Below are 54275 nucleotides of genomic sequence, written 5' to 3' on the forward strand. Positions count from 1 at the left end.
CCGCTGTTCACCGCGGAAAAGGATGGTGCCGCACAGCCGATCACCGGTGGCCTGGAGGTCTCCAGTGGGCCCGGCGGTGGTGTCAGCATCTTCTTCGGGACCGGTCGGTACTTTGCCGTGGGTGACAATACCGGCGGTACCGGGCTGCCCGTCCAGAGCATCTACGGCATCGTGGACAACCGCTCCACCGCGATTACTGGTGGGCGTGGCTCCCTGGTGGGACAGTCGTTGCTCGCGGCAACCAGCGACTCGGACCTCGAGGTGCGCGGCGTGACCTCCAACCCGGTCAACTACGTGACCAAGCGCGGCTGGTACGTCGATCTGCAGGTGATCGGCGGCGAGGCCAAGGGGGAGCGCGTCATTGGTACGCCCAGCATCCAGAACGGCAAGGTGTTCTTCACCACGTTCACGACGGCTGAGGCGCAATGTGGCGCGGGTGGTGGTATCAACTGGTTGTATGGTCTGGACGTCCTGACGGGCGCCGGTGGCCTGTCTGGCCTCAGCCTCACCCCGGGTGGTGAAGCCGTGTGCACCGGGAGTTGCGGTGGAGTGTCGCTGAACAACGCGAAGAATCCGACATCGCCGCCGGTCAAGGATTCCGCCATCTTCGTGCCGCCCCTGACACCGTGCGATCCCACGGACCCGGCTTGCACGATCGACAAGCAGATCCAGGGTGAAACATGTACGTTCGTGCTGCGTGCCAATGGTGCGCCCCCGTTGTACATGCCGCGTCCGTGCGGACGTCAATCGTGGCGACAGGTTCGGTGAGGAAAATGGCAATGAAATCTGCAGGCAAGCTTCATGCACGGGTGGCTGGTTTCACCTTGATCGAACTGATGATCGTGGTTGCGGTCATCGCCGTTCTGGCCGCCATTGCAATTCCCAACTACAGCGAACACGTGCGCAAATCGCACCGCGCCCAGGCCAAGGCGGACCTGGCCGAGTACATGCAGCTGGCCGAGCGTTACCACACGGTCAACAACACGTATGTGGGTTTCGCACTGCGGGATAGCCAAAAGCAGACTCCGCGTGAAGGGGGGGCTGCGTGGTACACGCTGGAGATCAGCCCGGACGCCACCGCCAGTACGATCACGATCGTGGCGACCGCTGCGGGTGGGCAACTCAAGGACAAGTGCGGAAACCTCAGCCTCAGTCAGGCCGGGGAGAAGGGCGCGAGCAAGGGTGACGTGGCAGACTGCTGGTAAGCTGGATGCGGGGTGTTGCCGGATCTGGCCTGGCTCTGTACAATGCGCCTCCTCGCCCGAATAGCTCAGCCGGTTAGAGCACTTGACTGTTAATCAGGGGGTCGTTGGTTCGAGTCCAACTTCGGGCGCCATATGCATCATGTACTTAGGCCGCGCATCGTCGCGGCCTTCGTCTTTTGTGGGTTGCTGAAAACACGAAAGCAACACAGAAGCGTCACCCTCGCTGCTTGGACCCCTTCCGCGTCTTCGGCGACGTCGCACGTCCACGCTGCTCTAGGTACTCGTCCAGCAGCTCCTGCGGGGCGACGCCCATGGCCTCGGCGAACTCGACCAGCTCAACGGCGTCGATGCGCCGCTCCCCGCGCTCGCACTTGGACACGAAGGTCTGCGTGTTGCCCAAGCGCTCGGCCAGCTCAATCTGCGTCACGCCCACCCGCTTACGGGCCGCCTTCAGGACGGCCAGTAGGAGTTGGTAATCGCGGTTGTGGGTGGATTGGGCCATCGCGCGGTGACATGAAGTTCACCGCACGCTAGAGTCCGTGTTGGATTAGTCCAAAATAGACTATTAGCTAACGTTGACTCGGAGGGATACATGAAGCGGATAGGGATTCTTCTGGTTGTTGTGGTGGCCCTGGCCTGGATCGGGTCGAAGGTGGTACCACGCGGCGAGTCCACGGCTGCCAAGGCGCCCGCAACGGTGGCTGAGGTGCCACCGAAACAGGCGCATGAGTCCGAGACGCAGCCACCCGAACCCCAGCGCCCCATGACGGCGGCCGAGAAGAAGGCGCAGCAGCAGAAGTGGTTCGGCGCCGAGACGATCGTCGCGGCCGAGCGCGCGGTAAGGGCCGAGTTGAAGGACCCGGACGCCGCGCAGTTCCGGGACGTCCGCGCCAACTATACTGAGGAGTTCGGCGTAGTCGCATGCGGACGGGTCAACGCCAAGAACGAGTTTGGCGGATACACAGGCTTCCGGCGCTTCGTGTCCAGTGGCAAAAGCGTGATCCTTGAGGGGCGGGATAACTTCGCCGATGCGTGGACAGGTGCCTGTCTCTAGCCCAACAAAGTCGCATAACCCACTGACTCATATAGGAACGCCTCGCACCCATCTTGGGGGATGATGTGATAATTTGAATGAGCTGGGAGCGACCGCATGCCTAATAAGCCGGCATGCCTTGGCGAGGCTTTCTGCGATTATCAAATACATCAGAATCAGGGGGATTCATGTCGGACGGAAAGGATTTCAACGAGACGAAGAAGCTGCTTCTGCAAATTAACGAAGTAGTTGAGAAGCTGGATCCCGCCATCAGGCTCGCAGCATTCGAGATGCTCACGTCAATGTATTTCTCGAAGAAGCAAACGCTCAAGCGTGCTGCCAGCGGCGGAACCGTAGATGCAGATGACGACTCGGGTGACGCGCCTGACACTGGGGATCTTGGAGCTTTCGTCCAGTCGTTTGAGACCGGAAAGCCCCATGAGGCACTGGAAGTATTGGTTGCTTGGCTCTACTCCCAGAGGGGCAATCATCCGTTCACGACTTCAGAGCTTAAGGCGCTTGCTGACGAGTGTGGAATGATCGTGCCAGGCAGGCCTGACATGACCTTCAAGGGCGCCAAGGCGAACGGCAAGGCTATCTATATTCAATCGGGTAAGAACTGGAAGCTCACTGTCTCCGGCGAGATGCACATGAGGGCAACTTACAAGGTGACCAAGGGAAAGGCGAACGGCAGCGAGGATTGACTTAGGTGACGCTCGTAGAGTTCTTGCACCCACTGAAGGCCGCCACTAACCGAGACATTTGTCTCGCTGCCTTGTACTTCCAGCAGCGATACGAGAGCGTCGGCGAAGCGACGGTCGATGGGCTTCGCGCCCTATTGCGCCGCGGAAAGGTCAAAAACGCCAAGAATATGAACGTTGCTGACGTTCTTTCGAAGGCGGCACCGTATGTTCATCAAGCAGGGAAGCAGGGCCAGAGGATTCTCTGGGCACTTACTGCCAGTGGACAGGATAGAGTCCGAGAGCTACTCCAACTGCCTGCTAATGATGTCGAGATTGAGAATGACGTGGCAACCCTCGATGCACTGGTAAATACGGTCCCAGACAAGGATGTCGCAGATTACTTGCACGAGGCGGTCAAGTGCCTTCAGGTGAACGCACTCAGGGCGACGGTCGTATTCTTGTGGTCTGCCGTTACCAAGGAGGTCAGGGATCGCGTTTTTGCCAACGGGGCAAGCGTTGTTGATGCCGCAGTCGCGAAGCACGACAAGAGTCCAAGGCGGAAGGCGATCAGCAAGAGCGATGACCTGACTTACGTCAAGGAAAAGCTCTTGATTCAAATCGCAAGCGACCTGGGCGTCTTTGACAGCAACGAGAAAGGTGTACTTGAAGGATGCTTAGATCTGCGCAACAAGTGCGGTCATCCAGGAAAGTACAATCCCGGACCGAAGAAGGTGAGCAGCTTCATTGAAGACGTGATCGGGATCGTTTTCAAGTAGCATTCACCGACCAACGATAAGCGCGCCAAAGCGCACAAGCGGATGAAAAGAAAAGGGCCACCGTCACGGTGGCCCTTTCTCATACATGGCTAGAGAACGGCGTCAGCCGTCAGGCCGTGCAGGCTCGACCACCCAGACCGTGGACAGCGCCTCGGTAGACTGCTGCTCGTTCATGTCGGCGGGGTGGTGCTTCTGACGCGGCGGCACCTCGACGCCCTTCTTGCGCATGTCGTTGGCATACCACCGAACGCTCTTCCCAGTCGCCGCCGCGCCCTCGATCTGCGCGTTGACCATCTCCGCGATAAGCGTGTGCGGGTGGCCGGCCGGGTCCATCAGGATCGCGCGTGCGAGCGCGCCCACGCCAAGGCCGCGCGACTTCTTCTCGGTCGCTTCTGGCGTCTCGGCGACGTCGGCCTTTGGCTCTACGCGCTGCGCGGTCGCCTTGGGCTTCTTCGGCTGCCCGAATGAGGCCAGATCGATGTTCTTGTCGGCCGCGACCCGATCGATCCGCGCGACGAGCTTCGCCCGAGTCGCGAAGGTCTTGGGACCCGCGGGCTTGTCGGCGATGCGGTTGTGCAGGGCCAGCAGGTCCTTGCTGGGCATTTCTTCCAGCTTCATGGCGTTCTCCTACGTGTTGGTGGGCACGTAGGCATTAGGTCGCGGTTCCCTCGAGCCGGGAGCCCCCCCCCCCCGACCCGGAAGATGCTTGGGCAGACGGAACATTCCGTGGAAAAATGCAGACAGCAGACAGCAGACAGCGGCCCCATAATCCGGCAGTCAGAGAGGGGGTGAATTGATGCTTACCGATATTTTTGCGGAACGATATTCCATCGTCCCAATCTGGAGGGGTTTTGGTGAGGCGGAACGCCGATTGCTAGTCCAAGCATTTCGGATAGTTAGCGAGCAACTTTTTCCATATTGGACCCCGGAAGGCAAGGAAAGAGACGACGCCAAGGCCACTTGGAAGTCAATGCACGACAGGCTCAGCATGGAGTTGGGCCAACAGCAACTCGCACCGATGGGGTATTGGGCGCAGACGAAGATGGCAGGCAACGATCACCAATATTGGGTTTCGTCGGCGTTGGTGCACGTCTGTAACAACTTTGTCTGCGCGGCATATGATCCGAACGTGCCCGCTGACAGATTCATCAAGGAGCGCCTGAGCTTCGTCGAGATCGCGTTCCGTGATAGGGAGAATGCCGTAGCCAAAGCAAACGCTGAGCTTCCCGCCAAGATCGCCCAGGCAGAAGCTGCACAAAACTTGCATTCCACTTTACGCATACCAGGCAATAGGGCAGATGGAGTGAGAGCTGCTAACAAGACATTCAATGATGCTTTTCGAGCGAATGTGTGCGAGCTTAATGAACGCTTCCGCCGCGCCGGAACAAGACTGAACTACCACAACGGCTTCATCCAGATAGCTGAGGATGAGGCGATTGAGCGTGAGATCGAGACGCCATTTTGGGCGCTGGTCAATGATCCGAAATGGGCGAATGTGGACACTGACATGAAAGAGGCGATCGATCGTCGCGATAGCGGTGGCCGAGACCCTGCCTTCTACGCTGCCAAGGCCCTTGAGAGCACAATCAAAATCATCTCCGCCGAAAAGGGATGGACGCATGGCGGCGAGCGGGGTGCTCACAGTTACATAGACAACCTAGCCAGCGCTAAGAATGGCAGCTTCATCTCGAAGTGGGAGCAGTCGGCATTGAAGCTGATCTTCTCGGACGTCAGGAACGAGCTTGGCCATGGGCCAGGTAACGAGCCGATGCCCGAATTGAGTTCGCACCAGACGAGCTGGACGATCGAGTCGTGCATGTCTTGGATCAAGTGCCTCATTAACCGACTATGACACCCCAATTGCCCGTCGGCGGATGGGACTCCCTAAGTTCATGAAAAAGAAGGGGATGCCATGACGACATCCCCTCCGAAACACGGCCGGGCCACCCGTTGCCCTCTGCGCACCTAACCAGCCCGGCCGGGTTTGCTCGGGTCAGGCCGGGAGGAAGGCCAGGTGCGCCATCCCCGACCCCAGGGCGTCCGCCCTGCGCTTGGTCTCGCGGTCGACGTACAGGTCCAGCGCGCGGCAGTAGGGCTGCCCGGCCAGGGCCGCGGCCTCGTCGAACTCCTCGGAGCCGACGGCCACGCCGTTGCGGGCCGCTGCGGCCTCCAGCTCAGGGAACGGATCGCACCTGTGCTGGATCGCCGCGACCAGGGCGGCGAGTGCCAGCATCGCCGGGTGGCACGGTGGATAGTGGGCGCGTCGGTCAGTCATCGCAGTCGCCCCCGATCAGGTCGTGGTCGATCTCCTGCTCGCGCATGGCGAGCTGGACCGAGCTCAGCGGGTTCGACTTGCCGGCGTGCCAGGCGCGGATCGCGACCAGGATGCCCTGGAGGCGCGCGTCACCCAGCTTGATGTACTCCTGCACCTTCAGGAAGTCGTCCTGCTTCATCGCCGTCGCCAGCTCGGCCGGGCCGACCGGGCGGTCCTTGGTGGGCAGGCGGTCGATCAGGGACAGCACGGCCGAGGCCAGGGCGACGTTGCGCGTGCCGACGGCGACCTGGGCCATGTGGCCGAGCTCGGCGGGGCCGGCGTGCTGGAGCTGCTGGAGGTACTCGGTGCGCTTCGGGTCGCCTAGGGCCGCGCGGGCCAGGACCTTCGCCGGGGAGTCGTAGAACTGGCGCTGCGCGACCAGCTGCGCGTGCGGCGCGCCGGCCTCCTTCATGATCTTGTCCAGCTCGGCCTTGGAGTTGTCCTTGATCTCGCGGACGCTGGCGAGCGTCTCGTGCTCGGCGAAGCGCGCCACGTCGGCCATGCCGATGCCGGGGGCGCTCTTCCAGCGCGCGGCGATCTGCTGCTTGCGGGTCGCGATGTCCTTGTTCAGCCGCTCGATCGCGGCGAAGGTGCGCTTGTGCAGCAGGTCCAGGGTCGAGGCGAGCTCGCCGATCTGCTGGGTGCTGAGGAGGGGGGTGTCGCTGAGTTCGATCTTCATTGCTCGTGTGCTCCGGTGGGTTGTGGTCCTCCGGTCGCCTGTCACGAGCGCATCCCCAGCCTCGGGGTGGTCTGCGCGCCAATGCGCTGACCGGATGCCTGCAATGTGTCGGGGTGCGCTGGCCGCGAACGCCATCGTTCTCCGGACGTGTTTCCCTCGAATCTGCCGCCGTCACTGCGGCTTGCGAATCATGGGCTTGGCCTCGCGCCGCCCGCCGATGGAATGTCAGGCGTCCCAGTCGGGGCGCGGCCCGGTCGGCATGCCGCCGGCGCCGCCGCAGTCCAGGCACATGCGGGCGCGGGCCACGTCCTCGGAGAAGTGGGACCGCCCGCAGCACATGCAGCGGAGCCAGCCGACCCGGCGCACGACCTTGGGCGGGTCGTAGTTCGGGTCCATAACGGGGACGCGCCGCGCGCCGCCGTCGTTCGGCCACCGCTCGGGCTCGGTGAGGGGCCTTGCGATGCGCCTGTCCTCGGGCGTCAGCTCCCGCCGGCCAGGCGTCGCGCCGAGCCAGCGGTGGTCGGGCCACCTGTCGGAGTGGCACCGGACCGACACCCCGTTGGGGCTGAGGCCGAGCGCCCGGGCCGCCGACCTGGCGGAGGGGTATCGCACCCCGTCCACCTCGACGGCGACCGGCTGCCCGTTAGTGGCCCCGGTTGACGCTGCCATGCTCGCGCCGCGCCTCGTACTCCAGCGACATGCGCTCCCACTCGTCCGCGTCCAGGCGCGGCACCGGGCCGAGGCACGTCATCTCGCTGCGCCGGGCCAGGGCGTCGCGCCCGCCCATCGCCGCGACCGCGTCGGGCGCCGTGCCCTCGATCGCGCCCAGCATGACCTCGATCTGCTCCGCCTTGGCCAGTGCCTCGGCGACGCTCAGCTTGTCACTCATCGTCCTGTTCCTCGTCGTGCGGCCGCGCCGCGTTGTACTTGGAGAGCAGCGCCACCAGCTGGGCGCGCTCGTCGGCGGGCATCGCCAGCAGGGCGTCGGCCGACAGGCCCGTGTCCTCGACCCTGACGCGCAGCCTGTCGGCCATCTGCTCGCCGTAGCGGAACTTGAGCAGCACCTCTAGGAGCCTGTCGCTGTGCTTCCTGACGGTGAGCGGCCTCTCCTCGCCGGTCGTCGGGTCCGCGGTGGTGGCGAGGCGCCCCTGGTGGATGACCGGCTCGTCGTAGCCGATCGCCGCGCGCCTGTACGCCTCGTCCAGGAGCGCGTCCAGGGCGACCTCGACCGCCTTCTCCCACCGCGTGCGGAACTCGATGTCGTTGGCCTTGTGGTAGAAGGCCGTCTGCCTGCTGATGCCAGCCGCCGCTGCGGCCTGCTTGGGCGAGCACGTGTCCTCCAGCACCTGGAAGAACACCTCGCGCCGTTCGGGCGAGAATGAGTTGGGGACAGAAGGCATGGTCGCCGTCTCCATGAAAAATGGCTTACGGCGTGATCGTGTCGTGCTTACGCGCGCAGGCACGCCATCGTTCAAGCAGTCGGATCAACGGCTTGAATGGCGTCGGCCCTCTCATGTCTGATTAGGTGGCGCACATCGGTGGGACGGCCTGGACCGTTCGCCTCGCGCGCGAGGGACAGAACGCACACGGTCGGAAGGACGATCCGACGCGTCCCCCGCGTCGGTTGCCACGCCCGCCATGCTCGGCCACCGTCAGGTGCGATCCATAAGGGCAACAGGGCTGCACGACCTTGAGTCCGTGCCCAGCGAATCAGTTCGTGTGCCCCAAAGCCTTGTTTTTATTAATTTTCACGAACTACACAGACTTCACGGACTAAAAATAAGAAAACAGAAAAACACAGCGCAAACGGCTCGGTTCGACGTCGCGACGAGCGCGCCGAATGCTGTGCGAACTGAGCGAAAAACGCTGTGCAGTTCGTGCGTTCGGTAAGCGCATGATCTGTAAAGAAAAAATGCCCGACCCCTTGTAACAGGCGGTCGGGCGAGAGTCTGAGTCAGTGCAGCCGTGGCCGAATCCGCCCTCAGTAGGCGCTGCCCCCCATGCTTTTCTCCCAGAGTGCGCGCGCGTCGTCGATCTGGGGCAGGACCCAGAGCCAGGTCTTGCGCCCCTTCTCCAGGACCACCTGCTTCTCGCCGATCCCGGCCCGCTTCTTGATCCGCATCATCAGGCCGGACTTGGCCCTCGGGCGCGCATTCAACTTCTTGGCGTAGGCAACGTAGTCGTCGTAGAGCTCGTCTCGGTCCACCATGACGGACTCCTCGTGCCAGGGCAGGTCGATCATCAGGCCAGGCAGGCGGCCGCTGTCCAGCAGGCCGTTCCACCACGATTCCTCGGGGCTCTGGCTCATAGCCTTCTGCTCAATGAGCGCCTGGGTCTGCGGGACGCTGTCGCGCGGGTGCCTGTCGCCCAGATCGCGGGTCAGCATGTCGTGCAGCATTGCAGCCAGCCCGCCCTCGTCAAGCTGGCGGTTGAGTGCACGGAAGAACGCCGTGTTGCCCTTGCGCCTGTTGTTGACGTTGAACACCGCGAACCTGCGCTCGCCGTCCATGCCGGCAGGCACGACCCAGTCGTTGTTGGATGCCATGACGATGTGGACGTGGTTCCGTCCGGTCACGGCGTCGCGGCCCTTGCCCTCATAGGTCAGCGTGGGCTCCGTGACGAGCTGCTTGAGCACCGACTCGCCTTCCTTGTTGCCCGCCCAGAACGCCTCGTCGGCGAACAGGCAGACGCAGTTCTGCAGGTGCGAGTTGAAGCGGCCCGTGAGGTGGCCAGGCGAGCTGATGTGCAGCCCGCTCGCGCCCGCCAGCTTGAACAGTGCGCGGCCTAGGGTGCCCTTGCCGGTGCCCTTCTCGCCGCGGAATGCGACGGCCACCTCGGCGACCTGCTCGGGGTGCTGGAACATGAAGGCGATCCAGTCGAGTACCCACTCAAAATGGTCGCGGTCGCCGTCCACTAGCACCTCCAGGATGAGCTGGCGCAGCAGCGACCAGTCGCCCTTCTTCGGCTGCACGGACCACCCCTTCCACATGTTGAGCCAGCCATCCTGGCCCTTTCCGGACGGGTCGAAGATCAAGCCCTTGTACTGGCGGCGGCGTGCGCTCTTGAGCCATGCGTCGGCCTTGGTCACCAGCTTGTCGTTCTTCTCGACCAGCTCGTGCTCGTAGGACGAGCGGAAGTCGCTCTTGGAGAGCCGCTGGTAACGGACGCGGCCGCGGAAGACCGGGTCACGTTCCTCGGTGATGATCTGGAACCCGTTGTCCAGCACGATGTAGTGCCGTTCGTTGAGCTCGTCGATCACGGCCTCGATGCCCGTTGCCTTCGGCGGCTCGCGCAGCGCCGCGTCGTCCACGCCCCGGCCCAGTTCTACAGGGTCCTCGTACACGTCGAAGTCGTCGGCTGCGTCGGCCACCGCGACGTGGCCGCCCGCCTCCTGGACGACCTTGTGCAGCAGCCTTGCGGTGATGGGCCGCGCGCCCCTGCCTGCGGTGGCGTGGAGCGAGTCCCACCGCCTGCCGATGAGCCACGCATCGCCCTGATACCTGGCATCCTGCGTGGACCAGTCGATGAACTCCTGGCGACCGTCGCCGGCGGTCGCGTGATGGCACGCCATCATCAGGTCGCGCCACCTGTCGTGATCCTGAAAGTCCTCGGCGTCCAGCTGCTCCAGCGTATCGGCCAGCATCTCCGGCGTCAGCTCGCCGAAGCCCGCGGCCTCGCCGTGCGCCCGCGTCGGCCTGCGGATCAGGCGCAGCAGCGTGTCGGGCACCTGCGGCGCCTCCTCGGGGAAAGGCGCCAGGTCATCCCAGCCGTATCGCCTGCCGTTCGGGTGGACCGACCCAGGCGCGACGACCTGTCGGCCGTGGCTCTTGAACTCCACGCCAGGGTAGTCCTCCAGGCTGTCGAGCACCTGCACGTCGGCGGGCTTCCTGAAGTAGTAGTGATGCCCGCCCGATCCGGTGACGACGTGCGGGCACGCGGACAGGTCGAGCCGCGCGTCCCGCGCTAGCTCGGCCAGTGGGTCGCGTCCTGCCGTGTTGCCGGGGTCGTCCTTCCCGCCGAAGTTGCGCGGGTCCACGTCCAGCACCATCCAGGTAGGCGGCAGGCGCACGCCCACGTTGCGGCCGTCGCGCCGCGCCTGCTCCAGCACCTCGCGGCTGTCGTAGTCCCTGGCCTGCCAGGCACCGTCGCGCGGGGTCTTCCCGCGGTCGCGGCCCCTCGCGTCCTTGGCGTCCCACCTGTGCAGCGGGATCAGCGTGAGGCCCGCGCGGATCAGACCATCGACGTCGAATGATGGCGTCGGCGAGCTGTGCCCCACGGCATCATTGATCCCGTGAGTCCTGGACAGCTCACTCCTCTGGTCAGTCGTAACCTTGCGCCCGCCTTGCACGCGGGCGTTTTCTTTCGCGCCCATGGTCAGCCCTCCAGGTTCGCGCCGCGGCGCTTCATGTGGGCACGCAGGTCGCCCATCCGGTAGCGGACCGTGCGAGAGCCGACGACGTGGTGCGGCGGGTGGTTCTCGGGGCGCTGGGTGCGGTTCCACGCCATGGTGCGCGGCGTCAGCCGCAGGAAGGCGGCGGCCTCGATGCTGGTGACGACGGCGTCGTCGGGCAATGCGTGCAGCGCCGCGAGCTCCTGCGGCGTGAGGGTCTTGGGTTCGTATGGCCTTGCCATCTCTTCTGCTCCATCTCCAAGGCTCCCGCGACGGCGGAATGCCGCCGGGGGACTAGGCCCTGCTGTGCGTCGCAGGAGATGGGCTGCTCAGTTCGTCATGCTGGGCTGGCCTCGGCTGTTCTTGCCACCGAAAGCACTTCTGATCGCCATAGCCATTGCCGACGATCCTCGGGTCAGTTGCTGGCCCGATTGACTCGAATACTACCGGCTAAACCATGCCAAAAACACCATTACATCATCAGGCTTCTCAGGTGGCTCCGTGTCGCGTCCGGACGGCCTCGGGCTGCTCAGCACCAAGGCCGAAGCCACCGGAAGCGACACGGTCCACCTGGTGACGCCGTGCGGCTATTCCTTGAGCCGCGGCGGCCACGATCCGGGCTCGTGGACCATGCCCAGCGCGTCGAGGATGTAGGCCGACGCCTTCTCCTGATGCTCGCGCAGGTGGTCGAGCGAGGGATGCAGGTAGCCCATGGTCACGCCGCCGCTGGACGCACTGTGGTTCAGCAGGAACTTCAGCTCCAGCAGCGGAGTGCCTGCCTGCAATGCCAGCGACGCATAGGCATGGCGGAGCGCATGCCCCGTCAGGCCGTCCAGCTCGGGCTGCTGTACCTCGGCGACGTGCCCGCTTCTGCTGTCCGAAGGGAACAGCCACGGGCTCCTTCGATTGATCGCGGGGTTGGCGGCGGCTCTGTGGGCGACGAGGTCAGCCAGCGCAGACGACAGCGGCAGATCGAATGCTCGTGCCACGCCGCCCTTGGGTGATGGAACGTGCAGTGCGAGTCCATCGTCGCTGGCGTGCTCCATCCGCGCCTCGCACGCCGCCGTGCGCCGCATCCCCGACAACATCATGAAGAGGTTGAGGTCACGCCTGATGGGTGACAGGCCGAGCACTGCCTTGCCCCACGCCTTCAGGCGATCCGCATCGACGTCCACCTTCCTGCGCTTCTGGCCGTGGAAGTCCACGTTCATCGCCGGGTTCGCGGGCAGGTCCGGGTGCTCGCGCAGCCCGCGGTTGTAGACGGCGCGGAAGATGCGGAACACCGCGTCGGCCGTGGTGGCGCCGTTCTTCTTGGTGATGCGCGCGTGGCGCTCCCGCACGCCTGCGCGATCCGGGCCGAGCTCGGCCAGCGGCGTGTCGAGCCAGTCCGGCAGGTAGTGGTCGCAGTTGTAGCGGTAGCCCTCGACGGTCTTCGCCGACAGCTTCTTCGCGGCGATGTGCAGGTCCAGCGCCTGCCGCAGCGTCATGCCCCGCGCACGCGCCTTCCTGCGTTCCTCGGTCGGGTTGACGCCAGCGCGCATGGCGACCAGCGTCTTGGCGGCGAGCGCCCTCGCGTCCTTCGCCGCAAGCGCGGGGTGCTCCCCGATCTTGGTCCGCACCTGCCGCCCACGCACCAGGCTCTGCGTGTAGTACGAGCGCTTGGTGCTGGAGACGATCAGGTAGAAGCCCCGCAGCTCGGGGTCGGCGTACAGGGCCGTGCGGCCACGCTCCACCGGCGGCGCCCGCTCGACGAGCGCCTGAGTGATCTTCGCTTTCATGGGTTGGTTCCTCGACGTTTGCGACACCGTCTGAACACGGTTCTTGCGCACAACAACGCCAAGCTGTGCACGCTCAAACCCTCAGACTTGACGCCATCATGTCGAGCAATTTCAACCGTGTAAGCGCGTTTTTTCCCCCAAAATCAAATCATGGCAAAGCGCGCTCGTGCCGTCTGTTAATCAGGGGGTCGTTGGTTCGAGTCCAACTTCGGGCGCCAGATTCAAAAAAAGCCGCGAGCAATCGCGGCTTTTTCTTTGCGCCGATGATCACAGGCAGGAGCGCGGCGATGAAGCGCGTTCGGCGCGGATCCTGCCCGTGTTGTTGATCACGATCCTGCCGCGCGGCCGGTCCCGCTCATAGAAGCAGATGCTGAGATTGCTACCGCCGCTGCGTCCATCCGGTTGGAAGCGGGCATGGCGACGCCCGATGCTGGACCTGATCGCGGCAGTTGCCGGTAGTCGCGGTGGATCGGTGACCTGCAGGATCGCCGCCGGGTTGGCGGGGTGCTTCTCCTGCCGTTGGGCCTGGAACATGAGCCAGCGACGGTTCCAGTTGCTGTCCTGGCTGCAATGCAGTCCGTCCTGGCTGGGGCAGACGCGAACGGTGACCTGGCGCGTGATGGCGGTGTTGCGCGCGATGGACAGTTGGGAGTGCAGCAGGTGCATGCTGGTTTCGATTCGAACCCGTGTGACCACGCCCGAGACCGCCGGCGCTGCCAGTGCCAGCAGGATCGCCATGACACACAGGGTGATCAACAGTTCGGTGAGGGTGATGCCCCGGGCGGTGGCACCGGGGGATTGCTTGGGTTGCGGCGGGGCCATGGTAGCGGCGTCCGAAGGTGGCGCGGCCATGGTGGGGTGCTGCGGGCTTCATTCATATTTCTGATGGTCGACTGTCGCCCTAATCCCACGCCGCAGAGGCGGGTAGGGCAGGCTCGCTATACTGGGCAGTCCACGCAGGCAAGGCCTCCCCATGTCCGACAGCTTCCAGCTCGTATCGCCTTACGCTCCGGCCGGTGACCAGCCTGCCGCCATCGAGAAGCTGGTGGCCAATTTCGAAGCGGGCATCGCCAAGCAGACGCTGCTGGGCGTGACCGGCTCGGGCAAGACCTACACCATCGCCAACGTCGTGCAGCAGATCCAGCGGCCGACGCTGGTGATGGCGCCGAACAAGACCCTGGCCGCGCAGTTGTACGGCGAGTTCAAGGCGTTCTTCCCGCACAACGCGGTGGAATACTTCGTCAGCTATTACGACTATTACCAGCCGGAGGCCTACGTGCCGGCCTCGGACACCTTCATCGAGAAGGACAGTTCGATCAACGAGCACATCGAGCAGATGCGCCTGGCCGCGACCAAGACGCTGCTGTCGCGACCGGACGCGATCGTGGTGGCCACCGTTTCGGCGATCTATGGCCTGGGTGCGCCCGAGGACTACCTGTCTTTGCGCCTGATCCTGTCCAAGGGCGAGCGCATCGACCAGCGCGACCTGATCAAGCATCTCACCCAGTTGCAATACACCCGCAATGAGTACGAACTGCAGCGCGGTACCTTCCGCGTGCGCGGTGAGGTGATCGACGTGTTCCCGGCCGAACTGGACAGCGAGGCGGTGCGTATCGAGCTGTTCGACGGCGAGATCGAGCAACTGAGCATGTTCGACCCGCTCACCGGGGAAAGCCTGCGCAGGATGCAGCGCTACACCATCTACCCCAAGACGCACTACGCGACCACGCGTGAGCGCGTGCTGGCGGCGATCGAGACCATCAAGGTCGAGCTGAAGGAGCGGCTGGAGCTGCTGTACGCGCAGAACAAGCTGGTCGAAGCGCAGCGCCTGGCGCAGCGCACCCAGTTCGACCTGGAGATGATGGCCGAGGTCGGCTACTGCAACGGCATCGAGAACTACTCCCGCCACCTCACCGGCAAGGCTGCCGGCGAGCCGCCGCCGACCCTGTTCGACTACCTGCCGGCCGACGCGTTGCTGGTCATCGACGAATCGCACGTCACCATTCCGCAGATCGGCGCGATGTACAAGGGCGACCGCTCGCGCAAGGAAACGCTGGTGGAGTTCGGCTTCCGCCTGCCCTCGGCGCTGGACAACCGCCCGCTGCGGTTCGAGGAATGGGAGGCGCGCTCGCCGCGCAGCATCTACGTGTCGGCCACGCCTGGCCCGTACGAGCTGCGCGAATCCGGCGAGGAGATCACCGAGCTGGTGGTGCGCCCGACCGGCCTGATCGATCCGCAGGTGGAGATCCGCCCGGTCGGCACCCAGGTCGATGACCTGATGTCCGAGTGCAATGCGCGCATCAAGATGGGCGACCGCGTGCTGGTCACCACGCTGACCAAGCGCATGGCCGAGAACCTCACCGAGTACCTGGGCGAGCACGGCATCCGGGTGCGCTACCTGCACTCGGACGTGGACACGGTGGAGCGGGTGGAGATCATCCGCGACCTTCGCTTGGGCAAGTTCGACGTGCTGGTCGGCATCAACCTGCTGCGCGAGGGCCTGGATATGCCGGAAGTATCGCTGGTGGCGATCCTGGACGCGGACAAGGAGGGCTTCCTGCGCTCGACCGGTTCGTTGATCCAGACCATCGGCCGTGCCGCCCGCAACGTGCGCGGCAAGGCGATCCTGTACGCCGACAAGATGACCCGCTCGATGCAGGCGGCCATCGACGAAACCGACCGTCGCCGGCAGAAGCAGGTGGAGTACAACGAGTTGCACGGCATTGTGCCCCGCTCGGTGGCGCGGCCCATCGTGGACATCCTGGAAGGGGCGCACGAGGAGGGTTCGGCCAAGTCCAGCGTCAAGGGCAAGGGGCGTCGCGTGGCCGAGCCGGAGGCCGACTACCTGCCAATGGACCCGGGCAAACTGGCGGCGCGGATCAAGGAGCTGGAACAGAAGATGTACCAGCATGCCCGCGACCTGGAGTTCGAGGACGCGGCCCGGGTGCGCGACCAGATCCACAAGCTCAAGGAGGCCAATCTGGGCTGAGGTGGCCAGCGTGAAGATTTTTGCAGAAAACGGTTGTCCAACCGGGCCGGGTTGGTTAAGATACGCGCCCTCGCAACGGTGAATTGTTGCAGCGACGGGCGGTTAGCTCAGCGGTAGAGCACTACCTTGACATGGTAGGGGTCACAGGTTCGAACCCTGTACCGCCCACCACTCCCCGGAATCGGGTCGAGTGGACATCCAAAAAGGCCGGCCATCGGGTCGGCTTTTTTGTTGAAGCAGTACCCCGGTGCGGGCAGCACCACCGCAATGCACGCGTGTTGCGAAAGGGGCGGTTAGCTCAGCGGTAGAGCACTACCTTGACATGGTAGGGGTCACAGGTTCGAACCCTGTACCGCCCACCACTCCCCGCAGCGGGGGGGGGAACAGAAAAGCCGGCCTTGGGCCGGCTTTTTCGTGTCTGCCCTCCAGGAGGGGGTGAACCTCAGTACGGCGCCCCGGCGGTAACGATGGTCAGTACCAGTGCCACCAGCATGGCGGCCGTGAACAGCAGGGGTTTGACGCGCAGCGCGGGCGGGGGCTGCCCGCCGTCCGGCTCCGGCGCCATGCGTCGGATCAGGCCTTCGGGGAAATGCTGGAGCACCATCGCCTCGTCGCAGGCGTCTTCGCAGGCGCCGCATTCGATGCAATGGCTGGAATGGCCATTGCGGATATCCAGCCGGATCGGGCACGCCTGCAGGCAGGCCCCGCAATCGGTGCAGTCGCCCAGGTGCTCGGGGTTGAACTTGGGCAAGGCGCCGGCAATGGCCGGATGGGCGGCACGAAACACGTAGTCGTTGGCGGTCACCGGGTCGAGCAGCCCGCGCGAGCGATGCAGCACGCTCGGGCCGCCGTGTGGGCGTGGGCCGCGCGGTTCGCCGCGCGCGGCGATGTAGCGGACGGTGGGCGTGCGTGCATCGGTGATCAGGTGCTGCACGCGGCTGTAGGGGCACAGGTGGCTGCAGACCTGTTCATGCAGGTAGACCACGTTGGCCCAGGTGGCCAATGCGTAGAAGACGATCCAGAAGCCTTCCCACATGCCCAGCGAAAAATGCGTCAGGTCATGGATCAGGCCGCCGATGGGGCTGAAGTAGCCGACGAAGCTGATGCCGGTCCACAGGGCGATGGCGGCCCACAGCACATGCCGCAGCGCCGGCCCGAAGCGGGCGGCCGGGCCATCGAAGGCGGTGAGTTGGTCGAGCGTGCGGAATACCCGGGTCAGCACGGTCTGCGGACAGACATGGCTGCACCACAGCCGGCCGCACATCACCGTGACCAGGCACAGCAGCGCTGCGGCCGCGGTGACCAGCCAGAACAGGGGCAGGGCGTTCTCCGGCTGCAGGCTGTACCCGAACAGATGGAACCGCCGCGCCGACAGGTCCAGCAGCAGGATCGGCTGGCCGTCCAGCCGCAGCCACGGCAGCAGGTAGAACGCGGCCAGCAGCGCCAGCGCGACGGCCGTGCGCAGCGCGGTGCGGGCGCGCTTGCCTTGCGACAGGCTCATTCGAAGGCGCTTCCGTCGTCGGCATCCCTGCGCGGGCGCAGCAACAACGCGGTGACGGCGCTGGCCGAGGCGGTGGCCAGCCACAGCAGCAGGAAGCCGATGGTGTAGCCCAGTTCGCGGCTGATGCCGTGCTGCGGCAGGCTGATGGCGGCCAGTTTCAGGGGGTCGACCACCGAGAAGAACAGCGCAGCGGCGACCACGGCGGCGAAGAAGCTGGGCCAGAGCACCGCGCCAAGTTGCTGTGCGGCAGGGCGTAATGAAGGCGGCGCAGGGTCGATGTCGTTCATGGGTTCCGGAGAGAGGAGCGGGGCCGGTGCCGCGCGCCCGTGGGGGAGGCGGGTACGCGATGGATGGGCGCAATGACGAGGACCGCAGCCTAGAAGGCGATCGCGCCGAAGGCCTTGATCTGGATCAAGCCATGGGCCGCGGCCGGATTGATCTGGCTCAAGGCGCGGCCAGCCCGGCTGGCAGATCCTAGGCGCCATGGACACGAATCCCGTACTGCTGAACCCGCTGGGCTGGACCTTCGACCCGGAACTGCTGCGCCGGCATGATCGTCCTGGGCCGCGCTACACCTCCTATCCCACGGCGCCGCACTTCCATGACGGCTACGGCCAATCGCAGCTGCAGGCCGCCATCGCACGCAGCAACACCTCGGCGCGGCCGCTCTCGCTCTACGTGCATGTCCCGTACTGCACCAGCCCCTGCTTCTACTGCGGCTGCAACCGGGTGATCAGCCGTGACCGCAGCAAGGGCGAGCACTACGTGGACCAGATGCTGCGCGAGGCGGACCGCGCCGCGCCGTTGTTCGACCCGGCCCGCGAAGTCATCCAGCTGCACCTCGGCGGCGGAACGCCCAACTTCCTGGAGCCGGCGCAGCTGCAGCGGTTGCTGGAAGGGCTGGGAAAACGCTTTCGTTTCAGCCCGCGCGCCGAGCGTGATTTCTCCATCGAACTGGACCCCCGTTCGGTCAGCGTGGCCGATATCGCCGGACTGGCGGCGCTGGGCTTCAACCGCGCCAGTCTTGGCGTGCAGGACTTCGATCCGGACGTGCAGCACGCCATCAACCGCGTGCAGGGCGTCGATGACACGATGGCCATCCTCCAGGCCTGCCGCGACAGCGGCATGCGCTCGGTCAACGTGGACCTGATCTACGGCCTGCCGAAGCAGACGCTGGCCGGCTTCGGGCGCACGCTCGACACCGTGATGGCCGTGCGTCCGGATCGCCTGGCGATCTATGGCTACGCGCACCTGCCGCACATGTTCAAGGCGCAGCGCCAGATCCTCGATGCCGACCTCCCCGATCCGGACCAGAAGCTGGCCCTGCTGGGGTTGGCGGTGGAACGGCTGTCGGCGGCCGGTTACCAGTACATCGGCATGGATCATTTCGCCCTGCCGGAAGAGGATCTCGCGCGCGCCCAGCGGGCGGGCAGCCTGCATCGCAATTTCATGGGCTACACCACGCACGCCGACACCGACCTGCTGGGGCTCGGGGTGAGCGCCATCAGCCGCATCGACAACAGCTACAGCCAGAACCCGCGTGATCTCAAGGACTGGGAGGCGCGCCTGGAAGCGGGAGGCTTGCCGGTCTGGCGTGGCCTGGAACTGGATGCCGATGATGTGCTGCGCGCGGCGCTGATCCAGGAGCTGATGTGCCATGGCCGGGTGGACGGACGTGCATTGGGCCGTCGCCATGGCGTGGACTTTGACCGCTACTTCGCCGACGAGCTGCAGGCGCTGCGCGGCTTGGAGCAGGACGGGCTGGCCAGCTGCCGGGATGGCGTGGTGGCCGCCACGCGCCAGGGGCGCCCCCTGCTGCGCCTGATCGCGATGTGCTTTGACCGTTACCTGAAGGCGCCCCAGCAACCGGCCCGCTATTCACGCGCGATCTGATGCCGGCGCCGCCCGCCACGCCGGCCGCAATTCACAATTGCGGCCGGATCAGGCACGCTATCGCGATGCCCGGGTGGCGAAACTGGTAGACGCAAGGGACTTAAAATCCCTCAGCTGCAAGGCTATGCGGGTTCGATCCCCGCCCCGGGCACCACCTTCGTATTGTCAGGAGCGGCATGAGCGCCCGGATTACTGCTGCGGCCGAGCCGCGGATCGCCATCATCGGCCTGGGGTACGTGGGCCTGCCGCTGGCGGTGGAGTTCGGCAAGACGCTGGACGTGCTGGGGTACGACATCGATGCCGCACGCGTGGCCGAGCTGCAGGCCGGGCACGATCACACGCTGGAGCTGGAAGACGATGAACTGGCCGCGGGCGTGCATGCCCGCTACACGGCCGACGCCGCCGCGCTGGCGCCACGCAACGTCTACATCGTCACCGTGCCCACGCCCATCGACGCCTACGAGCAGCCTGACCTGGAGCCGATGCGGCGCGCCAGCGCGTTGATCGCCGGCGTGCTCAAGCGCGGTGACCTGGTGATCTACGAGTCCACCGTGTACCCGGGGACCACCGAGGAAGTCTGCGTGCCACTGCTGGAGCAGGGTTCGGGGCTGCGTTTCAACGAGGACTTCTACTGCGGCTACAGTCCCGAGCGGATCAACCCGGGCGACCGCCAGCGGCGCCTGCCGGACATCCGCAAGATCACCGCCGGTTCCACCCGTGAAGCGGCCGACGTGGTCGATGCGCTGTACCGGCGCATCATCACCGCCGGTACCTGGCCGGCGCCGTCGATCCGCGTGGCCGAGGCGGCCAAGGTGGTGGAGAACATCCAGCGTGACGTGAACATCGCGCTGGTCAACGAACTGGCGCTGATCTTCGACAAGCTGGAGATCGACACCCTCGATGTCCTCGAGGCGGCGGGCACCAAGTGGAACTTCCTGCCGTTCCGCCCGGGCATGGTCGGCGGACATTGCATCGGCGTGGACCCGTACTACCTGCTGCACAAGTCCGAGAGCGTGGGTTATCACCCGGACTTGATCCATACCGCGCGCCAGGTCAACAACCGCGTGGTGGCGCACGTGGTCACGCGGGTGCGGTTGCTGCTCGAAGGCAAGGGCAAGGCCTTGTCCGGTGCGCGCGTGCTGGTGCTTGGCGTCACCTTCAAGGAGGACTGCCCGGACCTGCGCAACAGTCGCGCACTGGACCTGGTGCAGATGCTGTCCGCGGCGGGTGCTTCGGTCGATGCCTTCGACCCATGGGCGGATCCGCGCGGCGCGCACGACATGGGCGGGGTGACGCTGGCCGATGAACCCGCGGCCGGCGCCTACGACGCGGTGGTGCTGGCGGTGGCGCACCGGCAGTTCCGTGAACTGGATGTCGACGCCATCCGTGCCTTGGGCGTGCCGGACGTGGTGGTCTACGACGTGAAATCGGCCTGGCCCCGGCAGGCAGTGGACGACCGGTTGTAGAATCCGCCATCCCCGACCGCGAGGACGGTAATGCATCGTTATCTGGTTTATGTGCTGGCACTGATCCTGTTGCCGGTATCGCTGGCCCTGGCAAGCCAGTGGCCTGCCTGGTACTGGGGCGTGGCCCTGTTTGGCCTGATGTCGGTGCTCGGCACCTGGGATGTGCTGCAGCGCCGCAGTGTCCTGCGGCGCAACTATCCGGTGCTGGCGCATTTCCGCTATGGCTTCGAGTCGATCGGGCCGGAGATCCGCCAGTATTTCGTGCAGAGCGACCTGGAGGACGTGCCGTTCTCGCGCCAGCAGCGCCAGTTGATCTACCAGCGTTCACGCAACGAGATGGACGTGGTGCCGTTCGGCACGCTGCGCAGTGCTTATGCGGTGGATTACGAATGGATCAACCATTCACTGTCGCCGACCAGCATCCCGCATCATGATTTCCGCGTGGTCATCGGTGCCGATTGCGCCAAGCCGTATTCGGCGAGCGTGTTCAACATCTCGGCGATGAGTTTCGGCTCGCTGTCGGCCAACGCGATCCGCGCACTCAACAAAGGCGCGCAGCTGGGCAACTTCTACCACGACACCGGCGAAGGCTCGATCTCGCCCTACCACCGCGAACAGGGCGGCGACCTGGTATGGGAGCTGGGCTCGGGGTACTTCGGCTGCCGTGACGAGAATGGCCGCTTCAGCGAGGAGCGCTTCATCGAGAACGCCCGGCTTGAGCAGGTCAAGATGATCGAGATCAAGCTCTCGCAGGGCGCCAAGCCGGGCCATGGTGGCGTGCTGCCGGCGGCCAAGGTCAGTGCCGAGATCTCGCAGACGCGTGGCGTGCCGATGGGCGTGGACTGCGTGTCGCCATCCAAGCATTCGGCGTTCTCCACGCCGGTCGAGCTGCTGCAGTTCGTGGCGCGGCTGCGCGAGCTGTCCGACGGCAAGCCGGTGGGCTTCAAGCTGGCCATCGGCCATCCGTGGGAATGGTTCGGCATCGCCAAGGCCATGCAGGAAACCGGGTTGCTGCCGGACTACATCGTCGTCGACGGCGCCGAAGGCGGCACCGGTGCGGCGCCGGCCGAGTTCATCGACCACGTCGGCGTGCCGATGAACGAAGCCCTGATCCTGGTGCACAACACGCTGGTGGGCCTGAACCTGCGCGACCGCGTGCGCCTGGGCGCTGCCGGCAAGGTGACCAGCGCGTTCGAGATCGCGCGCACCATCGCGCTGGGTGCGGACTGGTGCAACGCCGGGCGTGGCTTCATGTTCGCGTTGGGCTGCATCCAGTCGCTGAGTTGCCACAACGACAAGTGCCCGACCGGCATCGCCACCCAGGATCCCAGCCGCTGGCGGCACCTGGAGCCGGTGGACAAGGCGCAACGCGTGTTCCGTTACCACGAGAACACCCTGCGCGCGCTGCGCGACCTGTTGGGCGCGGCCGGATTGAACGATCCGTCCGAGCTGGGCCCGGAGCACATCCTGCGCCGCGTGTCGCCGGTGGAGATCCGTTCGCTTTCCAGCCTGTACCGCTATCTGACCCCGGGTGAACTGCTGAACAAGGTGCCGGAGCATGTCGTGTTCCGCGACTACTGGGCCGATGCACGCAGCGATTCGTTCAACCCGCCCTCGCGCATCGCCGCGCTGCGCGCAAGCAAGGAACGCTGACCCCGGCAGCGCGGAGCCATGCTCCGCTGCGGTACTACCGGGAGAGCATCGTCGCGCATGGCTCGGCGCGCTCGCGACGATGTGCTCCCGGCAGGCCGGGATGGTGTCCGCGCATTGCGCCTTACCGCTGCGCCAACCAGGTGATCGCGCCTTCGGCAGCGCGCAGCCCGCTCGCGTAGCAGGCGGTGAGCAGGTAGCCGCCGGTCGGGGCTTCCCAGTCCAGCATCTCGCCGGCACAGAACACGCCGGGCAGGGCGGTCAGCATCAGCCCGTCGTCCATGGCTTCCAGGCGTACACCGCCTGCCGTGCTGATGGTCTCTGCCATCGGGCGCGGGCGCAGCAGGCGCAGCGGCAGGCGCTTGAGCGTACGCGCCACCGCGTGCAGGTCATTGCCCGCGTCCTTGCCCAGCACTTCGAACAGCAGCCCCGCCTTGACCGCATCCAGCCCCGCCGCACGGCGCAGGTGCTCGCCGAAGCTGCGGCCCCTGCGCGGCCGGCCGAGGTCGGCGAGCAGGCGTGCTTCCTCGCGGCCCGGGACCAGGTCCAGTTCCAGCTGCGCCCGGCCCTGCCGGTTGAGCGTCTCGCGCAGGTCGGCTGCCAGTGCATAGATCAGGCTGCCTTCAATGCCGTACTCGCTGATCACGCACTCGCCCTGAAGCTGCTGCGGCTGGCCCTGCAGGTCCGGCCAATGCGCGATCACCGGCTTGAGCGGTGCACCGGCATGGCGCTGCCGGAAATGCACGCTCCAGTCGATGTCGAAACCGCAATTGGCCGATTGCAGCGGTGCCACGGCCACGCCGTGCTGCTGCAGCACCGCCGTCCAACCGCCATCGGAGCCGAGCTGCGGCCAGCTGCCGCCGCCCAGCGCCAGGACGGTGGCATCGGCGTGCACGCCGATCTCGCCGTCCTCATTGCGCAGACGCAGGCTGCCGTCGCCATTCCAGCCCAGCCAGTGGTGCTGGACATGGAAGCGCACCCCCTGTTCCTTCAGGCGGCGCACCCAGCCCCGCAGCAATGGCGCGGCCTTGCGGTCCACCGGGAACACGCGCCCGGAACTGCCTACATAGGTATCCACGCCGAGGCCCTGCGCCCAATGGCGCAGGGCCTCGGCATCGAAGCCGTCCAGCCAGCGGCCAACCTGCGCCTGCCGTTCGCGATAGCGGCTGTCGAACAGCGGGCGCGGGTCGGAATGGGTGAGGTTGAGCCCCCCCTTGCCGGCGATCAGGAACTTGCGTCCCGGCGAGCCCTTGGTCTCGTACAGGTCTACCTGCAGGCCGGCGGCGCGCAGCCGCTCGGCGGCGAACAGCCCGGCCGGGCCGCCGCCGATCACCACGGCGTGTTTTTCAGCGGGGCTGGACATCAATTAGTTCAACATCAAAGACCAGCGAGGAGCCGGCCGGGATCGGCCCGGTGCGACGGTTGCCGTAGCCATACTCCGCCGGGATCATCAGCGTGCGCTTGCCGCCGACCTTCATGCCGGCAACGCCTTCATCCCAGCCGCGGATGACCTGCTTCTGGCCCAGGTTGAAGGCGAACGGTTCGCCGCGGTCGAGCGAGCTGTCGAACTTCTCGCCATGCTTGTCGGCGGTGCGTTCGTCGTACAGCCACCCGGTGTAATGCACGGTGACCTTGGTGCCGGGTACCGCTTCGGCACCGGTACCCGGCTGGGTGTCGATGCGCTCGAACGTGGCGATGCTGCCCCCCGGTGGCGGCCCCGGAGGCGTGCAGCCAGCGGCGAGCAGGGACAGCAGAAGCGGGATGAACAGACGGCGCATGACGGGCTCCGGCGGAAAGGGCGTGCAAGGGTAGCGCATCACTGCCGGGTATCATGGCGCGATGGCCAAACTGCTACTCAATCTGCGCAATGTCGGTCAGGACGAACGCCAGGAAGTCGGCGAGCTGCTCGACCGCAACGGCATCGCCTGGTACCGCACCGAACCCAGCCCGTGGGGGATCTCGCATGGCGGCATCTGGCTGCGCGAGAACGACGACCATCCGCGTGCCAAGGCGTTGATGGCCGACTACCAGGCCGAGCGCTCGCGACGGGTGCGCGGCGAGCGTGAGGCAGCGCTGCGCGATGGCACCGCTGAAACCTTTGGCTCCCTGTTCAGGCAGCGCCCGCTGTACGTGATCCTGGTGCTGCTGGGCATGCTGGCGGCCGCCGCGCTGGTGCTGCTGCCATTCATGCTGCTGCGCGGCTGAACCCGGCCGGCCGTTACAATACGGCCATGATCGTCAATACCGCCGCCTACCATTTCGTTGCCCTGGCCGATGCCGAGGCGTTGACCGCCACCCTGCTCGAGCGCGCCGAGGCGCTGGCGCTGCGCGGCACCATCCTGGTGGCGGAAGAGGGCATCAACCTGTTCCTGGCCGGCAGCGGCGAAGGCATCGATGCGTTCTATGCGCAGCTCACCGCCGAACCGCGTTTCGCGGGCATGCGGGTGAAGTACAGCTACAGCCAGATGCAGCCGTTCGCGCGGCTCAAGGCCAAGGTCAAGCCGGAGATCATCAGCTTCCGCCGTGACGACGGACAGCCGCTGGACTACCCGCGCGCGCCGAGTGTGGCCCCGGCCACGCTGCAGCGCTGGCTGCGGCAGGGCCATGACGATGATGGCAAGCGCGTGGTGATGCTCGATACCCGCAACGAGCAGGAGTTCGCGCACGGCACCTTCGCCGGCGCGCTGACCCTGCCGATCACCAAGTTCACCGACCTGCCGGCCGCCCTGGCGCCGCACCGCGATGCACTGTCCGACGCCACCGTGGTCAGCTTCTGCACCGGCGGTATCCGCTGCGAGAAGGCCGCGCTGTGGATGCAGAACGACGGCATGCACAACGTGCTGCAGCTCGATGGTGGCATCCTGGGCTATTTCGAGGAAGTGGGTGGCGAAGGCTACGACGGCCGCTGCTTCGTGTTCGACGAACGCGTGGCGCTGGACCCGCAGCTGCAGCCGCTGGTCGACCACGACGCCGGCCAGGCCGCCTGAGGCGTCCTGACGGCCGTTGGCCGGTAGCGGCACGGCGAGGCCGGTTCCGGGCAGGGCGCATTTCCCTGCGGCCGTGCACCTGAAGCGGCAGGGCAGGGGAGCTCTGCGGAAAACAGCGTTCAGGCTTCGCCTGTTCCTTAATCGATCCAGCTCCCCCATGTTGCGTGCATCGTCTTTGGAAGCCGCACCATGATCCCCCTTTCCATCCTTGATCTCGCGCCGGTCTGCGAAGGCGCCGGCCCGCGCCAGGCCTTCGCCAACATGCTCGACCTGGCCCAGCACGCCGAGCGCTGGGGCTATCGCCGTTACTGGCTGGCCGAGCACCACAACATGCCGGGTATCGCCAGTGCGGCGACCTCGGTGCTGATCGGTCATGTGGCCGGTGGGACCTCGACCATCCGTGTCGGCGCCGGCGGCATCATGCTGCCCAACCACTCCCCGCTGCAGGTGGCCGAGCAGTTCGGCACGCTGGCGTCGTTGTATCCCGGCCGCATCGACCTGGGACTGGGCCGTGCACCGGGCACCGACCATGCCACCGCGCGGGCGCTGCGCCGTTACTTCGACAGCGCCGACCAGTTCCCGCAGGATGTCACCGAGCTGCTGCATTACTTCGAGCCGGCCGAGCCGGGGCAGAGCGTGCGCGCGGTACCTGGCGCGGGCGTCGAGGTGCCGGTGTGGCTGCTGGGTTCCAGCCTGTTCAGTGCGCGCCTGTCGGCGGCCATGGGCCTGCCGTTTGCCTTTGCCTCGCATTTCGCGCCGGACGCCATGGACGAGGCGGTGGCGATCTATCGCCGCGAGTTCCGCCCGTCCGCACGCCTGTCGCAGCCCTACGTGATCCTCGCCTTGAACGTGGTTGCCAGCGCGTCGGAGGCGGAGTCACGCCGGCTGTTCACCACCCAGCAGCAGAGTTTCGTCAACCTGCGTCGCGGTCGCCCGGGCCTGATTCCGCCGCCACTGGACGACATCGAGGCGTTCTGGGAGCCGCACGAGAAGTCGGGCGTGGAGCGGGCGTTGGCCTGCACCGTGCTGGGTGATCCGGCGCAGGTGGCCGAAGGGCTCAAGGCCTTCGCCGAGCGGCATCGCCCGGACGAGATGCTGGTGACCGCCAACATCTTCGAGCACCGCGCGCGGCTGCGTTCATTCGAGCTGGCGATGCAGGCCTGGACCGAAGCCAATCGTTGACGCAGCGCAGGAGCGGCCTCGGCCGCGAAGCTGACGGATCATCCGGTCACAGGGTCCCATAGGACCCGTACCTGCTTCGCGCCTGAAGGCGCTCCTACGGTGGGTTGGTGGGAGCGGCGTTGGCCGCGAAGCCGGTGAACCCCGACAGGCGTTGCAGCAGGGCGCTCAGCCGCCGGTCCAGCGCTGGAACAGCTCCAGCACGCCGCTCACCAGTTGCCCGGACCCCATGCCGAAGAACACGCCGCCGGCAATGGCGGCGATCCAGTTGAACAGCATCAACGCGCCGTCGCGCTCGATCAGTGCCAGCGCGAACAACAGCAGCTGGAAGCCAAACAGATAGTTGGTGAAGGGGATCGGCAGGCTCAGCAGGATGCCGGTCAGGATCAACAGCAGGCCCGTCAGGATCCGTGCCGGCAGCGGGTCGATCAGCAGCGGCAGGCGGGGCTTGAGCATCCGGTCCAGGCGCTGCAGCGGGCGGCTGATCCGGTTGAGGAACTTGTGCATCGTGCCGCGCCTGGGACCGCGCCGGGCGATGAAGCCCGGCAGCCAGGGGCGCGACAGGCCGATGATCAACTGCAACCCGATCAGCAGCACCAGCGGGCCGCTGACCGCGCCGCCAATGCCCGGGATCGGGATGAAGGAGGGCAGGATGGCGATGAACAGGAACATGCCGAAGGCGCTCTGTTCCAATCCGTGCAGCACCTGCCCCAGCGACAGCTGCTCGGCCGGGTCACCCTTCTCGAACATCCCCAGCAGGGTGCGGATGCCCTCGTTCTGGTAGGCGTTGTCCAGTGCCGGGTCGTCCTGCTCAGCCGGTGGTGTCATCGGCATCTTCTTCCGGCAGGCGGTGCAGCAGCAGCTTGTCGATGCGGGCGCCGTCCAGGTCGACGATCTCGATGCGCCAGCCGGCCCAGTCGAAGAACTCGCCGGCGTGGGGGATGCGGCCGAAATAGTGCATGCACATGCCGGCCAGGGTGTAGTAGTCGCCATCCTCGGCGTCGGGCAGGCTGGCGCCGTCCATCAGCTCCTGCAGGTCGTCCACCGGCAGCGAGCCGTCGACCAGCAGCGAGCCATCGGCGCGGGTCACCACCAGCGCGTCGTCGTCGGTGTTCTCGGCCGCCTGCAGGCGGCCGACCACGGCGCCCATCAGGTCGGAAATGGTCACCAGGCCCTGGATTTCGCCGTACTCGTCGACGACCAGCGCCATTGACTGGTGTTCCTCGCGGAAGATTTCCAGCAGCTTCATCGCATGCGTGGATTCGGACACGTACAGCGTTTCGCGCAGGTTCTCGAACAGCGAGCCGTTGCCGCCGTCCAGGCGGGTCACCAGCGACTTCACCTCGAGGATGCCGGCGATGTCCTGGTCGTGGCCACGGTAGACGGGGTAGCGCGAGAACGCATGGTCGCGCATCGCCTGCAGGTTCTTCTCCGGTGCAGCGGTGGTGTCCAGCCAGGCAATGCGGTTGCGCGGGGTCATCAGGCTGTCGGCGGTGCGGTCGCCTAGGCGCATCACGCGGTTCATCATGTCGCGCTCATGGGTGTCGATCACGCCGGCCTCGTGGCTCTCGGCCACCAGCATGCGGATCTCCTCTTCCGTGACCGACGCCGACTCGGTCTTGCCCAGGCCGAGCACGCGCAGCACCAGTTGGGTGGAACGCGACAGCAGCCACACGCCGGGAGCGGCAATGCGGGCCAGCCAGCTCATCGGCACCGCAACGAAGCCGGCGATGTTCTCCGAGCGGGTCAGGGCGAGGCGTTTGGGGACCAGTTCGCCGAAAATCAGCGTCAGATAGGTGATCAGGGCAACGGCCAGCGCCTTGCCGGTGAAATCGGAATAGGCGAAGCCCGGGGCCAGCTCATGCAGCCAGCCGGCGATCATCAGGCCGATCGATTCACCGCCGTAGACACCGGTGAGGATGCCGATCAGGGTGATGCCGATCTGCACCGTGGATAGGAAATTCTCAGGTTTTTCAGAGAGTTCCAGTGCGCGCTGGGCGCGCTTGCTGGTGGCGGCCTGCTGCTTGAGGCGGCTCTTGCGCGAGGTCATGACCGACATTTCGGACATGGCGAAGAACCCGTTCACAAGAATCAGGGCAAGTACGATGATCAGTTCAAACACGGGCGTCTCCCCGGGTTGGTGGCAGGGAGGGCGGGTGCATGCGATGGCGGCGGGCGCTCAGGAGCGGGATCCGGCGCGGCGGCGGGGGATAAGGGTCGTCGTCCATAGGGTGCGCCGTGAAGGCGCTGGCGAATAGTAGCAAACCGGGCCCCTTTCGCGGCAACGCCGTGTTCACATTTCTCGTTCAGGTGGGACGCAGGAATACCCTGATTGCCATCTAGTCGTCATAATTCGCCCCCGGTGCCGTCCCTCCCGCGACGGCGAATAGGTTCCCCATGTTTTCGTTGCAGACCATCTTTGGCTCCGGCAAGCAGTTCTACACCTACCTCGACGAGGCCGCGCAGGCCGCCTATGACAGTGCCAAGGCGCTGCACGGGATGATGCGCGAAGCCGATCGTCAGCCGGCATTGGATGCCTTCAAGCTCGCCCGTCTGCGCGAGCGCGCTGCCTCGGACAAGATCAGCCAGGCGCTGGTGGACAGCTTCATGACCCCGATCGAGCGCGAGGACATCGAAGCGCTGGGTTCGGCGTTGTACAAGATTCCCAAGCAAATCGAGAAGTTCGCCGATCGCTATTCGCTGGCCGTGCAGCACCTGGACCAGATCGACTTCGCGCCGCGCGCGGCGATGCTGGAGCAGGCGGCCGGGGTGGTGGTGGAAATGGTCAACGACCTGCGCCACATGAACCTGGACCGCATGACCGCGCTCAACGAGAAGCTGCGTGCGCTGGAGAACGAAGCCGATCGCCTGATGCTGGAGTTGTACCGCGACATCTACTCCGGTCGCCTGGACAACCTGCAGATGTTCCTGCTGAAGGAATTCTTCGAGATCCTGGAAAAGGCCATCGACCGTTGCCGCGAGGCCGGTGTGGTGGTTTACCAGATCGTGCTGAAAAACAGCTGACGGGGGCGGGTAGATGCTCACCCTCGTACTGGTGGTGATCCTGGCAGCGCTCGTCTTCGAGTTCATCAACGGCTTCCACGACACCGCCAACTCCATCGCCACCGTGGTGGCGACCAAGGTGCTCTCGCCCGGCTGGGCGGTGATGCTGGCTGCAGGCATGAACCTGATCGGTGCGCTGACCGGCACCGCGGTGGCGCTGACCATCGCCAACGGCCTGCTCAATACCGACGTGGTCGACGTGACCCCGCAGGTGATCCTGTGCGCGCTGCTCGGCGGCATCGTCTGGAACCTGATCACCTGGTGGAAAGGCCTGCCGTCCTCGTCCTCGCACGCGCTGATCGGCGGTCTGTGCGGTGCCGGCCTGGCGGCCGCGCACAACAACTGGGACGCGTTGATCTGGTCCAAGAACGTCGGCGACTGGGCGCAGAACAAGGGCCTGTTGTGGAAGGTGTTCGTGCCGATGATCACCTCGCCGGTGGCGGGCTTCTTGCTCGGCATCGTGGTGATGTGCCTGCTGTGGGCGATCATCGCCGGCATGGCGCGCGCCGGTGGCGTGCTTGGCCGCCTGGCCCGTCCGCGCTGGGTCAATGCCTTCTTCGGCAAGGCGCAGATCGTCTCGGCGGCCTACATGGGTTTCGCCCACGGCCACAACGATGCGCAGAAGACCATGGGCATCATCGCCATGACCCTGATCGGTGCCGAAGCGACCGGCGCGCTGAACGACCTGCCGTCCTGGCTGGCCTTCATGCACCCGGACGCGCATGCCGGTGACGGCATCGCGATGTGGATCGTGCTGACCTGTGCGGTGGTGATGGCTGCCGGCACCGCCTCCGGCGGCTGGAAGATCATCAAGACGCTGGGCCACAAGATGGTCAAGCTGCACCCGATCCACGGCTTCGCCGCGGAGACCAGCTCGGCGACGATCCTGACCCTGGCTGCCCACTTCGGCATGCCGGTCTCGACCACGCACAGCATCTCCACCGCGATCATGGGTGTGGGCTTCGCCAAGAACCCGAAGTCGCTGCGCATCGGCGTGATCGAGCGCATCATCTGGGCTTGGATCCTGACCATCCCGGCCGCCGGTGGCTGTGCCTATCTGATCCTCAAGCTGTTCGCGTTGATCGGCTGGAATTGATCGGTCGTTGATCGACGAAGAAGTGCGAAGGCCCGCCAGGAATGGCGGGCCTTTCTGCTTCCGGCATTTGCTCCGGATCCCGGCGCCTTTCCTTGGCGAAGCCAAGGGGGAGGGAATGAGGCTTGCCTGGCAAGCTCGCGGCGGAATGTGGGGCCGCGCTGCCGGCGGGCGGCTGGAACGGCCAACAAAAAGCCCGCCATGGTGGCGGGCTTCGCAGGCCGGGATGCAATCCCGGCGCTCTTGGGCGAGTCCGGCGATCAGACTTCCAGCGAGGCCAGGTCGCCCTTGCTCTCCAACCAACCCTTTCTATCCGCCGCGCGCTTCTTGGCCAGCAGCATGTCCATCAACGAACGGGTCGCTTCGCTGTCGTCCACGGTCAGCTGCACCAGCCGGCGGGTATCGGGGTGGATGGTGGATTCGCGCAGCTGCGAGGGGTTCATCTCGCCCAGGCCCTTGAAGCGGGTCACGCTGACCTGGCCCCTGATCTTCTCGCGCTCGATCTTGTCCAGCATCGCGCGCTTTTCTTCCTCGTCCAGCGCGTAGAACACCTGCTTGCCCACGTCCACGCGGAACAGCGGCGGCATCGCCACGAACACATGGCCGGCATCGACCAGGGCCGGGAAGTGCTTCAGGAACAGCGCTGCCAGCAGGGTCGCGATGTGCAGGCCGTCGGAGTCGGCGTCGGCCAGGATCACCACCTTGCCGTAACGCAGGCCGGTGAGGTCATCCTTGCCCGGGTCGCAGCCGATGGCGATGGCCAGGTTGTGCACTTCCTCGGAAGCCAGCACGCTGCCGGAGGCGACTTCCCAAGTGTTCAGGATCTTGCCGCGCAGCGGCAGGATGGCCTGGAAGTCCTTGTCGCGGGCCTGCTTGGCGCTGCCGCCGGCCGAGTCACCTTCCACCAGGAACAGCTCGGTGCGCGACAGGTCCTGGCTGATGCAGTCGGCCAGCTTGCCGGGCAGGGCGGGGCCCTGGGTGACCTTCTTGCGGGTGACCAGCTTTTCGGTCTTCAGCCGCGCGCTGGCGCGCTCGATCGCGATCTGGGCGATCTTCTCGCCCAGCTCCACGTTCTGGTTGAGCAGCAGGCTGAAGGCGTCATGCGAGGCGCCCTCGACGAAGCCGGCGGCCTGGCGCGAGGACAGTCGCTCCTTGGTCTGGCCGCTGAACTGCGGGTCGGTCATCTTCAGCGACAGCACGAACGACACGCGGTCCCAGACGTCTTCCGGGGCCAGCTTGACGCCGCGCGGCAGCAGGTTGCGGAAGTCGCAGAACTCGCGCAGCGCCTCGGTCAGGCCGGTGCGCAGGCCGTTGGCGTGGGTGCCGTGCTGGGCGGTCGGGATCAGGTTGACGTAGCTCTCCTGGACCAGCTCGCCTTCCGGCAGCCAGGCCACGGCCCAGTCGACCACTTCGGTTTCCTTCTTCAGGCTGCCGGTGAACAGCTCGGCCGGCAGCATCTCGCGCTCGCCCAGCTCGGCCTTCAGGTAGTCGCGCAGGCCATCCTCGTAATACCAGGTGTCGACTTCGCCGGTGGCTTCGTCGGTCAGCTTGACGGTCAGGCCCGGGCACAGCACGGCCTTGGCGCGCAGCAGGTGGCGCAATGCACGCACGTTGAACTTGGGGGTGTCGAAGTACTTCGGGTCCGGCCAGAAGCGCAGGCGGGTACCGGTGTTCTTCTTGCCGACGCTGCCGACCACTTCCAGTGGACTGGCGCGGTCGCCGTCGCGGAAGGTGATGCGGTGCTCGCTGCCTTCGCGGCGGATGTGGATCTCCACCAGGTTGGAGAGCGCATTGACCACCGACACGCCGACGCCGTGCAGGCCGCCGGAGAAGGTGTAGTTGCGGTTGCTGAACTTGCCGCCGGCATGCAGGCGGGTCAGGATCAGCTCCACGCCCGGGATCTTCTCTTCCGGATGGATGTCCACCGGCATGCCGCGGCCGTCGTCGCTGACCTCGCAGCTGCCGTCCTTGAACAGGGTGACTTCCACCGTCTTCGCGTGGCCGGCCAGGGCTTCGTCGACCGAGTTGTCGATGACTTCCTGCGCCAGATGGTTCGGGCGCGCGGTGTCGGTGTACATGCCGGGGCGGCGTTTGACCGGGTCCAGGCCGGAGAGGACTTCGATGTCGGCGGCGTTATAGCGGGCGTTCATGTATCTCGATAAGGCGCAAAGCGACGTGCGAGTTTGCGGTCTGCCGGCGATTTTTGCACGCAGGGCATTCAGGGGCGGGCGAGCCGGATCGGGGTATCCTATGCGCGGTCCAAGAAGAGCCCGGTCCCGTCGGACGGGGTGTTCCCAGGAGGAATCGGATGAAATCGTCGAAAATGCTGGCTCTGGCTGCTGTTGCTGCCGTAGTGGTGGCGGTTCCCTTCGTGATGGCGCAGGACGCCGGCAAGCCGAAGGCGGGCGAGACCGCCCAGAAGGCGCCGGAAGACAAGGCCCAGAGCGAGGCCGAGCAGAAGGCCAAGCGCCGTGCCGCCGCTGCCGTCCAGGACAGGGCGCAGGGCGACCAGTCGGCGCCGCGTGAAGAAGAGGAAGAGGAAGCCCGTCGCCGTCGCTGACGCGTTTCCCGCTGGATGACAGACGCCCCGGCGCAGGCCGGGGCGTCTTTTTTTTGATCTCGCCGCATCCTGCGCTTGGGTGTTTGGGCGACAACCTTTAAACTAGGGCTTTCCGGGAGGCAGTGAGCCGTGACCCCCCTTATTTTTGTTACTGGCGGTGTGGTGTCCTCGCTTGGCAAGGGCATTGCAGCCGCGTCTCTGGCCTCCATCCTCGAGGCACGTGGCCTGAAGGTCACGATGATGAAGCTGGATCCGTACATCAACGTCGATCCAGGCACGATGAGCCCCTTCCAGCATGGTGAGGTCTACGTCACCGACGACGGTGCCGAGACCGACCTGGACTTGGGCCACTACGAGCGCTTCGTCCACACCCGGTTGAGCCGCAAGAACTCGATCACCACCGGGCGCATCTACGAGAACGTGATCCGCAAGGAGCGTCGGGGGGATTACCTCGGTGCCACCGTGCAGGTGATTCCGCACATCACCGACGAGATCCGCCGCTGCATCGACGAGGCCACCGAAGGCTTCGACGTGGCGCTGGTGGAGATCGGCGGCACCGTGGGCGACATCGAGTCGCTGCCGTTCCTTGAGGCCATCCGCCAGGTGCGCACCGAGCGCGGCCCGGAGAAGGCGCTGTTCATGCACCTGACGCTGGTGCCGTTCATCGGCGCTGCCGGTGAACTGAAGACCAAGCCGACCCAGCACTCGGTCAAGGAGCTGCGCTCGATCGGCATCCAGCCGGACGTGCTGCTGTGCCGTTCCGAGCACGCCATCCCGGATTCGGAGCGCCGCAAGATCTCGCTGTTCACCAACGTCTCCGAGCGCGCCGTGATCAGCGTGCCGGACGTGGAAGTGTTGTACCGCGTGCCGATGGGCCTGCATGCGCAGGGCCTGGACGACATCGTGGTCAACCAGCTCAAGCTGGGCGACAAGGCCGGTCCGGCCGACCTGTCCGAATGGGAGTCGGTGCTCGACGCCGCGCTGCATCCGCTGGATGAAGTGACCATCGCCGTGGTCGGCAAGTACGTCGACCACCAGGACGCCTACAAGTCGGTCGGCGAGGCGCTCAAGCACGGCGGCCTGCGCCAGCGCACCAAGGTCAACCTGAAGTGGCTCGAGGCGCAGGAGCTGGCCGAGTCCGGCCTTGCCAGCCTGGACGGCGTGGACGGCATCCTGGTGCCCGGTGGCTTCGGCGACCGAGGCTTCGAAGGCAAGGTGCTGACCTCCCAGTTCGCCCGCGAACACAAGGTGCCGTACTTCGGCATCTGCTACGGCATGCAGGCGGCAGTGGTGGATTACGCACGCCATGTGGCCGGCCTGGACGGTGCCAACAGCACCGAGAACGACCGCCAGTCGCCGAACCCGGTGATCGGCCTGATCACCGAATGGCGCACCGCCACCGGCGAAGTCGAGAAGCGCGACGAGAAGTCCGACCTGGGCGGCACCATGCGCCTGGGCCTGCAGGAGCAGCGCCTGAAGCCGGGCACGCTGGCCCACGAGCTGTACGGCAAGGACGTGGTCGCCGAGCGTCACCGCCACCGCTACGAGTTCAACAACCGCTACCGCACCCAGCTGGAAGACGCCGGCCTGGTGATCTCCGGCAAGTCGATGGACGACACGCTGGTGGAAGTGGTCGAGCTGCCGCGTGACCAGCACCCGTGGTTCCTGGCCTGCCAGGCGCACCCGGAGTTCCTGTCCACGCCACGCGGCGGGCATCCGCTGTTCATCGGGTTCATCCGCGCCGCGCGCGAGCGCAAGGCCGGTGGTGCGCTGCTCAAGGAAGCACGCGCCTGAGGTTCGTCCCTCTCCCGGCGGGAGAGGGTGCCCCGCAAGGGGCGGATGAGGGCAGGGACAGTGGTCGGCTTGATTTCACTGCGTCCTGCCCTTATTCCAGCTTCGTTCCCGACGGGGGCGAGGTTCCACCATCACGAGGTGATTGAATGAAGCTCTGTGGATTTGAAGTAGGTCTGGACCAGCCGCTGTTCCTGATCGCAGGACCCTGCGTGATCGAGTCGATGCAGCTGCAGCTGGATACCGCCGGCAAGCTCAAGGAAATCACCCAGAAGCTGGGGATGAACTTCATCTTCAAGTCCAGCTTCGACAAGGCCAACCGTACCTCCGGCACCAGCTTCCGTGGCCCGGGCCTGGAAGAAGGCCTGAAGGTGCTGGCCGAAGTGAAGAAGCAGATCGGCGTGCCGGTGCTGACCGACGTGCACGAATACACCCCGATGGACGAAGTGGCCTCGGTGGTGGACGTGCTGCAGACCCCGGCGTTCCTGGTGCGCCAGACCGATTTCATCAGGAAGGTCTGCTCGGCCGGCCGCCCGGTCAACATCAAGAAGGGCCAGTTCCTGTCGCCGTGGGACATGAAGCCGGTCGTGGAGAAGGCCAAGTCCACCGGCAACAACGACATCATGGTCTGCGAGCGCGGCGCCAGCTTCGGCTACAACAACCTGGTCAGCGACATGCGCTCGCTGGCGGTGATGCGCGACACGCAGTGCCCGGTGGTGTTCGACGCCACCCACTCGGTGCAGTTGCCGGGCGGGCAGGGCAGCAGCTCCGGCGGCCAGCGCGAGTTCGTGCCGGTGCTGGCGCGTGCCGCGGTTGCGGTGGGCGTGGCCGGCCTGTTCGCCGAGACCCATCCCGATCCGTCCAAGGCTTTGTCCGACGGCCCCAACGCCTGGCCGCTGGACAAGATGGAGGCGCTGCTGGAAACCCTGCTGGCGCTGGATTCGATCACCAAGAAGAACGGTTTCCTCGAATCCACCGTCTGATAGCTGCTTGAACCGATGGCCCGTGTTTCACGGGCCATCGGCGTTTCAGGGCCCGGCAGCGGGCCGCTTTCACCCGAAAGCAACGCCTCGCGCCGGCCTTCCCATCGTTTAAACTGCCCCGCAGTTTTACGAAACCCGTCGAATTCAGACTCAACCAACGAGCCTATCCCCCAGATCATGACCACTATCGCCAAGATCCACGCCCGTGAAATCCTCGACAGCCGTGGCAACCCCACGCTGGAAGCCGAAGTCACCCTGGCCGACGGCTCCTTCGGCCGTGCTGCCGTGCCCTCGGGTGCCTCCACCGGCACCAAGGAAGCCGTGGAACTGCGCGATGGTGACAAGACCCGTTACCTGGGCAAGGGCGTGCGCAACGCGGTGGCCAACATCAACGGCACCATCGCCACGGCACTGGCCGGCTTCGATGCCGACGACCAGCAGGGCCTTGACCGTCGCCTGATCGACCTGGACGGTACCGAGAACAAGGGCCGCCTGGGTGCCAACGCGCTGCTGGGTGTTTCGATGGCCGCCGCGCATGCCGCCGCCGCCTCGAAGAAGCAGGCGCTGTGGCAGTACCTGGCCGGCAAGACCGGCGCCACGCCGTCGCTGCCGGTGCCGATGATGAACATCATCAACGGCGGTGCGCATGCCGACAACAACGTGGACTTCCAGGAGTTCATGGTGCTGCCGGTCGGCTTCAGCTCGTTCAGCGAGTCGTTGCGCGCCGGCACCGAAATCTTCCATGCACTGAAGTCGGTGCTGAAGGGCCATGGCCTGAGCACGGCAGTCGGCGATGAAGGCGGTTTCGCACCGGATTTCCGCAGCAACGTCGAGGCACTGGACACCATCCTGGAAGCCATCGGCAAGGCCGGCTACACCGCCGGCGAAGACATCCTGCTGGGTCTGGACGTGGCGTCCAGCGAGTTCTACGAGAACGGTAAGTACAACCTGGTCGGCGAGAACAAGCGCCTGACCTCCGAGCAGTTCGTCGACTTCCTGGCCGACTGGACCAGCCAGTACCCGATCATCACCATCGAGGACGGCCTGGCCGAGAACGACTGGGCGGGCTGGAAGCTGCTGACCCAGCGCATCGGCAACAAGGTGCAGCTGGTCGGTGACGACCTGTTCGTGACCAACCCGAAGATCTTCGCCGAAGGCATCGAGTCGGGCACCGCCAACGCCATCCTGATCAAGGTCAACCAGATCGGCACCCTGACCGAGACCCTGGAAGCCATCGCGATGGCCGACAAGGCGCATTACGCCGCCATCGTCTCGCATCGCTCGGGCGAAACCGAAGACACCACCATCGCCGACATCGCCGTGGCCACCACCGCCACCCAGATCAAGACCGGCTCGCTGTGCCGCAGCGATCGCGTGGCCAAGTACAACCAGCTGCTGCGCATCGAGGAAGCCCTCGGTGCCGGCGCGCGTTACGCCGGCCGTGACGCGTTCGTGTCGCTGAAGCGCTGACGCTGATGCGCAACTGGCGCTGGCTGCTGCTGGTGCTCGCGGTACTGCTGGGTTTGCTGCAGTACCGCTTCTGGTTCGGCCCGGGCAATTCGGGTGAAGTAATGATGCTCGAAGCCCAGGTCGCCAACCAGAAGCGGGACAACGACGGCCTGCAGCAGCGCAACGATGCGCTTGCTGCCGAGGTCAAGGACCTGAAGGAAGGCGAGGCGGCCATCGAAGAGCGCGCGCGTAGCGAGCTGGGCATGATCAAGCCCGGCGAGAAGTTCTACCGCGTGGTGGAGGACGCCCCCGTGGCCGCGCCGGTCGCACCGGCTGCGCCGCCCCCGGCGGCGACCGCGGTCGAGCATGGAACGGAGCCGGTGCCATGATGACCCAGGTCTGGGCGGTGGTTCCGGCAGCCGGCCGTGGCACCCGCTTCGGCGGCCCGGTGCCCAAGCAGTACCTGCTGGCCGACGGCGAGCCGTTGTTGGCGCATACGCTGCATGCCCTGCTGTCCCATCCCGGGGTGGCCGGGGTGATGGTGGCCATTGCCGAGAACGATGCCGATTGGCCGGGCTGGACCTCCTTTGCCGACAAGCCGGTGCTCACCTGCGTCGGCGGCGATACCCGCGCCGCGTCGGTACTGGCGGGGCTGCAGGCCTTGCCGGACAGCGTGCGCGCCGATGACTTCGTGCTGGTGCATGACGCCGCGCGTCCCAACCTGGACGCGGTGGATCTGACCCGCCTGCTGGAAGTCGGCCGTGCCGATCCGGTGGGTGCCATCCTCGCCGCACCGGTGCGCGACACCCTCAAGCGGGCCGGCGACGATGGCGGCATTGACCGTACCGAGCCGCGCGAACGCCTGTGGCGCGCGCTGACCCCGCAGTTGTTCCGACGCCACCAGTTGAGCCGGGCGTTGATCGACGCGGCCACTGCCGGCATCGACGTCACCGATGAGGCGATGGCGATGGAACGGCAGGGGGTGCGTCCGTTGCTGGTGGAAGGGGCCGAGGGCAACTTCAAGGTCACCACGCCGGCCGATCTGGCCCGCTTCGAGTTCGAGCTGTCGCGCCGCGGCAGCTGATATCCCCGCTCGGCGCGCTGCGCCGGCACAGTTCTGACGTACGGTGTTGCCATGAATGCTTCCACTCCGTTTCCGCCCATCCGCATTGGACAGGGCTACGACGTCCATGCCTTCGGCGAAGGCGACCACATCATGCTGGGCGGCGTGCGCGTGCCGCACCGTTGCGGCGTGCTCGCCCACAGCGATGGCGACGTGATCCTGCACGCGCTGTGCGATGCCATGCTGGGCGCGCTGGCGCTGGGCGATATCGGCGTGCACTTCCCGCCGTCGGATGACCGTTGGAAGGGCGCGGACAGCAGCCGCTTCGTCAGCCACTGCAATGCGCTGCTGGCCGAACGTGGCTGGCAGGTCGGCAACGCCGACATCACCGTGATCTGCGAACGGCCCAAGGTCGGGCCGCATGCGCTGGCCATGCGCGAGACGGTGGCGCAGCTGCTGGGCATCACGCTGGACCGGGTCAGCATCAAGGCCACCACCAGCGAGAAGCTGGGCTTCACTGGTCGTGAGGAAGGCATCGCCGCGCAGGCGACGGTGCTGTTGGTGGCGCTGTGACCGCGCTGCCGCTGGCGTTCGGTGCGCCGCTGTTGACGGCCTCGATCCGCAGCACGCCGGAGGATTTCCAGGTGGACGAGCTGCCTGCGTTCGAAGCCACCGGCGAGGGGGAACACCTGCTGCTCGACATCCGCAAGCGCGGTGCCAACACCGTTGCCGTCGCCAAGCAACTGGCGCAGTGGGCCGGCCTGCCGGAAATGGCGGTCAGCTATGCCGGGCAGAAGGATCGCCACGCGGTGACCACGCAGCGCTTCAGCGTGCACCTGCCCAGGCGGGTCGCCCCCGATCTGGCGGCATTGGCGTCCGACGACGTGCAGGTGTTGGCCTCGACCTGGCACAACCGCAAGCTGCAGCGCGGCGCGTTGGCGGGCAACCGGTTCAAGCTGGTGCTGCGTGACCTGCAGGGTGATGCGGCGGCCATCGATGAGCGCCTGCGACTGATCGCCGCACGTGGCCTGCCCAACTGGTTTGGTGAACAGCGCTTCGGTCGCGATGGCGGCAACGTGCCGGCCGCGCTGCAGATGTTTGCTGGACGTCGCGTGCGCAAGGACCAGCGTTCGATGCTGCTGTCGGCCGCGCGCTCGGCCTTGTTCAATCGCGTCCTGGCCGCGCGCGTGGAGCAGGGCAACTGGGACACGCCGTTGGACGGTGAGGTATGGATGCTGGACGGCAGCCGCTCGGTGTTCGGCCCGGAACCGATGAGTGATGTATTGGCCAAGCGCCTGGCGCGTTTCGATATCCATCCCAGCGCGCCGCTGTGGGGCGTCGGCGAGCTGCGTTCCACCGATGCCGCGCGTGCCCTGGAAGAACAGGCGCTGTCCGACGACCAGGCGCTGGCATTGCGTGCCGGGCTTGAAGAAGCCGGCTTGAAGCAGGAACGTCGTGCCCTGCGCTTGCGTCCGGCATTGATGCAGCACCAATGGCTGGCCGCGGACGTGCTCGAACTGTCGTTCGCGCTGCCGCCGGGCTGCTACGCCACAGCGGTGCTGCACGAACTGGGCCAGACCAACGACGCCAGCCGCGCGGAATAACCCCGCCGGTAGCAGCGGCCTCGGCCGCGAAGCCGATGAAAGCCCCGTCGCTCGGATTGCCGGTACCTGTCAGCGATGGGCCAACAACACCAACACCGCCCCGGTGCCGCCCTGTGCCGCCGGGGCGGAATGGAAGGCCAGCACGTCGTTGCGCTGGCGCAGCAGGCGGTCCACCAGGTTCTTCAGCACCGGCGCGCCGCCATCGGCCTGCAGGCCCTTGCCGTGGATGATGCGCACGCAGCCGTGTTCATGGTCGCGCGCTTCGCCCAGGAACTGACGCAACAACCCTTCGGCCTGGGCGGCAGTGGCACCGTGCAGGTCCAGTTCGTCCTGCACCGAGTACTGGCCACGCTTGAGCCGCTGGAACATCCGCGCCGGCAGGTTGTCACGCCGGTAGCTGGCGGTGTCGCCGGCTTCCAGTGGCGCGCTGGAGCGCAGCAGCCGGGCGAACTCGCCCAACGCCTCCGATTCATCCTGTTCAGCCATGCGTGCGCGCGGTTTCGGGCGAGGCTTGCCGGTGGCCGGTGTCTCCACTGGCCGCATCGGCGTCACTTCGCCGATGGCCGAGCGGAACAGGGCGCTGTCATCTTCGTCTTCGGGGTACGACATGCGCACAGCGTAACCTGCGGCATGTATCCGGCAAATGGCAGGGGAAGTGGCCGGGCGCATTCCGGTATCATGGCCCTTCAGGTCGGCCGGCCTGGCGCCAGGCGCAGGACGGTCCGGCGGTTGCGGCGCGCAGGGGGCGCCGCGTGTTGATCCAGTGATCCAGGTCTTTAATGCGCGTACTTGTAAGCAATGACGACGGTGTGGACGCCCCCGGCATCAAGATGCTCGCCGAGGAGCTCCGCAATGCAGGGCATGAAGTCACCGTGGTGGCCCCGGACCGTGACCGTTCCGGCGCCTCCAACTCGCTCACCCTCGACCAGCCGGTGCGGCTGCGTCGCATCGACCATTACACCTGCGCGGTGGCCGGCACGCCGACCGACTGCGTCCACCTTGCCCTGACCGGCATGCTCGAATACGAGCCGGACATCGTCGTGTCGGGCATCAACAATGCCGCCAACCTCGGCGACGACGTGATCTATTCCGGGACCGTGTCCGCGGCGATGGAGGGGCGCTTCCTCGGCCTGCCGTCGGTGGCCGTCTCGCTGGTCACCCACAAGCACGAGGCCAAGCACTTCCGCAGCGCGGCACGTGCGGCGGTGGAGATCGTGGCGCGGTTGATCGCTGATCCATTGCCGGCCGACACCATCCTCAACGTCAACGTGCCGGACCTGGCCTGGGAAGATATCCGTGGCTTCGAGGTCACCCGCTTGGGCAACCGCCATCGTGCCGAGGCCTGCGTGCCGGCGACCGACCCGCGCGGCAACACCGTGTACTGGATCGGCCCGGCGGGCAGCGAGCAGGATGCCGGGCCCGGCACCGATTTCCACGCCGTGCGCACCGGGCATATCTCGATCACCCCGATCCAGGTGGACCTGACCCGCTACGAGGCGCTGGAGAAGGTCGCCGGCTGGGTGGGCGGGCTCACCGAATCCCTGGGGAAGGCGGAATGACCCCGCGCCTGCGCCTGCAGCCGGAGGCGGTCGGGATCGGCATGACCTCCCAGCGCGTGCGCGACCGCCTGGTCGACCGCCTGCGCGAAGCCGGCATCGTCAACGAAGCTGCCCTCAACGCGGTGCGCGTCGTGCCCCGTCATCTGTTCATCGATGAAGCACTGGCCTCACGCGCCTATGAGGACACCGCACTGCCGATCGGCCATGGCCAGACCATCTCCCAGCCCTGGGTCGTGGCGCGCATGACCGAGGCGGTGCTGGCGGTGGAGCCCAGGACCGTGCTGGAGGTCGGCACCGGTTCGGGTTACCAGGCCGCCATCCTGGCCGCGCTGGGGCTGGAGGTGTTCACCGTGGAGCGTATTGGCGACCTGCTGCGGCAGGCCCGCAAGCGCTTCCGCCAGCTGGGCATGAACGTGCGTAGCAAGCATGATGACGGCCGTATCGGGTGGCCCGAGCATGGTCCGTATGACGCCATCGTGGTGACCGCCGCCGCGCCGGCGCTGGTGGACGCGCTGATCGACCAGTTGGCCGTGGGTGGCCGGTTGGTCGCGCCGGTGGGCGGTGCGGGCGGACAGGTGTTGTTGCAGTTGACCCGGCAGGCCGATGGCACCATCGCCCAGGAAGAACTGGCGCCGGTGAGCTTCGTGCCCCTGCTTTCGGGCATGTTGGATTGAACCGGGAACAAGGACTGCAATGAAGATCTTCGGGCCGTTGTACGACCGTGCGATGCGCTGGGCCAACCACGAGCGCGCGCCGACCTACCTGACGGTGCTCAGCTTCGTCGAGGCGATCATCTTCCCGGTGATGCCGGAGGTGATGCTGATGCCGATGTGCGTGGCGCAGCCGCGCAAGGGCTGGTGGTTCGCCACGCTGAGCCTGATCGGCTCGATGGCCGGTGCCCTGGTCGGTTACGCGCTGGGCCATTACGCCTTCGAGGTGCTCAAGCCGGTCTTCGAGTGGATGGGCATGCTGCCGGCGATCGAGTCGGGCATCGCCACGCTGCAGGAAAAGATGATCGAATCGCCGTGGGCGGTGTTCACTTTCCTGGTGCTGGGTGGTTTCATGCCCATTCCGATGAAGGTCTTCACATGGGCCTCGGGTATCGTGGGCGTACCGCTGCCGCAGTACGTGTTGAGCATGCTGGTCGGGCGCGGCAAGCGCGTGTACCTGTTGGCGGCGGTAATCCGCTTCGGTGGCGCGCGCGCGGTCGAGGCGCTGCGTCGTTGGATCGAACCATTGGGCTGGATTGCCACCGTGCTGGTGGTGGGCCTGGTGGGCTGGCTGGTCTGGAGAGCGAAATTCGCATGAATGCAAAGAAGTTGGGCAAGGGGATCCGCGGTGCGGCGGCAGTGGCGATGGTCATCGCGCTGGCGGCCTGCGGTACGGCCACGGTGGTCAAGAAGCCGGCAGGTGGCTCGTCCGCGGGCGCCGCGTCGACCACGCCGCGTACCTCGGTGCCGCGGCCGGGACAGACGGTGACGGTACGCCGCGGCGATACGTTGTTCGGCCTGGCCCGCATCAACAACATCACCCCGAGTGACCTGGCTGCGTGGAACGGCCTGTCCAATCCCAACACGATCTACCCCGGGCAGACCCTGAAGCTGTATCCGCAGGGCAGCGGCACCGCCGCCACGCGGCCGTCCGGCAGCGGTTCGACCACGACCACCACACGCCCACCGACCCCGACGGCACCGGTCACCGCGCCGGTCAACAGCGGCATCAGCTGGCGTTGGCCGGCCGACGGCGCGCTGGTCGGGCGTTTCGTGGCCGGCGAGACCACCAAGCAGGGCGTTGATATCGCCGGTTCCAGCGGGCAGGCCGTGCGTGCGGCCGGTCCGGGCGTGGTGGTGTACTCCGGCGCCGGGCTGGTCGGTTACGGCGAGCTGATCATCATCAAGCACAACGACCAGTGGCTGTCGGCTTATGGTCACAACCGCAAGCGCCTGGTCAACGAAGGGCAGAGCGTGAAGGCCGGCGACCAGATCGCCGAGATGGGCCGCACCGGCACCTCGCGCGACATGCTGCACTTCGAAATCCGCTACAACGGCAAGCCGGTCGACCCGCTGCAGTACCTGCCCAGCCGCTGATGCATCGCCGTCGGCCGGGATGAAGTGCAGAACGCTCCCGGCTGTTTGGTATCGACGCGATCAAACAAAAAGCCCGATGCGATGCATCGGGCTTTTTGCGTTGGGCGAGCGCGGGGCGATGGGCGAACGCTCAGGCGGCGGGTTCCAGGATGAACGCGACCACGACCTTGCGGTTCTCGCCGGCCAGCACATTGAAGGTGCGGGCGGCGGAGGCATTGTTCATCACCTCGATGCCGATGCCGCGGGTCAGGCAAGCCGCCATCACCGCCGGGGCGGGGAACACTTGCTTCTCGCCGGTGGCCAGGATCACCAGCTCCGGGTCCTGCGCCAGCGCGGCATCCAGGTGCTCGGGCGTCAGTGTTCTGGCGGAGGTGACCGGCCAGTTCTCGATCAGCTGGTTGGGGGCCAGCACGAAGCTGTGCTGCAGGGTCTGGTCGTTTACCCGGGCCTGGTGGCCATCGGCCGATCGCAGGGAGTAGGTGTAGTCCGGCAGTTCACGGCTGAGCAACATGTGGGGAATCCTCGGCGATCAGCCGCGGGGCAGCACGATCTGGCGCTTTTCCTTGGCCGGGCGGTACAGCACGGCGACGAAGCCGATGCGCTGCACCAGCGCGCTGCCGCTGGCTTGGACCAGTTCGGCGACGATGGCTTCACGGGCTTCGCGGTCCTCGGCACCCACCTTGACCTTGATCAGCTCGTGGCGTTCCAGCACTTCGTCCAGCTCCGCCAGGAAGGCGGGAGTAACCCCCTTGCCGCCGATCTGCAGTAGTGCTTTCAGATCGTGCGCCACGCCGCGCAGGAATCGGTTTTGGGCCGGGGTCAGGACAATGGACATGCAGGAATACGGGTTATCAAGGGGGTTCAGGGTATCATGACCACCCCTGTAAGCCCCATTCTCGATGCCTTCCCATAGCAAGAGCAGCCAGCGCTGGCTGAAAGAACACTTTTCCGATCCCTTTGTGAAAAAGGCACAAAAGGAGGGGATGCGCTCGCGTGCGGCCTACAAGCTGGAAGAGCTGCTGGAGCGCGACCGCCTGCTCAAGCCGAACATGGTGGTGGTCGACCTCGGTGCCGCCCCGGGTGGTTGGTCTCAACAGGTGCGGAGACAGATGGGCGACACCGGCCGGGTCCTGGCCCTGGACATCCTGGAGATGCCGCCGCTGGCCGGGGTTGAGTTCCTTCACGGTGACTTCAGGGAAGAAACCGTCCTATCCCAGTTTGAAGCCATGCTGGGGAATCAGCCGGTAGACCTTGTGCTGTCGGATATGGCCCCCAATAAGAGTGGCATGGATGCGGTCGACCAGCCGCGGATGATGCACCTGGCCGAGTTGGCGATGGATTTTGCCGACAACCACCTCAAGCCGGGTGGGGCGTTCCTGATCAAGCTGTTCCAGGGCGTTGGCTTTGATGACTACGTGCGCGAGATGCGCCGGCGTTATGACAAGGTGTCCATCCGCAAGCCGGAGGCCTCGCGCAAGCGTTCGCCCGAGGTGTATGCCCTGGGCCAAGGCAAGCGCAAGCAGATCAAGTAAGCTCAACCATACGACCGCGTTAAGAAATTAGAGGGACATCGGAGCCGATGAGGATGAACGACCTGACCAAGAACCTCCTGCTTTGGGTGGTTGTCGCCGTCGTGCTGATGGTGGTGTTCCAGAGCTTCGCCCCGCGCGGCGGAGCCGTTGCTGCAGGCAATGCGCGCAATTACACGCAGTTCCTGCAGGAAGTGGACTCGGGCCGGATCAAGTCGGTCGAGTACACCGACAAGACCACGCTCACCACCAACCACCTGCGTTTCAAGCGCTCCGACGGCTCGGAGGGCCAGCTGTTCGCACCGGCCGACCCGAAGCTGCTGGACCAGCTGTATTCCAAGAACGTTGAAGTGGCACGCCAGGAGCCGGCCACCGGCCCGGGCTTCTGGGGCCTGGTGCTGCAGTTCCTGCCGGTGCTGCTGTTGATCGGCTTCTGGATCTTCATGATGCGCCAGATGCAGGGCGGTGGCGGTGGTGCCAAGGGCGCGATGTCCTTCGGCAAGTCGCGCGCCAAGCTGCAGGGCGAGGACCAGATCAAGGTCACCTTCGCCGACGTCGCCGGTTGCGACGAGGCCAAGGAGGAAGTCGGCGAGCTGGTCGAGTTCCTGCGTGACCCGACCAAGTTCACCAAGCTGGGCGGCAAGATCCCGCGCGGCGTGCTGATGGTGGGCCCGCCGGGTACCGGCAAGACGCTGCTGGCCAAGGCCATCGCCGGCGAGGCCAAGGTGCCGTTCTTCGCGATCTCCGGTTCGGACTTCGTCGAGATGTTCGTCGGCGTCGGCGCCAGCCGCGTGCGTGACATGTTCGAGCAGGCCAAGAAGCATGCGCCGTGCATCATCTTCATCGACGAAATCGATGCCGTCGGCCGCCATCGCGGCTCCGGCATGGGCGGTGGCCACGATGAGCGCGAGCAGACCCTGAACCAGATGCTGGTCGAAATGGATGGCTTCGAGGGCGGTGAGGGCGTGATCGTGATCGCCGCCACCAACCGTCCGGACGTGCTGGACAAGGCGCTGCTGCGTCCGGGCCGCTTCGACCGCCAGGTTATGGTTGGCCTGCCCGACATCAAGGGCCGCGAGCAGATCCTGCGCGTGCACCTGCGCAAGGTGCCCGCCGCCGATGACGTGCGTCCGGAAGTGCTGGCACGGGGTACCCCGGGCTTCTCCGGTGCGGACCTGGCCAACCTGATCAATGAAGGCGCCCTGTTTGCGGCTCGTCGCAACAAGCAGGAAGTCGACATGAAGGACTTCGAGGACGCCAAGGACAAGATCTACATGGGTCCGGAGCGTCGCAGCATGGTCATGCGCGAGGATGAGCGTCGCAACACCGCTTATCACGAGTCCGGCCACGCCGTGGTGGCGATGTCGCTGCCCAAGGCCGACCCGGTCCACAAGGTGACGATCATGCCGCGCGGCTGGGCATTGGGCGTGACCTGGCAGCTGCCGGAGCACGACCACATCAGCAAGTACAAGGACCGCATGCTGGAAGAGCTGGCGATCCTGTTTGGTGGCCGCATTGCCGAGGAGATCTTCGTCGGCCAGATGTCCACCGGCGCGTCCAACGACTTCGAGCGTGCGACCAAGCTGGCCCGTGGCATGGTCACCAAGTACGGCATGTCCGATGTGCTGGGCACCATGGTCTACGCCGATGACGAAGGCGGCTATGGCATGCACAACAAGACCATTTCCGAGGCCACCCAGCAGAAGGTGGACGCGGAGATCCGTCGCATCCTCGACGAGCAGTACGCCGTTGCCTACAAGATCCTGGAAGAAAAGCGCGACGTGGTCGAGGCCATGACCGCGGCGCTGCTGGAATGGGAAACCATCGACGCTGAGCAGGTGAAGGCGCTGATGGAAGGCCGTGAGCCGTCGCCGCCGGCCGGTTGGGTGGCCAAGGGTGGCAACAACGACCGCGCCGGTGACGGCAAGGGCGGCGACGACCAGCGCCCGGTGACGCCGATCACCGACCCGGCCGGCCAGCACTGACCGTCCAGCGATGAGCGTGACGAAACGGGCCGGCCTTCCGGCCCGTTTCCGTTTGCGGCCGCCCCGCGCTGGGCGAGAATAGGCGCGACTCCTGTTATCCCGGTACCGACATGAACACCCCCAAGCCGCAGCAACCACCACCGCTCAACATGCCGGAAATGGTCATCGCGACCGTGGCCGGCGTTGCCTTCGGGGTGAAGACCGGCAACTACCTGACCGGCATCTTCGTTGGCGTGGTGCTGGGCGTGGTGTTGAGCCTGGTCGGCAACAGGATCCGTTCGAGGAACAAGCGCTGATGTTCGATATCGCCCCCATGCTCGATTGCGCCGGCCGCAAGCTGCGGTTGGACCGCCCGCAGGTGATGGGCATCGTCAACGTCACCCCGGATTCGTTCTCCGATGGCGGCCAGCATTTCAGCGTGGACGCCGCGGTCGCACACGCGCTGGCGCTGGTGGAGCAGGGGGCGGACCTGCTCGATATCGGCGGGGAATCGACCCGCCCGGGCGCCACGCCGGTATCGGTGCAGGAGGAGATCGATCGCGTCGCGCCGGTGATCGCCGCGCTGCACGAACGTACCGGGGTGCCGCTGAGCGTGGATACCTTCAAGCCGGAGGTGATGCGGGCGGCGCTGGCGGTCGGTGCCGGGATGGTCAATGACGTGCAGGCGCTGCAACAGCCCGGGGCGATGGATGCAGTGGCCGGCGCCGGCGCAGCGGTGGTGCTGATGCATGCGGTGGGTGGGCCGTACGCGGCAGGGCAGGCGCAGGCCTATGACGACATCGCCGGTGACGTCCAGCGCTTCCTTGCCGAACGCGTGTTCGCCGCGGAGATGGCGGGGGTTGCCCGTAACCGGCTGGTGGTCGATCCGGGCTATGGCTTCAACAAGGACACCGCGCAGAATTTCGCGCTGCTGGCGGCCCAGGAACGCCTGCTGACGCTCGGCGTGCCGGTGCTGGCGGGTTTCTCGCGCAAGCGCTGCATCGGCGATGTGACCGGGCGTGCGCTGGCGGCCGAGCGGGTTGCCGGTTCGCTGGCGGCGCACCTGCTGGCGGTCCAGCGCGGCGCAAAGATCGTGCGCGTGCATGATGTCGCCGCGACCGTGGATGCATTGAAAGTACTGGCTGCAGTCGATGCGGTACCGGCGCCGCGAGCCGACACGCCGGCGATGCCGCGTTGGCCGGACGAGGATTGATGACCGTCGACCAGCGGCCCTTGGCCATCGCCCTGATGGGCCCGACCGCCTCTGGCAAGACCGCGGCGGCGATCGCCTTGGCCAAGGCACATGGCGGCGAGATCGTCAGCGTCGACTCGGCGCTGGTCTACCGTGGCCTGGAGATTGGCGCAGCCAAGCCGGATGCTGCAGAGCAGGCGGGCATTCCCCATCACCTGCTGGACCTGCGCGACCCGTGGCAGACGTACTCGGCGGCGGAGTTCGCCGCCGATGCCGCGGCCGCGGTGCGTGACATCGTCGCGCGCGGCAAGTTGCCGATCCTCGCCGGTGGAACGGGGTTGTACTTCCGGGCGTTGCTGCAGGGGTTGTCGCCGATGCCCGAGGCGGATCCGGCCATGCGCGCGCAGATCGTCGCCGAGGCCGGGGAAGCGGGGTGGGCAGCCTTGCACGCGCAACTGGCGGGGATCGACCCGGTGGCCGCGCGACGCATCCATGCCACCGACCCGCAGCGCATCCAGCGGGCACTGGAGGTCTATCGCCTGACCGGCAAGCCGATCAGCTACTGGCAGGCCCAGCCCGGCATCGCCCGCTTGCCGGTGCGGGTGCTCAAGCTGGTGCTGTCACCGGCGGACCGCTCGGTGCTGCACCAACGCATCGAGCAGCGCTTCGATCTGATGCTCCAGCACGGTTTCCTTGATGAGGTGCGTGGGCTGCGGGCCCTGCCACAGATGGCGCAGGTGCCCTCGCCGCTGGACCTGCCGGCCATCCGCGCGGTCGGCTATCGCCAGGCCTGGCAGTTCCTGGACGGGCAGGGCAGCGTGGCCGAGTTCCGTGACAAGGGGGTCTTCGCCACCCGCCAACTGGCCAAGCGTCAGTTGACCTGGTTGCGTGGCGAACTGGATGCCCGCTGGTTTGACCCGCAGCACGAAATGGACCGCCTGCGGAACGCGGTTTCGCTGTTTTTGGGAAACTGAGAGGCCCCCGGCCGGTGTTACCATCGGGGTTCCGGATCGGCAGGGGAGTGCCGGCCATCCGGCCCATAAGAACAATAACGAGGAGTAGACGATGTCCAAGGGGCAGTCTTTGCAGGATCCGTTTCTGAACGCATTGCGCCGCGAGCGCGTGCCGGTTTCGGTGTACCTGGTCAATGGCATCAAGTTGCAGGGCACGATCGAATCGTTCGATCAGTTCGTGGTGCTGCTGCGCAATACCGTCAGTCAGATGGTCTACAAGCACGCCATCTCCACCGTGGTGCCGGCGCGCAACGTCAAGGTTGGCCCGGGCGGTGGTTACGTGCAGTCCGCCGACAGCAGTTCCCAGGCAGGCGATGACGACAACGAATAAGCAGGTGGCGGCGCATGTTTGACCGCTCGAAACGGGGCGAACATGCGTTGCTGATCCAGCCGCATGCAGGGCGGCTGGAAGAGGATGTGCTGGAGGAGTTCACCGATCTGGCCCGCTCGGCCGGTGCCAGCATCGCGGCGACCATCACCGCGCGCATGGATCGGCCCAACCCCTCCACGCTGATCGGCAGTGGCAAACTGGACGAGGTGAAGGCTGCGGCCGACGCCACCGGCGCCGACCTGGTGCTGGTGAACCATCAGCTCACCCCCGTGCAGGAGCGCAATCTGGAGCGCTTCCTGGAACGGCGCGTGATTGATCGTACCGGCCTGATCCTGGACATCTTCGCCCAGCGTGCGCACAGCCATGAAGGCAAGCTGCAGGTCGAGCTGGCGCAGTTGCGTCATCTGGCCACCCGGCTGGTCCGCGGCTGGACCCACCTGGAGCGCCAGCGTGGCGGTTCCATCGGTCTGCGTGGCCCGGGCGAAACCCAGCTGGAAACCGACCGCCGCCTGCTGCAGAAGCGGGTGGAGCAACTGCAGAAGCGCCTGGAAAAGGTCGAAGTGCAGCGCACCCAGATGCGTCGCGCGCGCGTGCGCAGCGAAATGCCGCGCGTGGCGCTGGTGGGCTACACCAACGCCGGCAAGTCCACGCTGTTCAATGCACTGACCGGTGCGGGCGCGTATGCGGCGGACCAGTTGTTCGCCACGCTCGACCCGACCGTGCGGCGCATCGCGCTGCCCGGCGGCAAGGCGATGCTGGCCGACACCGTGGGTTTCGTCCGCGACCTGCCGCACGAACTGGTCGCGGCCTTCCGTTCGACCCTGTCCGAGGCGCGCGAGGCGGACTTCCTGCTGCACCTGGTCGATGCGGCCGATCCGCTGCGCGAGGAGCGCATCGCGCAGGTCGACGAGGTGCTCCAGGCGGTGGGTGCCGGCGAGCTGCCGCAGCTGCTGGTGTTCAACAAGATCGACCGGATCGAAGGTGCCGAGGTGCGTCATGACGCGCAGGACGGCGTGCCGGATGAGTCTCGCCGCGAGCGCGTCTGGATTTCGGCGCGCGACGGACGCGGGCTGGAATTGCTGCAATCCGTGCTGGGCCGCCGGCTCGGCCTGCAGCACGTGACCGGCACGATCCGGCTGCCGCCCAGTGCAGGCCGCCTGCGTTCGCGCCTGCATCAGCTGGAGGTGATCCGCAGCGAGCAGGCCGACGAGGAGGGCTGGTTGATCGAAGTAGACCTGCCCATTGCGGAGGCGGAGAAACTGGCGGCCGGCGCCGACGGTGCGGTGATCCGCGCATTGTTGCCGGAGCCGGAACCGGAGTGGTGACATCGAAGGGCTGCCAAGCGGCCCTTCTGCCATCCAGGGCGCGGCAAAGGGACGCATCCGGCGGTGATTTGCGTTACAACGCTGTCATCCCCCACGGACGTTCCCATGAGCATTCCCACCGACTTCGACCTGGACCAGTTGGCCACCCAGCTGGGTGAGCGCCTGCGCGCGGCGCGTGATCACGTGGTCACCGCCGAGAGCTGCACCGGCGGCTGGATCGCCAAGGCCATGACCGGCGTTGCGGGCTCGTCGGACTGGTTCGACAGCGGCATGGTCGTCTACAGCTACGAGGCCAAGCAGGCACTGTTGGGCGTCAGTCCGCAGACGCTGGAAAGCCATGGCGCGGTCAGTCGCGAAACCGTGATCGAGATGGTTTCCGGCGCACTGGTGCGCTCGGGTGCAAGCGTGGCCGTGGCGGTGACCGGCATCGCGGGGCCGGGTGGCGGCAGCGAGGACAAGCCGGTTGGCACCGTGTGGATCGGCTGGAAGCGTCGCGGGGGCTACACCCGCGCCGAGTTGTTCCATTTCGAGGGTGACCGCGAAGCCGTGCGACGGCAGACCGTGGGCGCCGCGCTGCGCGGCCTGGAAACCCTGTGAGGGCATTCAGGCCGGGATGAAGTCGTGGCCGGCCGGAACGTCGTGGCGGTTCAGCCAACTGAACTCCTGCCCTGTTGACGGCGGGTTTTGTTAGTAGCAATACTACTAACCATGAACCTGACCGATACCCAGCAGGCCATCCTCGACCTGATCGCCGAGCGCATCGAAGCCGAGGGCGTGCCCCCATCGCAGACCGAGATCGCACGTGCCTTTGGCTTCAAGGGCGTGCGCTCGGCCCAATATCACCTGGATGCCTTGGAAGCGGCCGGCGCCATCGAGCGCGTGCCGGGTCGGGCGCGTGGTATCCGCGTGGTACGCCCCTCGGCCGGGACAGACGCCGCCGTGCCGGCCCTGCCTGCCGCCAACGACCAGATCCTGCGCTTGCCGGTGCTGGGGCGCGTGGCCGCGGGCCTGCCGATCGGCGCGGACATCGGCTCGGATGACTTCGTGGTGCTGGACAAGGTGTTCTTCTCGCCGGCGCCGGACTACCTGCTCAAGGTGCAGGGCGATTCGATGATCGACGAGGGCATCTTCGATGGCGACCTGATCGGCGTGCACCGCACCCGTGACGCGCGCTCGGGCCAGATCGTGGTGGCGCGGATCGATGAGGAGATCACGGTCAAGCTGCTCAAGATCGCCAAGGACCGCATCCGCCTGCTGCCCCGCAATCCCGACTACGCGCCGATCGAAGTGCTGCCCGACCAGGACTTTTCGATTGAAGGCCTGTATTGCGGCCTGCTCCGGCCGAACCGCTGATGGGGACGGATTGCACAGCCATAACCACCTGTTTTTCTTACGTTAGAGGGCTGGTTGTGCTGCTGCCGGTATCCTTGCCGGCCCAATAATTTTGTCGTCTCGCCGCCAGTCTCAGCCTTTGCGATACGACACCCCTACAGTGGACCCCATGACGAAATCTACGAAATCAACGACGAGGACGAACCCGATGGACGAGAACAAGAAGCGCGCGCTCGCCGCTGCACTGGGCCAGATCGAAAAGCAGTTCGGCAAGGGTTCGGTGATGCGCATGGGTGACCGTGTGGTCGAGCCCGTCGAGGCCATCCCGACCGGCTCGCTGATGCTGGATATCGCGCTGGGCATTGGTGGCCTGCCGAAGGGCCGCGTCGTTGAGATCTACGGCCCGGAGTCCTCCGGCAAGACCACCCTGACCCTGCAGGCCATCGCCGAGTGCCAGAAGCTGGGCGGCACCGCCGCCTTCATCGACGCCGAGCACGCGCTGGACCCCATCTACGCCGCCAAGCTGGGCGTGAACGTGGATGACCTGCTGCTGTCCCAGCCCGATACCGGTGAACAGGCACTTGAAATCGCCGACATGCTGGTGCGTTCGGGCTCGGTGGACATCCTGGTGATCGACTCGGTGGCTGCACTGACCCCGAAGGCGGAAATCGAAGGCGAGATGGGCGACCAGCTGCCGGGCCTGCAGGCCCGCCTGATGAGCCAGGCGCTGCGCAAGCTGACAGGCAATATCAAGCGTTCCAACACGCTGGTGATCTTCATCAACCAGCTGCGCATGAAGATCGGCGTGATGATGCCGGGCCAGAGCCCGGAAACCACCACCGGCGGCAATGCGCTGAAGTTCTACGCCTCGGTGCGCCTGGATATCCGTCGCATCGGCGCGATCAAGAAGGGTGACGAGATCATCGGCAACCAGACCAAGATCAAGGTGGTCAAGAACAAGCTGGCCCCGCCGTTCAAGCAGGTCATCACCGAGATCCTCTATGGCGAGGGCATTTCGCGCGAAGGCGAGCTGATCGACATGGGCGTGGACGCCAAGCTCGTCGAGAAGGCGGGTGCCTGGTACAGCTACGGCGACGAGCGGATCGGCCAGGGCAAGGACAACGCCCGTGGTTACCTGCGCGACAACCCGCAGGTCGCCGCGCGCCTGGAAGCCGAGCTGCGCGAGAAGTTCCAGCCGTCCGAAGCGGCGCGTGAAGAAGGCGACGACGAGCAGGACGAGGAATGAGTTTCCCGTGGGGGCGGGCGGCGCATCGTCAGTGACGTCGTCCCGCTCCCGCGGCATTTTATCCAGGAGCCGTTGTGCCAGGGATGGCGTCATCCTGGAGGGTGATGGACGCAATGAGCGAATTTGAGGAGCCAGCGGCCGGCAAGGGCAAGCGCCGCCGTGAGCAGACCCCCTTGCAGCGGGCGCTGGGCCTGCTGGTGCGCCGCGAGCATTCGCGCAAGGAGCTTGGCCGCAAGCTGAAGGCCCGGGGCATCGAGGCCGAAGCGGTGGACGCCGCCGTGAACCGGCTGGCCGAGGAGGGCTGGCAGGACGATACCCGCTTCGCCGAAGCGCTGGTCCGCAACCGGGCCAATACCGGCTATGGGCCGTTGCATATCCGGGCCGAACTGGGCACCCATGGGTTGAGCGGGGAGCAGATCGAGGCCGCGATGGCCACGTTCGAGGGCGATTGGGCGGAGAACGCCCGTGAGCTGGTATGCCGCCGTTTTGGCGAGGACGGCCCGCAGGAACTGCCGCAACGGCGCAAGGCCGCGGACCTGTTGGCCCGGCGCGGGTTTGACGGCAGCTG

The 54275-nt window shown here is 66.0% G+C and carries 59 protein-coding genes and 4 tRNA genes (2 of these 63 cut by a window edge); 42 read left to right on the forward strand and 21 right to left on the reverse strand.

The window, feature by feature from the left end; genetic code table 11:
- The 3 genes from VA603_RS15870 to VA603_RS15880 form a co-directional block, all read left to right on the forward strand.
- A protein-coding gene (locus VA603_RS15870; RefSeq protein ID WP_323439416.1) for a pilus assembly protein crosses the window boundary here: on the forward strand, positions 1–768 show its 3' portion. Its footprint begins 3888 nt before the window's first position; 768 of the gene's 4656 nt are visible here — the last part of the coding sequence; the start codon falls outside the window, past its left edge; it ends in the stop codon at positions 766–768.
- A gap of 11 nt (positions 769–779) precedes the next feature.
- A complete protein-coding gene (locus VA603_RS15875) occupies positions 780–1205 on the forward strand; it encodes a type IV pilin protein (RefSeq protein ID WP_323439417.1) in 426 nt (141 codons plus the stop codon).
- A gap of 54 nt (positions 1206–1259) precedes the next feature.
- Positions 1260–1336, forward strand: a tRNA-Asn gene (locus VA603_RS15880).
- Positions 1337–1419: 83 nt separating this feature from the next.
- On the opposite strand, the gene VA603_RS15885 is transcribed toward VA603_RS15880, so the two are convergent.
- A complete protein-coding gene (locus VA603_RS15885) occupies positions 1420–1707 on the reverse strand; it encodes a helix-turn-helix domain-containing protein (protein ID WP_323439418.1) in 288 nt (95 codons plus the stop codon).
- A 90-nt stretch (positions 1708–1797) separates the two neighbouring features.
- Here VA603_RS15885 and VA603_RS15890 point away from each other — a divergent pair, with 90 nt between their 5' ends.
- The 3 genes from VA603_RS15890 to VA603_RS15900 all read left to right on the forward strand — a co-directional run bounded on the left by VA603_RS15890 (position 1798) and on the right by VA603_RS15900 (position 3697).
- Positions 1798–2259: a hypothetical protein gene (locus VA603_RS15890; protein ID WP_323439419.1), complete on the forward strand. Its 462-nt coding sequence runs from the start codon at positions 1798–1800 to the stop codon at positions 2257–2259.
- A gap of 167 nt (positions 2260–2426) precedes the next feature.
- Complete coding sequence (locus VA603_RS15895; protein ID WP_323439420.1) at positions 2427–2942, forward strand: hypothetical protein; 516 nt, start codon at positions 2427–2429, stop codon at positions 2940–2942.
- A gap of 5 nt (positions 2943–2947) precedes the next feature.
- Positions 2948–3697 (forward strand): hypothetical protein, encoded by a 750-nt coding sequence (locus VA603_RS15900; RefSeq protein WP_323439421.1) that lies wholly within the window; start codon positions 2948–2950, stop codon positions 3695–3697.
- 102 nt (positions 3698–3799) lie between these two features.
- Here the strand turns inward: VA603_RS15900 and VA603_RS15905 are convergent, their stop codons facing one another.
- A complete protein-coding gene (locus VA603_RS15905) occupies positions 3800–4315 on the reverse strand; it encodes a hypothetical protein (protein ID WP_323439422.1) in 516 nt (171 codons plus the stop codon).
- Positions 4316–4493: 178 nt separating this feature from the next.
- On the opposite strand from VA603_RS15905, the gene VA603_RS15910 reads away from it, so the two are divergent.
- The gene (locus tag VA603_RS15910; protein ID WP_323439423.1) at positions 4494–5549 is read left to right on the forward strand and encodes an AbiJ-NTD4 domain-containing protein; all 1056 of its coding nucleotides are present in this window, start codon (positions 4494–4496) and stop codon (positions 5547–5549) included.
- Between the two features lie 141 nt (positions 5550–5690).
- Here VA603_RS15910 and VA603_RS15915 read toward each other — a convergent pair whose 3' ends face one another.
- The 9 genes from VA603_RS15915 to VA603_RS15955 all read right to left on the reverse strand — a co-directional run bounded on the left by VA603_RS15915 (position 5691) and on the right by VA603_RS15955 (position 13680).
- Complete coding sequence (locus VA603_RS15915) at positions 5691–5972, reverse strand: hypothetical protein (RefSeq protein ID WP_217438146.1); 282 nt, start codon at positions 5970–5972, stop codon at positions 5691–5693.
- Positions 5965–6690 carry a hypothetical protein gene (locus VA603_RS15920; protein WP_323439424.1) on the reverse strand — a complete coding sequence of 242 codons (726 nt, stop codon included), beginning with the start codon at positions 6688–6690 and terminating at the stop codon, positions 5965–5967. Before VA603_RS15920 ends, VA603_RS15915 begins: the two co-directional genes overlap by 8 nt.
- Positions 6691–6915: 225 nt before the next feature.
- Positions 6916–7359 carry a hypothetical protein gene (locus VA603_RS15925; RefSeq protein WP_323439425.1) on the reverse strand — a complete coding sequence of 148 codons (444 nt, stop codon included), beginning with the start codon at positions 7357–7359 and terminating at the stop codon, positions 6916–6918.
- Positions 7334–7579: a hypothetical protein gene (locus tag VA603_RS15930; RefSeq protein ID WP_323439426.1), complete on the reverse strand. Its 246-nt coding sequence runs from the start codon at positions 7577–7579 to the stop codon at positions 7334–7336. The genes VA603_RS15925 and VA603_RS15930 overlap by 26 nt, the downstream gene beginning before the upstream one ends.
- Positions 7572–8090, reverse strand: a complete 519-nt coding sequence (locus tag VA603_RS15935) for a hypothetical protein (protein ID WP_323439427.1) — start codon at positions 8088–8090, stop codon at positions 7572–7574. The genes VA603_RS15930 and VA603_RS15935 overlap by 8 nt, the downstream gene beginning before the upstream one ends.
- 581 nt (positions 8091–8671) lie before the next feature.
- Positions 8672–11062 carry a bifunctional DNA primase/polymerase gene (locus tag VA603_RS15940; protein ID WP_323439428.1) on the reverse strand — a complete coding sequence of 797 codons (2391 nt, stop codon included), beginning with the start codon at positions 11060–11062 and terminating at the stop codon, positions 8672–8674.
- Positions 11063–11064: 2 nt separating this feature from the next.
- The gene (locus VA603_RS15945) at positions 11065–11322 is read right to left on the reverse strand and encodes a DNA-binding protein (RefSeq protein WP_323439429.1); all 258 of its coding nucleotides are present in this window, start codon (positions 11320–11322) and stop codon (positions 11065–11067) included.
- Between the two features lie 345 nt (positions 11323–11667).
- Positions 11668–12858, reverse strand: a complete 1191-nt coding sequence (locus VA603_RS15950; RefSeq protein ID WP_323439430.1) for a tyrosine-type recombinase/integrase — start codon at positions 12856–12858, stop codon at positions 11668–11670.
- A gap of 267 nt (positions 12859–13125) precedes the next feature.
- Entirely contained in the window at positions 13126–13680 is a 555-nt protein-coding gene (locus VA603_RS15955) for a GspH/FimT family pseudopilin (RefSeq protein ID WP_323439431.1), read from the reverse strand.
- 151 nt (positions 13681–13831) lie between these two features.
- On the opposite strand from VA603_RS15955, the gene uvrB reads away from it, so the two are divergent.
- The 3 genes from uvrB (at position 13832) to VA603_RS15970 (ending at position 16209) form a co-directional block, all read left to right on the forward strand.
- Positions 13832–15847, forward strand: coding sequence for an excinuclease ABC subunit UvrB (gene uvrB, locus VA603_RS15960; RefSeq protein ID WP_313251362.1), 2016 nt, complete (start codon positions 13832–13834; stop codon positions 15845–15847).
- Positions 15848–15943: 96 nt separating this feature from the next.
- Positions 15944–16018, forward strand: a tRNA-Val gene (locus VA603_RS15965).
- A gap of 116 nt (positions 16019–16134) precedes the next feature.
- Positions 16135–16209 (forward strand) — tRNA-Val (locus tag VA603_RS15970).
- Between the two features lie 80 nt (positions 16210–16289).
- On the opposite strand, the gene VA603_RS15975 is transcribed toward VA603_RS15970, so the two are convergent.
- Positions 16290–17348: a 4Fe-4S dicluster domain-containing protein gene (locus tag VA603_RS15975; RefSeq protein ID WP_323439432.1), complete on the reverse strand. Its 1059-nt coding sequence runs from the start codon at positions 17346–17348 to the stop codon at positions 16290–16292.
- The gene (locus VA603_RS15980; RefSeq protein WP_132862702.1) at positions 17345–17635 is read right to left on the reverse strand and encodes a hypothetical protein; all 291 of its coding nucleotides are present in this window, start codon (positions 17633–17635) and stop codon (positions 17345–17347) included. The genes VA603_RS15975 and VA603_RS15980 overlap by 4 nt, the downstream gene beginning before the upstream one ends.
- Positions 17636–17831: 196 nt before the next feature.
- On the opposite strand from VA603_RS15980, the gene hemN reads away from it, so the two are divergent.
- The 4 genes from hemN (at position 17832) to VA603_RS16000 (ending at position 22360) form a co-directional block, all read left to right on the forward strand.
- On the forward strand, positions 17832–19241 hold the full coding sequence (gene hemN, locus VA603_RS15985; RefSeq protein ID WP_323439433.1) for an oxygen-independent coproporphyrinogen III oxidase: 1410 nt from the start codon (positions 17832–17834) through the stop codon (positions 19239–19241).
- A 67-nt stretch (positions 19242–19308) separates the two neighbouring features.
- Positions 19309–19395: transfer RNA gene (locus VA603_RS15990), tRNA-Leu, on the forward strand.
- 22 nt (positions 19396–19417) lie between these two features.
- Positions 19418–20707, forward strand: a complete 1290-nt coding sequence (locus tag VA603_RS15995; protein ID WP_323439434.1) for a nucleotide sugar dehydrogenase — start codon at positions 19418–19420, stop codon at positions 20705–20707.
- A gap of 30 nt (positions 20708–20737) precedes the next feature.
- On the forward strand, positions 20738–22360 hold the full coding sequence (locus VA603_RS16000; protein ID WP_323439435.1) for an FMN-binding glutamate synthase family protein: 1623 nt from the start codon (positions 20738–20740) through the stop codon (positions 22358–22360).
- A gap of 121 nt (positions 22361–22481) precedes the next feature.
- On the opposite strand, the gene VA603_RS16005 is transcribed toward VA603_RS16000, so the two are convergent.
- Both VA603_RS16005 and VA603_RS16010 read right to left on the reverse strand, forming a co-directional pair.
- Complete coding sequence (locus VA603_RS16005; protein WP_323439436.1) at positions 22482–23720, reverse strand: TIGR03862 family flavoprotein; 1239 nt, start codon at positions 23718–23720, stop codon at positions 22482–22484.
- Complete coding sequence (locus VA603_RS16010; protein ID WP_323439437.1) at positions 23704–24135, reverse strand: FKBP-type peptidyl-prolyl cis-trans isomerase; 432 nt, start codon at positions 24133–24135, stop codon at positions 23704–23706. Before VA603_RS16010 ends, VA603_RS16005 begins: the two co-directional genes overlap by 17 nt.
- Before the next feature lie 61 nt (positions 24136–24196).
- Between VA603_RS16010 and VA603_RS16015 the strand changes: the two genes are divergently transcribed.
- The 3 genes from VA603_RS16015 to VA603_RS16025 all read left to right on the forward strand — a co-directional run bounded on the left by VA603_RS16015 (position 24197) and on the right by VA603_RS16025 (position 26526).
- A complete protein-coding gene (locus tag VA603_RS16015; protein WP_132862708.1) occupies positions 24197–24562 on the forward strand; it encodes a DUF6164 family protein in 366 nt (121 codons plus the stop codon).
- Between the two features lie 26 nt (positions 24563–24588).
- Entirely contained in the window at positions 24589–25344 is a 756-nt protein-coding gene (locus VA603_RS16020) for a sulfurtransferase (RefSeq protein WP_323439438.1), read from the forward strand.
- Between the two features lie 189 nt (positions 25345–25533).
- The gene (locus VA603_RS16025; RefSeq protein WP_192288072.1) at positions 25534–26526 is read left to right on the forward strand and encodes an LLM class flavin-dependent oxidoreductase; all 993 of its coding nucleotides are present in this window, start codon (positions 25534–25536) and stop codon (positions 26524–26526) included.
- Positions 26527–26691: 165 nt separating this feature from the next.
- On the opposite strand, the gene VA603_RS16030 is transcribed toward VA603_RS16025, so the two are convergent.
- A complete protein-coding gene (locus VA603_RS16030) occupies positions 26692–27351 on the reverse strand; it encodes an exopolysaccharide biosynthesis protein (protein ID WP_323439439.1) in 660 nt (219 codons plus the stop codon).
- Positions 27335–28645: a hemolysin family protein gene (locus tag VA603_RS16035; protein ID WP_132862712.1), complete on the reverse strand. Its 1311-nt coding sequence runs from the start codon at positions 28643–28645 to the stop codon at positions 27335–27337. Before VA603_RS16035 ends, VA603_RS16030 begins: the two co-directional genes overlap by 17 nt.
- Positions 28646–28920: 275 nt before the next feature.
- Here VA603_RS16035 and VA603_RS16040 point away from each other — a divergent pair, with 275 nt between their 5' ends.
- Positions 28921–29547 (forward strand): DUF47 domain-containing protein, encoded by a 627-nt coding sequence (locus VA603_RS16040; protein ID WP_132862713.1) that lies wholly within the window; start codon positions 28921–28923, stop codon positions 29545–29547.
- A gap of 13 nt (positions 29548–29560) precedes the next feature.
- Positions 29561–30682, forward strand: a complete 1122-nt coding sequence (locus tag VA603_RS16045) for an inorganic phosphate transporter (protein ID WP_132862714.1) — start codon at positions 29561–29563, stop codon at positions 30680–30682.
- A gap of 257 nt (positions 30683–30939) precedes the next feature.
- Here VA603_RS16045 and parE read toward each other — a convergent pair whose 3' ends face one another.
- Positions 30940–32829, reverse strand: coding sequence for a DNA topoisomerase IV subunit B (gene parE / locus VA603_RS16050; RefSeq protein ID WP_132862715.1), 1890 nt, complete (start codon positions 32827–32829; stop codon positions 30940–30942).
- Positions 32830–32987: 158 nt separating this feature from the next.
- On the opposite strand from parE, the gene VA603_RS16055 reads away from it, so the two are divergent.
- The 8 genes from VA603_RS16055 to truD all read left to right on the forward strand — a co-directional run bounded on the left by VA603_RS16055 (position 32988) and on the right by truD (position 40129).
- On the forward strand, positions 32988–33239 hold the full coding sequence (locus VA603_RS16055; protein ID WP_323439440.1) for a hypothetical protein: 252 nt from the start codon (positions 32988–32990) through the stop codon (positions 33237–33239).
- A gap of 129 nt (positions 33240–33368) precedes the next feature.
- Positions 33369–35033, forward strand: a complete 1665-nt coding sequence (gene pyrG / locus VA603_RS16060; protein WP_323439441.1) for a CTP synthase — start codon at positions 33369–33371, stop codon at positions 35031–35033.
- Between the two features lie 146 nt (positions 35034–35179).
- Positions 35180–36013, forward strand: coding sequence for a 3-deoxy-8-phosphooctulonate synthase (gene kdsA, locus VA603_RS16065; RefSeq protein ID WP_132862718.1), 834 nt, complete (start codon positions 35180–35182; stop codon positions 36011–36013).
- A gap of 177 nt (positions 36014–36190) precedes the next feature.
- Entirely contained in the window at positions 36191–37483 is a 1293-nt protein-coding gene (eno, locus tag VA603_RS16070) for a phosphopyruvate hydratase (protein WP_132862719.1), read from the forward strand.
- 5 nt (positions 37484–37488) lie between these two features.
- On the forward strand, positions 37489–37851 hold the full coding sequence (gene ftsB / locus VA603_RS16075) for a cell division protein FtsB (protein WP_132862720.1): 363 nt from the start codon (positions 37489–37491) through the stop codon (positions 37849–37851).
- Positions 37851–38546: a 2-C-methyl-D-erythritol 4-phosphate cytidylyltransferase gene (gene ispD / locus VA603_RS16080; protein WP_425603740.1), complete on the forward strand. Its 696-nt coding sequence runs from the start codon at positions 37851–37853 to the stop codon at positions 38544–38546. Before ftsB ends, ispD begins: the two co-directional genes overlap by 1 nt.
- Positions 38547–38597: 51 nt before the next feature.
- Positions 38598–39098: a 2-C-methyl-D-erythritol 2,4-cyclodiphosphate synthase gene (gene ispF / locus VA603_RS16085; protein ID WP_192288077.1), complete on the forward strand. Its 501-nt coding sequence runs from the start codon at positions 38598–38600 to the stop codon at positions 39096–39098.
- A complete protein-coding gene (truD, locus tag VA603_RS16090) occupies positions 39095–40129 on the forward strand; it encodes a tRNA pseudouridine(13) synthase TruD (RefSeq protein ID WP_323439442.1) in 1035 nt (344 codons plus the stop codon). The genes ispF and truD overlap by 4 nt, the downstream gene beginning before the upstream one ends.
- Positions 40130–40198: 69 nt before the next feature.
- Here truD and VA603_RS16095 read toward each other — a convergent pair whose 3' ends face one another.
- A complete protein-coding gene (locus VA603_RS16095; RefSeq protein WP_132862724.1) occupies positions 40199–40738 on the reverse strand; it encodes a Smr/MutS family protein in 540 nt (179 codons plus the stop codon).
- A 170-nt stretch (positions 40739–40908) separates the two neighbouring features.
- Between VA603_RS16095 and surE the strand changes: the two genes are divergently transcribed.
- The 4 genes from surE to VA603_RS16115 are packed head-to-tail and all read left to right on the forward strand — an operon-like array spanning position 40909 to position 43775.
- A complete protein-coding gene (surE, locus tag VA603_RS16100) occupies positions 40909–41688 on the forward strand; it encodes a 5'/3'-nucleotidase SurE (protein ID WP_132862725.1) in 780 nt (259 codons plus the stop codon).
- On the forward strand, positions 41685–42362 hold the full coding sequence (locus VA603_RS16105; RefSeq protein WP_132862726.1) for a protein-L-isoaspartate(D-aspartate) O-methyltransferase: 678 nt from the start codon (positions 41685–41687) through the stop codon (positions 42360–42362). Before surE ends, VA603_RS16105 begins: the two co-directional genes overlap by 4 nt.
- Positions 42363–42381: 19 nt before the next feature.
- Positions 42382–42996 carry a YqaA family protein gene (locus tag VA603_RS16110; RefSeq protein WP_132862727.1) on the forward strand — a complete coding sequence of 205 codons (615 nt, stop codon included), beginning with the start codon at positions 42382–42384 and terminating at the stop codon, positions 42994–42996.
- On the forward strand, positions 42975–43775 hold the full coding sequence (locus VA603_RS16115) for a peptidoglycan DD-metalloendopeptidase family protein (protein ID WP_425603741.1): 801 nt from the start codon (positions 42975–42977) through the stop codon (positions 43773–43775). The genes VA603_RS16110 and VA603_RS16115 overlap by 22 nt, the downstream gene beginning before the upstream one ends.
- Positions 43776–43905: 130 nt before the next feature.
- Here the strand turns inward: VA603_RS16115 and VA603_RS16120 are convergent, their stop codons facing one another.
- Together VA603_RS16120 and yhbY are read right to left on the reverse strand one after the other, a co-directional pair.
- Entirely contained in the window at positions 43906–44286 is a 381-nt protein-coding gene (locus tag VA603_RS16120) for an Mth938-like domain-containing protein (RefSeq protein WP_132862729.1), read from the reverse strand.
- An 18-nt stretch (positions 44287–44304) separates the two neighbouring features.
- Positions 44305–44610 (reverse strand): ribosome assembly RNA-binding protein YhbY, encoded by a 306-nt coding sequence (gene yhbY / locus VA603_RS16125; RefSeq protein WP_132862730.1) that lies wholly within the window; start codon positions 44608–44610, stop codon positions 44305–44307.
- A 64-nt stretch (positions 44611–44674) separates the two neighbouring features.
- Between yhbY and rlmE the strand changes: the two genes are divergently transcribed.
- From rlmE to recX, 11 genes are all read left to right on the forward strand, one after another.
- Positions 44675–45307, forward strand: coding sequence for a 23S rRNA (uridine(2552)-2'-O)-methyltransferase RlmE (gene rlmE / locus VA603_RS16130; protein ID WP_192288081.1), 633 nt, complete (start codon positions 44675–44677; stop codon positions 45305–45307).
- Between the two features lie 53 nt (positions 45308–45360).
- Positions 45361–47289: an ATP-dependent zinc metalloprotease FtsH gene (ftsH, locus tag VA603_RS16135; protein WP_323439444.1), complete on the forward strand. Its 1929-nt coding sequence runs from the start codon at positions 45361–45363 to the stop codon at positions 47287–47289.
- Positions 47290–47399: 110 nt separating this feature from the next.
- Positions 47400–47585: a hypothetical protein gene (locus VA603_RS16140; RefSeq protein WP_323439445.1), complete on the forward strand. Its 186-nt coding sequence runs from the start codon at positions 47400–47402 to the stop codon at positions 47583–47585.
- On the forward strand, positions 47585–48481 hold the full coding sequence (gene folP, locus VA603_RS16145) for a dihydropteroate synthase (protein WP_323439446.1): 897 nt from the start codon (positions 47585–47587) through the stop codon (positions 48479–48481). The genes VA603_RS16140 and folP overlap by 1 nt, the downstream gene beginning before the upstream one ends.
- Positions 48481–49434, forward strand: coding sequence for a tRNA (adenosine(37)-N6)-dimethylallyltransferase MiaA (gene miaA / locus VA603_RS16150; protein WP_323439447.1), 954 nt, complete (start codon positions 48481–48483; stop codon positions 49432–49434). The genes folP and miaA overlap by 1 nt, the downstream gene beginning before the upstream one ends.
- 91 nt (positions 49435–49525) lie before the next feature.
- The gene (gene hfq / locus VA603_RS16155) at positions 49526–49804 is read left to right on the forward strand and encodes an RNA chaperone Hfq (protein ID WP_132862736.1); all 279 of its coding nucleotides are present in this window, start codon (positions 49526–49528) and stop codon (positions 49802–49804) included.
- A 14-nt stretch (positions 49805–49818) separates the two neighbouring features.
- Positions 49819–51129: a ribosome rescue GTPase HflX gene (gene hflX, locus VA603_RS16160; RefSeq protein WP_192288084.1), complete on the forward strand. Its 1311-nt coding sequence runs from the start codon at positions 49819–49821 to the stop codon at positions 51127–51129.
- Between the two features lie 105 nt (positions 51130–51234).
- Entirely contained in the window at positions 51235–51726 is a 492-nt protein-coding gene (locus VA603_RS16165) for a CinA family protein (RefSeq protein WP_192288085.1), read from the forward strand.
- A gap of 111 nt (positions 51727–51837) precedes the next feature.
- Positions 51838–52482 carry a transcriptional repressor LexA gene (gene lexA, locus VA603_RS16170; RefSeq protein ID WP_132862738.1) on the forward strand — a complete coding sequence of 215 codons (645 nt, stop codon included), beginning with the start codon at positions 51838–51840 and terminating at the stop codon, positions 52480–52482.
- 187 nt (positions 52483–52669) lie between these two features.
- Positions 52670–53707: a recombinase RecA gene (gene recA / locus VA603_RS16175; protein WP_132862739.1), complete on the forward strand. Its 1038-nt coding sequence runs from the start codon at positions 52670–52672 to the stop codon at positions 53705–53707.
- Positions 53708–53820: 113 nt separating this feature from the next.
- A protein-coding gene (gene recX / locus VA603_RS16180; RefSeq protein ID WP_132862740.1) for a recombination regulator RecX crosses the window boundary here: on the forward strand, positions 53821–54275 show its 5' portion. 37 nt of this gene lie beyond the right edge of the window; the window shows 455 of its 492 coding nt (coding positions 1–455); the start codon lies at positions 53821–53823; the stop codon falls past the right edge of the window.

Origin of the sequence: Stenotrophomonas capsici (genome assembly GCF_034961085.1) — a bacterium.
GTDB lineage: Bacteria > Pseudomonadota > Gammaproteobacteria > Xanthomonadales > Xanthomonadaceae > Stenotrophomonas > Stenotrophomonas capsici.

Excerpts from the sequence above, each read along its gene's own strand:
- VA603_RS15875 (WP_323439417.1), top strand. The coding sequence starts at position 780 with ATGAAATCTGCAGGCAAGCTTCATGCACGGGTGGCTGGTTTCACCTTG.
- VA603_RS15885 (WP_323439418.1), bottom strand. The coding sequence starts at position 1,707 with ATGGCCCAATCCACCCACAACCGCGATTACCAACTCCTACTGGCCGTC.
- VA603_RS15890 (WP_323439419.1), top strand. The coding sequence starts at position 1,798 with ATGAAGCGGATAGGGATTCTTCTGGTTGTTGTGGTGGCCCTGGCCTGG.
- VA603_RS15895 (WP_323439420.1), top strand. The coding sequence starts at position 2,427 with ATGTCGGACGGAAAGGATTTCAACGAGACGAAGAAGCTGCTTCTGCAA.
- VA603_RS15905 (WP_323439422.1), bottom strand. The coding sequence starts at position 4,315 with ATGAAGCTGGAAGAAATGCCCAGCAAGGACCTGCTGGCCCTGCACAAC.
- VA603_RS15910 (WP_323439423.1), top strand. The coding sequence starts at position 4,494 with ATGCTTACCGATATTTTTGCGGAACGATATTCCATCGTCCCAATCTGG.
- VA603_RS15915 (WP_217438146.1), bottom strand. The coding sequence starts at position 5,972 with ATGACTGACCGACGCGCCCACTATCCACCGTGCCACCCGGCGATGCTG.
- VA603_RS15920 (WP_323439424.1), bottom strand. The coding sequence starts at position 6,690 with ATGAAGATCGAACTCAGCGACACCCCCCTCCTCAGCACCCAGCAGATC.
- VA603_RS15925 (WP_323439425.1), bottom strand. The coding sequence starts at position 7,359 with ATGGCAGCGTCAACCGGGGCCACTAACGGGCAGCCGGTCGCCGTCGAG.
- VA603_RS15930 (WP_323439426.1), bottom strand. The coding sequence starts at position 7,579 with ATGAGTGACAAGCTGAGCGTCGCCGAGGCACTGGCCAAGGCGGAGCAG.
- VA603_RS15935 (WP_323439427.1), bottom strand. The coding sequence starts at position 8,090 with ATGCCTTCTGTCCCCAACTCATTCTCGCCCGAACGGCGCGAGGTGTTC.
- VA603_RS15940 (WP_323439428.1), bottom strand. The coding sequence starts at position 11,062 with ATGGGCGCGAAAGAAAACGCCCGCGTGCAAGGCGGGCGCAAGGTTACG.
- VA603_RS15945 (WP_323439429.1), bottom strand. The coding sequence starts at position 11,322 with ATGGCAAGGCCATACGAACCCAAGACCCTCACGCCGCAGGAGCTCGCG.
- VA603_RS15950 (WP_323439430.1), bottom strand. The coding sequence starts at position 12,858 with ATGAAAGCGAAGATCACTCAGGCGCTCGTCGAGCGGGCGCCGCCGGTG.
- VA603_RS15955 (WP_323439431.1), bottom strand. The coding sequence starts at position 13,680 with ATGGCCCCGCCGCAACCCAAGCAATCCCCCGGTGCCACCGCCCGGGGC.
- uvrB (WP_313251362.1), top strand. The coding sequence starts at position 13,832 with ATGTCCGACAGCTTCCAGCTCGTATCGCCTTACGCTCCGGCCGGTGAC.
- VA603_RS15975 (WP_323439432.1), bottom strand. The coding sequence starts at position 17,348 with ATGAGCCTGTCGCAAGGCAAGCGCGCCCGCACCGCGCTGCGCACGGCC.
- VA603_RS15980 (WP_132862702.1), bottom strand. The coding sequence starts at position 17,635 with ATGAACGACATCGACCCTGCGCCGCCTTCATTACGCCCTGCCGCACAG.
- hemN (WP_323439433.1), top strand. The coding sequence starts at position 17,832 with ATGGACACGAATCCCGTACTGCTGAACCCGCTGGGCTGGACCTTCGAC.
- VA603_RS15995 (WP_323439434.1), top strand. The coding sequence starts at position 19,418 with ATGAGCGCCCGGATTACTGCTGCGGCCGAGCCGCGGATCGCCATCATC.
- VA603_RS16000 (WP_323439435.1), top strand. The coding sequence starts at position 20,738 with ATGCATCGTTATCTGGTTTATGTGCTGGCACTGATCCTGTTGCCGGTA.
- VA603_RS16005 (WP_323439436.1), bottom strand. The coding sequence starts at position 23,720 with ATGTCCAGCCCCGCTGAAAAACACGCCGTGGTGATCGGCGGCGGCCCG.
- VA603_RS16010 (WP_323439437.1), bottom strand. The coding sequence starts at position 24,135 with ATGCGCCGTCTGTTCATCCCGCTTCTGCTGTCCCTGCTCGCCGCTGGC.
- VA603_RS16015 (WP_132862708.1), top strand. The coding sequence starts at position 24,197 with ATGGCCAAACTGCTACTCAATCTGCGCAATGTCGGTCAGGACGAACGC.
- VA603_RS16020 (WP_323439438.1), top strand. The coding sequence starts at position 24,589 with ATGATCGTCAATACCGCCGCCTACCATTTCGTTGCCCTGGCCGATGCC.
- VA603_RS16025 (WP_192288072.1), top strand. The coding sequence starts at position 25,534 with ATGATCCCCCTTTCCATCCTTGATCTCGCGCCGGTCTGCGAAGGCGCC.
- VA603_RS16030 (WP_323439439.1), bottom strand. The coding sequence starts at position 27,351 with ATGACACCACCGGCTGAGCAGGACGACCCGGCACTGGACAACGCCTAC.
- VA603_RS16040 (WP_132862713.1), top strand. The coding sequence starts at position 28,921 with ATGTTTTCGTTGCAGACCATCTTTGGCTCCGGCAAGCAGTTCTACACC.
- VA603_RS16045 (WP_132862714.1), top strand. The coding sequence starts at position 29,561 with ATGCTCACCCTCGTACTGGTGGTGATCCTGGCAGCGCTCGTCTTCGAG.
- parE (WP_132862715.1), bottom strand. The coding sequence starts at position 32,829 with ATGAACGCCCGCTATAACGCCGCCGACATCGAAGTCCTCTCCGGCCTG.
- VA603_RS16055 (WP_323439440.1), top strand. The coding sequence starts at position 32,988 with ATGAAATCGTCGAAAATGCTGGCTCTGGCTGCTGTTGCTGCCGTAGTG.
- kdsA (WP_132862718.1), top strand. The coding sequence starts at position 35,180 with ATGAAGCTCTGTGGATTTGAAGTAGGTCTGGACCAGCCGCTGTTCCTG.
- eno (WP_132862719.1), top strand. The coding sequence starts at position 36,191 with ATGACCACTATCGCCAAGATCCACGCCCGTGAAATCCTCGACAGCCGT.
- ftsB (WP_132862720.1), top strand. The coding sequence starts at position 37,489 with ATGCGCAACTGGCGCTGGCTGCTGCTGGTGCTCGCGGTACTGCTGGGT.
- ispD (WP_425603740.1), top strand. The coding sequence starts at position 37,851 with ATGACCCAGGTCTGGGCGGTGGTTCCGGCAGCCGGCCGTGGCACCCGC.
- ispF (WP_192288077.1), top strand. The coding sequence starts at position 38,598 with ATGAATGCTTCCACTCCGTTTCCGCCCATCCGCATTGGACAGGGCTAC.
- VA603_RS16095 (WP_132862724.1), bottom strand. The coding sequence starts at position 40,738 with ATGTCGTACCCCGAAGACGAAGATGACAGCGCCCTGTTCCGCTCGGCC.
- surE (WP_132862725.1), top strand. The coding sequence starts at position 40,909 with ATGCGCGTACTTGTAAGCAATGACGACGGTGTGGACGCCCCCGGCATC.
- VA603_RS16105 (WP_132862726.1), top strand. The coding sequence starts at position 41,685 with ATGACCCCGCGCCTGCGCCTGCAGCCGGAGGCGGTCGGGATCGGCATG.
- VA603_RS16110 (WP_132862727.1), top strand. The coding sequence starts at position 42,382 with ATGAAGATCTTCGGGCCGTTGTACGACCGTGCGATGCGCTGGGCCAAC.
- VA603_RS16120 (WP_132862729.1), bottom strand. The coding sequence starts at position 44,286 with ATGTTGCTCAGCCGTGAACTGCCGGACTACACCTACTCCCTGCGATCG.
- yhbY (WP_132862730.1), bottom strand. The coding sequence starts at position 44,610 with ATGTCCATTGTCCTGACCCCGGCCCAAAACCGATTCCTGCGCGGCGTG.
- rlmE (WP_192288081.1), top strand. The coding sequence starts at position 44,675 with ATGCCTTCCCATAGCAAGAGCAGCCAGCGCTGGCTGAAAGAACACTTT.
- ftsH (WP_323439444.1), top strand. The coding sequence starts at position 45,361 with ATGAACGACCTGACCAAGAACCTCCTGCTTTGGGTGGTTGTCGCCGTC.
- VA603_RS16140 (WP_323439445.1), top strand. The coding sequence starts at position 47,400 with ATGAACACCCCCAAGCCGCAGCAACCACCACCGCTCAACATGCCGGAA.
- folP (WP_323439446.1), top strand. The coding sequence starts at position 47,585 with ATGTTCGATATCGCCCCCATGCTCGATTGCGCCGGCCGCAAGCTGCGG.
- miaA (WP_323439447.1), top strand. The coding sequence starts at position 48,481 with ATGACCGTCGACCAGCGGCCCTTGGCCATCGCCCTGATGGGCCCGACC.
- hfq (WP_132862736.1), top strand. The coding sequence starts at position 49,526 with ATGTCCAAGGGGCAGTCTTTGCAGGATCCGTTTCTGAACGCATTGCGC.
- hflX (WP_192288084.1), top strand. The coding sequence starts at position 49,819 with ATGTTTGACCGCTCGAAACGGGGCGAACATGCGTTGCTGATCCAGCCG.
- VA603_RS16165 (WP_192288085.1), top strand. The coding sequence starts at position 51,235 with ATGAGCATTCCCACCGACTTCGACCTGGACCAGTTGGCCACCCAGCTG.
- lexA (WP_132862738.1), top strand. The coding sequence starts at position 51,838 with ATGAACCTGACCGATACCCAGCAGGCCATCCTCGACCTGATCGCCGAG.
- recA (WP_132862739.1), top strand. The coding sequence starts at position 52,670 with ATGGACGAGAACAAGAAGCGCGCGCTCGCCGCTGCACTGGGCCAGATC.